Genomic DNA, 56,888 nt, shown 5'->3' on the forward strand with positions numbered 1-56,888 from the left:
GGTGCCGGCCACGAAGGCCGTGGTGCGACGCAGCCGCCCGACCAGGTCGTCGCGGAAGTTGGAGTGGTCGTACACCCCGGCCAGGGCCAGCGGGTGCAGGGTCTGCAGCATCAAGGCGCACAGGCCGCCGGCGAGCATCCCGGGGAATTCCGAATGCACCCGCCAGGTCGCGCTGTGCGGCCCGAACCAGCCGGGGTCGCCCTGCGGGTGGTCGTACTCGATGCCGCTCTGGCCGCGGGGGAAGGCGCCCAGCACCCAGCGCCGGATGGGCGCGGTGACAGGCTGGGAAAGACGGTGCAGCAACGGCGGCATCTCGGGGGTCCAATCGGGCGGAGGCGACGGCAGTCTGCGCGGTCGGGGCCGATTCTGGCCGATCCCGGCGCCCCCGGGGAGCCCCTGCGCTTAACCGGCGTTCGATGTGCAGGTGCAGCACGATTTTACCTGCGACATCTTGTCGCACGCTGCGATGGCGATGATGCACCGCATCAGGCCACCCGCATTCAGAAATATCAGCCCGGTGGCTTCGCATTTCCCCCATTGCACGACCCGCTGGAAGTGCTAGAACTGAATCCGCCTCACGTTCGTCCAATGCGCTGCCGCACGTTCCAGAAGGAGCACGTCATGATCGCTTTGTTCAAGGGTTTGGGTTTGCTGTTGCAGGACAACGAGCTGTACAACAGCCCGTTCGAAAAACAGGTCGCGCATTGGCGTAACAAGAGCGAGCAGCAGATCCGCGAGGAAGTGGCGGTGCTGGCCAAGGCCAAGGGCCAGTGGCTGATGGCCTCGATCGTCGGCTGGCAGGCCGCTTCGCTGCTGATCCTGGGCCTGATCTCCAACTATCTGTGGAAAGACGATTTCCATATCACCTTCACCCGCGTGGTGATCGTGTTCGGCTCGTGGATTTCCATCCTGTTCGTGATCTGGTTCATGGCCAACATGTTCGACCACACGGCCGGTTTCGAGCGCTGGATGAAGGCCTTCAACAGCCGCGCCCGCATCACCTCCGATGCCGACAGCGTGGAATGCGTGGCCGAAGCGCTGGACATGGCCCAGCACTATCCCGACGTGCTGGACTACAAGCAGGCCGTCACCGCGCGCCGCGAGCTTCGCCACGAAGACATCCGCATCATGCGCGAGATCGGTCGGATGCAGCAGCACACCGAGCTGGTGGGCCAGCTCAACCATGTGGGCGAGCAGGACAACCGCAGCAACCTGCACCTGCAACCCGCATTCTGACCAACCCGGAAAGTGGGGGGAGCCACAATGCCACCGTGATCACTCACGGTGGCATTGTTCTTTGGGCTGCTCGCTGACGCACTGGTTGAAGCCGGTGGGCAACCCGGCCATCTGTGCGGTCTTGCCGACCGCCACCGCCAGCCGGTGCAGCGGCGGTTTGGTGCACGCCGCGTCCTTGCTGCAGGTGGGATCAAGCAGCAGGTAGTGGCAGGTTCCACTGCTGCTGGCGATGCACTCGAAGTGCGCCACGCCGTCCACCAGGGTGCTCTTGCTGTACAGCGCATCCACGCCGTTGGCACGGATGCGGGTCACCGAGGTGTTGCTGGACTGCTGGCACCCGGCCAGCAGCACTACGGCGACGCACAGGGGCAGGAAAGTACGCATGATCACTCCAGGAAAAATGAGGGCCTGCTCCGGCTACATGCCCCGGAACAAGCTCATGAACGGTTGACTGACATTGAGCACTTCGGCCCGGTGTTTCAGACGCAGCTGGCCGCGCCCGGTATCGTCGCGGCTCACCGCCGCCACCGCTTTCATGTTCACGATGGTGGAGCGATGCACCTGGCGGAAACGCTGCGGGTCCAGCACGTCCAGCAGCTCGCGCAGCGGCGTGCGCAGCAGGCTTTCGCCCTGCTCGGTGACCACCGTGGTGTACTTGCTGTCGGCACGGAAATACAGCACGTCTTCGAGCATGATCAGCTGGGTGTCGCGCCCGTTGCTGGCGGTGATCCAGGCCAACGGCGGCGCGCTGCTGGGCGCGCTGCCGCCCTGCCCCAGACGCTGCAGCAGCTGCTCCAGCATCGCGTTGTCCGGTCGGCCCTGCTGCATGCGCGCCAGGATGCGCTCGCGCGTGGCCAGCAGGCGCTCATCGCTGACCGGCTTGAGCAGGTAGTCCATCGCGCCCTGTTCGAAGGCGTCGATGGCGTACTGGTCGTAGGCGGTCACGAACACCACCTGGGTGCGCGGGCTGATCTCGGGCAGCGCACGTGCCACGTCGATGCCGGTGATGCCAGGCATGCGGATGTCCAGGAAGGCCAGGTCCGGCTTCAACTCGGCCAGCCGTTCCAGCGCGCACGCACCGTCTTCGCATTCGGCCACCAGCCGCAGCTCCGGCCACAGCCGTTGCAGCTGCACCACCAGCGACTGCCGCAGCAGGTCTTCGTCTTCCGCGATCAGGGCATCAAGCTGCATGGACGGCCTCGCGCGCATCGCGCGGCAGGGTGATGGTGGCGGCGACGCCGCTGGGGAAGTTGGACACGATGGCGACGCCGGCGCGGTCGCCGCAGGTCAGGCGCAGGCGTTCGCGCAGGTTCTTCAGGCCGATGCCGGTGCCGCTGGTGCCCTGGCCGAACCCCAGCCCGTCGTCGGCAACGGTGAGGGTGACATGGTCATCGAAGGCGCGCGCGATGATCCACACCGTGCCGCCACCCGGCTTGGGTTCCAGGCCATGCTTGATGGCGTTTTCCACCAGCGTCTGCAGCGCCATCGACGGCAGCGGCAAGCCGGTCAGTGCCGGCGGCACGTCAACCTGCAGCGCCAGCCGCGCGCCCATGCGGATCTTGAGGATTTCCAGGTAGGCCTGGGTGCGTTCCAGCTCCACGCCCAGCGTAGACATCGACTCCTCCACGCTGGGCAGCGAGCTGCGCAGGTACTGGATGAGATGCCCCAGCATCTGGTCGGCGCGCGGCGGGTCGGTGCGGGTCAGCACCTGTGCGTTGGCCAGCGTGTTGTACAGGAAATGCGGTTCCACCTGGGCATGCAGCAGGTTGAGCTTGGCTACCGACAGTTCCTTCTCGGTGGCGGTCTGTTCGGCCGCGGCCTGCTCATCGCGGCGCTGCTCGGACACCCGCCGGGTGATGGCGCGGGTAACCGCTTCGGCATTCTCGAAGTTGCTGCCCTCATCCACGGCCAGCAGGTCGGCCCAGACCCCCGCGTCGGGTTCGAACAGCAGGGTCACGCTGCTGGTGCCCTGCCCCGGGGTGACCGTGGCCAGCACGCTGTTGCGACGGATCGCCAGCCGCGCCGGCAGGTTCCAGCGCGAGGGCGGGCGGCCGTTGTAGGGATCCACGCGGCGTACGTAGGCGCGCACCTGCAGGCTGCCGGCGGCGCTTTCGATGTCTTCCACGCGGGGCAGCTCGGCGATGGCCTTTTCCAGCAGCGCGAAGGCCGGGCCGGCATCCATGGGCAGTTCGATCTGGCGGCGCTGGCGGCTGGACAGGGTGGTGCCGTCCAGGCGCCCGGCGATCAACCAGACCCGGCGGATGTGGGTGATGCAGCTGCCGATGGCGGTGACCGCCAGGAACATGGCCAGCAGCCCGAAGACCCAACCGGGGCCATCGTCCATGCCGCTGAAGATGCCACTCCAGACGAAGCCGGCCACGATGATGGCGACGGCCCAGGCCAACAGGATGCGAAGGATCAGTGCGAGGCTGGCGAACACGGCGGCGTCTTCACGATGGGAGTGAGGCGAGCATAGCCCTGCCACGGTTGGGAACAAGAGGCATGCGACGAAAGCCGGGAATGGCGGGATGAAGCACCGATGTGCAGTGGATTAGAGATTGACGCGGGCTTCCAAGAAAGATTGTCGCCTCACCCGTCCGCATGCTCTGCCATGCGCCTAAGTGGATGATTTTAATGGAAAAACACTAAGACCTCACGCAGGCAGCGTCGGGGCGAAGCTTGAATCGACGCCCGCTTACCGCTAGTGCCGTCGGCGGACGGCTGGCTCCCGTAAAGTAACGCTCGATCTCGCTCCGGCGTGGAGCTGGGCGGGTTTTTAGCCTGCTTAGCGAATACGAACACCCTGCTTCTCTAGCACCTCCAATATCACAGAGGATCGGTAGAAGTAGGAGATGCCCGCATGGTGGCCGAACTCAGCACGAAGGTGGCCAGCATTTATGCCGACCAATCGACCATTACGTGCGCCCGCCTTTCCAACCCATCCTTTGGCCGGAGCATACACCGGGCTCCCGGACGCTCCGCCATGTGAGAACGCTTCGTACGCGATGCAACGGCCGGCCGCCTTTCCCTCTATGGAGAACTCGAATCGCGGATCGGAAGCAATACGTCCACCTCGCACTAGCGGTCGCTCGGAGAGTTGGTCGTGCTCATTCGGGAAGCCTGCGAAGGCGACGAGGTCGAACGGAGTGAGTGCACGAACGTAAGCATCGTCCGCGATATCCTCCAGCGCGAAGTGGTAGAAGATCTTAAGGCTATCCATGTTCTCCACTGCCTCGCAGCGTGGATTTACTATTACCGCGACATCATCCAAAGGATCATGAGGAATGCTGATAGCAGCGGTCGCATCCACTGCGAAGCGATAGATTGAGTCATCGTCTCGCCTTCCGGTGACAAGAATCCTGCGAAGCCTGAACTTCCGATACTTCCCAGACTGATCCTTGTATGAAAGATCAAGGACATGTCGATTCGTTACGAGCGCGAACCCGTCGGATTCGATCCCGATCACAAACGCCGTTCCTTGCACGGATTTCGACGTGCCCGAGTCATCCTCGAATGTTGAGACAACTTTGTAGGCGCTGTACAGGAACTGGTTAGGAAGATCAGAGAACATGGAGCACTCCGTCTAGATCGACCCCAATGGGGGCATTGTGTGATTGAAAATAGAGCAATGAGGACCACTTGCTACAAGCACGTCTGAGAGAGTCACCTTTCAACAGCTTCCAGGCCTGAGACTCTCAGAAACTACGATATCAATTTTCGGCGCTGCTCTTTCATTGGACGCACGAGCCATCTCAGTCCCTCAGCAGAACCAAAGCCCTGCCACAAGCTAATGCGAGCGATGACGCGTCCCACAGATTCAGAACCGCACGCTCAGCGAATGAAAGTCCAGCCTGATCGTTCGATCCACGGAGAGAGAGGAAGAGAGAGATGGGATCCACACAGCAGTTTCGGCCGGCGAGCGCTGCAGCTGGCATGCGCCATAGCTCGACTTCATCAAACGCCGCGACGACTTGAACGGGATTGCCTCTGCATCCCAAGACACTTGCAGCGTCTTCCTGAAAAGATCGCCAGTCGGCGCATGCACGGGGCGGGGCTGCCGTTGGTGATAGCCGCGGCGGAGTGACCTGCGAGGCGAGCGTCCGCAGGAACTACTAGCTGAGATGGAACGCGGACAATATCAACAACAGGACTCGCTAAATGAGTGCGGATAAGCGACCAGGCGATAAGCGGCTCGTCCAACTCCATTCGATATCCCTTGATTCCCTAATCCACGACTGCGACGCCTAGGTTGAAAATTTCGTATGCAACCACGCGAGCTTTCCGATAGGGCAGTCCCAACGAAGAAAATTTGCCTGCAACGATGAAGTTTCGCTCACTTTTGAGCAGTGCGCTCGTGAGGATGCTCTGAGCAAGAGCGCTCACTACTGGCGAGGTCATTCAACTACACCAAGTTCCAGCATTCGAGCTGCCTGCCTCCGAGTCGTCTCCACGTACTGCGCGGAAAGCTTGGGAAACGAGCTGGCAAATTTCAGGTTCCTCATTGAGAACTGCGAGCCGACTTGAGCAAGCGTAGGTATTGGGTGCTCAGGAGGCGCCCTCAGTCCGGCTTCAAGAGTGTGGCAACGAGCCTGCAACAGCTCTGTATTCGCCGAAAAAGTCGTTGCTATGAGGGCTGGCCCTATACTTCTCACAGTCGTTGTATGCCGTCCCTTCCAGTGAATTTCCATGCTCTGTCACCAGACCGGCAAGAGGTGACGCTGCAAGCGTTCACCCAATCGCGTTGGGAGACAGGCGCTGAATAAGTCTTTTGATCCGCTATTAACAGCCTGCCAAGCGCAGCCTGGGTGCCTTAAGAGCAGGCTCTCGGCCTTGACGCCTTAGCAGCAACAGATGCTGAGCAAGTGAAATTTCGGCATCGTGCGGGAGGAGCTTCCTGTGGGGTAGCATAAGTACATCAGGCTTGATTCCAGTTGAGACAGACGCTCGATGCTTCAGATCAATACAGGCAAGCTCTATGCCGACGGAGTAGGTCGTTCCAGGACAATCCGGGGCATCTTCTACTCAAACGTCCGCCTCAACTACTGCTCCGACTTGAACACAGCTGCAGGTACCGTAATTGCTGCAGACCAGCTTCGGGGCACCAATACGCTGATCTTTGAGATGGAGGAGCGTCTTGCCGATGGCGCGGAAAGTCCGGGCGCGCTCATTTCTCACGGCGTTGATCCTTACATGATGGATTTCGCGCTTGTGATGTCGTTCTACTTCAACGCCATCGCTCACCCGGATGCAGAGCTTGCAAGGCAATTGCTTCTTGAGTCTCCAGGGCTTGCAACGCATAAGCCGCCTCGTGAGTACCTTTCACGTTGCTTTGAACGTAGCATTCATCCGACTCCACAGGAGATGGATGGATTCTCCACTTTCATCGAGCAGCTGCTCGGTTTGGAGCGTCGCAATTACCTTGCGGCGATGCGGGCAATCAAGACCTATGTGGTCGCCACGCACCGGCTGAGAGACCAATTGGATGCGTCATACGCTCTGATGGTGTCCTCGGTTGAAGCTCTCGTTCATGAATTCGACCACTATGAGTCAACTTGGGATGACATACCAAGTGAAAGGCGAAGTGCAGTAGACGCAGCGTTGGTAGGTGTTGATGAAGAACGTGCGGCGAGAGTCCGAATGGCAATTGTTGGCTCAGAACATGTCACTATCGGACGTCGCTATCGTGAGTTTATGAAGCTGCACTCTCAGCTTCAAGAGCCGGGTGGGGACGACCCATCCAGAACAGTTGGCTCAATCCGAGCTTTCGAGATCGACACTGCGCTGGCAAGTGCGTATCGACTTCGATCCTCCTATTTGCATGAATCGAAGCCGCTCCCTACAGAGATCACGTATGGGTTCGGCCACAGTGAAGTCACGTATGTCGACCGAGTTGCGACTCTCACCTTTCAAGGTCTTGCAAGGCTCACGCGATGCGCAATTCGAGGATTTGTTGGAGACTCGCCGAAGGTCGAAAGAGAGATGTACGACTACTGCCTCGAGAGGGCTGGTGTCATTCGTGCCAAGCTCCATCCGCGCGAATGGCTGCACCTTCCTCTGCAGACGCCGAAGGAGGGAAGAGATCGCTTTGAGGGTCTGCTAACGATTCTCGCTGAGCTGCTCTCCAGCAAGGAGGAGCCAAAGATTGCAAATCTCACAAGCGTGATGAAGGACGTCGAGAGGATCGCCCCTCAAGCGACCGATGCACAGAGAGCGCCACTACTGGCCTTCTATCACCTCTACAACTACATGCTACGCGATGAGCTCAGAGTGCCCCGCTTCGAGGAGTTCCTGATGAGGTTCAAGTCATCAGGCCCTACTGGCGCGCCGGAGTGGCTAGCGACCAATTCTATGATCGGTCCTCCCATAGAAGTCTCGCTTGAGTCTCATCGCGACTCGCTAAATGATTACTTCAAAAAGCGCGCAAAGCCTGGGGGCTTGCAAGCCCCGGTGATGGTGGAAGTAGTCATGTGCCTGGTCCTAGCTGAAAGGTGTCGCCAGGCGGGCAATGTCGTTGAACTAACTAGCGCACTGAGTCGGGCTGTCCAGGCGTGCCCAGAGATGGAGTACCTTAGGACCCTATCAGCTACGCCAGATCTGCAGCCAATCGAATGGCGCAAACATCTCTGGCCACACATGTCTGGGGAAGATCTTGCAGAGCGGCCGTCCGCGGACTAGTGGGACGGCTAGCTTGCCTCTCGTTCGCGCTCCACATCAGTCCAGCAAGCTCGTAGGATTGAGCAATGAGCCGCTACATCTCGTACATCCTCGACGGCTTAGCACGTGAATCGGTTCTAGGAATTTGCTGTGCTACCACCGGTTTGTTCAAGTTGCAGAGTCATCATCGGCTCTTCGAATGCGGACTGGCCCCAACCAGTAAGCACATCATTAAGCGACTCCCACAGCAGTGAAGGCGGCAATTCACGAATGCGTGAGTGACGTGTATCCCAACCTTGTTCTATCGCACGCTCGCCGTTGCCGCGAAGAAGATTGATGATTCGTGTTTCTATCTGGGATCGGCCCGGTCGGTAGCGCGCTATATAGTCAAGCGCTTCGCGCATCGTTTTGTGTGCAAGGTAATAGCACTGCGCAATAGACAACTGCTCCAGTTGAACCCGAAACAGCATGCGCGCCTCATCCAGGTCAGGTGTTGGCAGTCGGCGCTCCTCGATCAGGTACTCGAGGTAGGTCGCTAGTTCCTCGACGCCGATGTCCCGAGCCAAGGTCCAAGCGCAGTCCCTCCATCCAGCTGGCCAGTCACGGCGGGGCAAGTCCCGAATCTCTCGATGGAGAGCGAGGGTGTTTGGAGATGCGCGCCATATGACCTTTTCCAGATAGGCGCGCAGTCGCCCATTGTCGTCTAGATCTACGACCCCGATCGGGGTAGATGTATCAATGGCGAGCACGCCCTTGTGCAACAGGCCGAACAGAGCGCCAATGAACCTTCCTGTAGGCTCAAAGCTCTGGCTCGACTCAGTCAGTGGTGCCAGAGTCCATCGTATGTGGTCCAGTGGGCAAGCACGAAGAAGGGCCACTAGGCTTGCTGCTTCCAGAAGAGTCAACTGTTCGGCACGAACACGTGTGGCTTCCGGCTTGGGGTACATTGCGATAGTAGCTGCTAGCTGGTCCTCAGGCGTCTCCGCCGTTTCGGCCAGCGCTTTCATCTTGCGAACTTCTGTAGAGTCAGAACGGGACAGCGACAGCGTCGCTAGGCGAGAAAGGACCGCCTTTCCGCCATCAACCTCCGCCAGCTCCGGGCCCCACTTTACAATTAGCGCCTCGCCAGTCGCGGATGGGTTGTCGCTAAGCCAGCTCAACGTACCTTCAAACACAGCTAGTGGGTCGTCGAGAAGCTCAACATATATGCCGAGATCGTCAAGAAGCAGTGGCAATCGTTCATCCTCCGGTGGTGGCATGTCCGTGGCGCGCTCCGCGAGTTCTGCGAGCAGCTCTCCCGCGCCATGCCACTTACTTGCGTAGTTCGTGTGTGCCTCCAGAATGGCTCTATAGATCCACCAAGGCATGTCTAAAGCGGGGGTCGCGCACAGTAGGTCAACCTGATCTGCCTCAGGCGTGCTGTTCAGCACAGCGTCGGCGGCAAAGATCAGGCTCCAACGATCGCGCAGAATGCCATCAAGCTGTGCTTCGACATCCCGGGACCTGGATATGAGATCGAAGCCAAAATGGCCAAAGTGAATCACGCCGACGAGAGAGGGTGTAGCAACGAAAGGGCTCCACGCGTCCAAGTCCCCAGCGCTGTGGCCGTGGGAGCTCCAGATTCTCTCCAAGAGAACTGCAGCGACCGCTTGCACCATGTCATACCGACCAGTCTCAAGTGCAACCTGCATTTGAAACTTTGGCGCCACGGTAGGATCCCAACCGTTGGCATGGCTTCGTACTGATTCGATGAAGGGCGCAATTTTGGTCAGGACGTCTTCGAATGCGTCGAGATCACCTGCGCGCGCGCGATGTAGCGAAACCATCGCACGCAACTCTGCAAGGCTGGCCAAGTTGCCATCTCCAGCCTGTTCATCGCGGCCCACAAGTTTGGTGAGTGCCTCAACGACGCGGTCCGCGTCATCCCACATTCCCAACTGGATTGCGTGAACATAAGCTTCCTGGAACACCAGCTGTTGATTTGCTTCTGAGAGAGTACGGATCAGATCACCAAGTATGGCGGGATCAGTGTCACCTGCCATCCGCTGAGAGCACGCCACGATTGCGTGCGGCCAAGCCCAGTTGGGATAGAGCTGGCGTGCTCGTGCCGCTTGCCGTGGAACATCCTTATGGGTGTCTCCAAGCACGTAGAACATCGAATTGAAGACTCGTACATATGGGGATTCGTGCGAGAGAGCCTGCTTAAAAAGTTCCTCTACGCGATCCTTTCTGCTTGTCTTCTCGGAAGTACCTTGCGCACTTACCAGCCCACGCATACGGCAGCCTGATGTACCACCCAAGACCCAAGCGAGCAGAGCCTGGGCCTCGGGATGGATCCCAACGTTGGACTCGCTCAGTAGCTCTTCTGCGGCATCGTCATCTCCCAGCATCCCAAGACAGAAGCCATGTTTGGCTCTTTCGTTGTCGCTACTGTCTTCGGCTTCTGCATAGAGCGAAGCAGCCGCCTCGAACTGCCTCGCAAGCAATGCGCGGTCAGCCTCACTCCAATTCGGACCGGGAGCCACTCCCGCCTTGAGTGTATTCAGCACCTCCAGCAGGGGAGGGGGCGGCATGGACTTCTGTGTATATTCTGACATCGGCAGCTGCACGGGACCTTGATTGGTCAAGATTGGCAGAGGTGCTGGGGGGCATCAATGGGGTCGCGGACACCACTTTTGCTTACACAGCAGGTGAAGTACACACCACAAATTGCGATGTGGCTGGCTTTTCATCTGTACTTCGCAAGCCGGCGCCTGCTGCCAGAAGCACTGGGGGCCCCTCTGTAACACAGTCGATGCGTGGACAGCGGAAGGGTGTGTCAGTTCATTACTCGCCCAATGTCCCCACTCGGCCAGAAGCGGGCGTTTAACTCTATATTTCCTGCAGTTCCTTAAGCAGAGGCTCGAGCTCGACGATCCGCGAGATGGTCACGCTCTCTAGCGCGCTGGCGTGGATGAGGGGCTGGATGCTCCCGCCGTGGTACTGGCTGGACTGGAACTCAGCGCTAGCCTCGCGATATTGAAGCCAAGTCTGCTGAGAATTCTCGAATGCGTCTAGGCGGCCACCAGAAAGATGCTGTCGCAAATCTTCAACCAGAGCGGCAAGCCTTTCTTCGGCTCTGTGAAACGACGCTGCGGCATGCCGATTCATGTCCGCTTGAGTCATGTGTTCCGAGTGATCATTGACGTAGATCTGGACGGCCTGTTCTTGGTAGGCGGCGGCCAATGTCTTCGCTGAGTTGGCCTTTCCCATAATCGTGTCTTCAAGCACCTTCAGATCATCAAGGGTAGTACCTGACGCCTCTAAGCTCTTCTTCAGATCGAGCAGCTTTTGCTGCTTATCGATCTGTTCGAACATGGGCTTTTGCTCGATGCGGCGCTGCACAAAAAATCCCAATGCCGCTATCAGCGCCCCGAAAAGGGTATAGAGGAATTTCTCCAGCATTTGTCACGCACCCCTAAAGTTTTCAAGGCCATCTAACTACCCAATAGACGGACCCATGGGCCCGGCTATACAAGTTGCCCTCAGAGCACCGTTTGGTGGACTTTCCCTCCAGTACGGCTCGATCTTAGGGCGCTTGGGTCGAGCTAACAAGCCAGCGTATAACCGGACCCTGCGGTAGGATCGGCGGCGGCACGAATGGCCGCTATGGGTCGAGAGCTGGCTCCAGCACTCTTGGTCGCGTTACCTGGCGCCGGCGCGTCTGCTTTCGGCCTTGGATTCAACCGATCGACGCAACGGTTCGTCGGTATCGCTCGACGGGTGTTTCGTAGCCTAACGTCTTGCGGGGCCGCTCGTTCAGTTGGCGGGCAACTGCATCAAGCTGAGCTTGAGAGATATTGGCAAGGCTGACGCCCTTAGGGAAGTACTGTCGCAGTAGTCCGTTGGTGTTCTCATTGGTGCCGCGTTGCCAGGGATGGTGTGGGTCGCAGAAGTAGACTTGGATGTCGGTGGCGAGCGTAAAGCGGCGATGCGCCGCCATCTCTTTGCCGCGATCCCAAGTCAGAGATCGGTACAGTTCCCGAGGCAGGCGGCGGGCACTTTTGATCAGCGCATTCACCACGGTCTCAGAGTCCTTTCCGTCAACTTTGACCAGCATGACGTAACGGGTTTTGCGCTCCACGAGCGTCGCAATCTGGCTATCGCGGTCACCAAATAGCAGGTCGCCCTCCCAGTGGCCAGGTACTGCCCGGTCCTCAACCGAAGGCGGACGCTCACTGATGGAGATCGTGTCTTTGATCCTGCCGTGATCAGCTGTTTTCTGTGTGTGATGCCGTGAGCGGCGCATGGCACGAGTCCGCCGTAGGTGCGCCAACAGCTCCTGCTTCAGGGCTCCTCGGGACTGGATGTAGAGCGTTCGGTAGATTGTCTCGTGAGACACCTGGCGGCTCGTATCTTCAGGATTGGTGCGTTTCAACCAACCGGACACCTGCTGTGGTGACCATTGCTGCTTCAGCTTTGCTGCCACTCTCATCGCAAGCGCTCGATGCAAGCCGAGCTTACAGAGCTTGGGGCGTCGCGCACGCTGCCAGGCACGCTGATCAGCCAGATTCGCTCGATAGCCATTGACCCCATCGTTGCGGTGTAGCTCGCGACTTATGGTCGACGGGGCCCGTCCGAGCGAGCTCGCAATGGCACGCATGGACTTCCCAACAGCCACACCCCGGGAGATTTCTTCACGCTCCGCCAAGCTTAATACGCGCTCTGATCGGCGGCGTGGGACTGGCTGGATACCTCCGGACTCGGACAGAACCGAGCGAACCGAGCTATGGTGACGGTCAAATAGAGTTGCAATCTTGTGCAGCGATTCGCCTCGTCGCCATCGCTCCCACATCAGAGCCTTCTGGGCGTCGCTGTAGTAGATCCTTGGCCTGCGCTCCATCTGCAACACTCCTGCTGCCGGTAAGCAGTCTTCAGTGTGTTGCGTCGGCGCGTCTGCTTTCGGCCAAGAGCGGGCACCAGGCTGCTGAATGGAATCAGGACGTCCGAGCCCTGTCTGATGGCGTCTACGCAGCTGAACAAGCACGCCAAGCTTCGTCCGGTGGCCTAGGCTGCTACTGGCCGGGAGCCAGATCAAGGGATATGGCGTACACCGACGGATACGAGCGCTGGCGGCAATGGCCGCGCGAGGCCTCCTGAGGGCCGCCACTCCTAGACGGCTCGGGGGCGTTTGCGGTGCTTAGTGAGATGAACGACCCCGCAGCAGACCGAGAACAGGCCCGCAGGTTGTTTGCCAAGATACTGGACCATGCCATGCGGTATGGAATGCACTTGGCGGGCCCCTGAGGCGCGGTCATATGCCACGCCTCCAAACGACTTTGCCAAAGAGGATGTCACCGCTTCCGGTGATTGGATGAGAACTCTTTCCAGGCCAACTCGAATGCCTGCTGCACGTAGCATGGGAACTTGGACAGATAGGCCGAGATTTCTTGTTGACTGCTTACGCTCACGGGGAAAAGCTTGTCAGACCGAATATCGACTGCCAAATCTGAAACTTCGTCGTCACGGTCGAGTTGGGTCATGAGCCAGCGATGGAAAGGTGAGCGAGCGGCCTGATAAGCGATGTTCATGACTTCCGCCTTTGCCGCCAAGAGGTTCACGGGGTTATCTGGCCGATGGTAGATTGCCCTCCATCGCTCGCCTCGCTCATGCCACCGTTGCTTGGAGTCCAGGTACCGCTCCTCATGGCTCTGCCCACGGTGCAGCCGAGCGTCGCGGAAGTGTCCTGCCTCACAGAAGGAGTCGCAACGTTCACAGTAATATTGCGACGCATCCGCGTCCTCTTGATCACCGTGAAGGTAGTGCCTGGTTTGCCCCAGCGCATGGGTGGGCTCGCGCTTCGTCTTTGAAAAAGCCGCTGAAGAAATGCCGGCCTTGACCAGCAACGACCAGTTGGCAAAGCCAAGCCCAGCGGCAATTTGATCGAGGGCTTCAGCGTGCGTGAGAGCATTCTTGCGCCCCAGCATCTTGGCTTGGCGCTTCAGGCGGCTGATGTGATCGGAGGAGACACTGTTAACCATGACATCATCTCAGCGATCGCTGCAGGTCCGATGCGCCCACACACCAAGCCGACAGCGACCATTGAGGGTCAAGGCGGGTCTTGAGAAGCTACTGCACTGTCGATTCGACTTCGCCATGTGGACGGGCGGGCCAGTGCGCTGGCCGCGATGAGCTTACACCCGCTCCTCACTGGAGCCAAGGGGCTCGCCTGCAGCCGCTGGGACACAATTCCCGACCCCACCTCGTGAAATCAATAAGTTGGCGCTGGGGGGCTCCCCGTCAATCACTGGGTGCATGTAGCCCGCGTGTGCCATATAGAGGCAGGCCAGAGGGGGAGCGCCCTGCCCCCAGCCATCTCAATTTTCTATCATCCGTCTCGGCCGTATAAGATGTGTGCGACGCGGCAGCGTCTTCGATTGAACGTCGTGCGGTAATTAATGGACTAAACTGAATATGGCTAGATTGGTTGTTGACGCGCTTGCTGAACTCTCATCGGACTTCCGGTCCGTACGGCACTCAGGCGATGTAGATGTTCGCGAATCACTTGCATTAATAGACCTCCACCTGAGGATCGTCTACACGCTATACATGAGCTTTGATCGCCGTCAGCCAAGCTCGTCTGCCCGACTCCATCCGGCGCCAGGGTTTGGCACGATGCTTGCCGTAGTGCGGCAGGCGGCTAAGTCGATCGACGAGGCGACCAGTCCATGGATAAGGAAGTCGATTGGGGTGCTGGCTCGAAACGCCGCTAGCGCGATAGATGCGTTCCGCGTCCCTAAGAGGTACGCAAACCTTAAGTCATTGCGGGATCGGCTTTCCCATGGTGGCGCGCTGACATCCGACCCTGATGCGCAAGCAATACTATCCAGCGCGATCTCCGGCCTCCTAGCCTCTCTTAACGCCTCTTTGAGTGAGGAGTTGTCTGGTGCAACGCTAAGGTCAGATGGAGAGCGTCTTTGGATCTGCAGGCAGAAGGAGGCCTTTGAGCTTGAGGCATCTCCACTATGGACCTTGCGCCCAAATGTTGATGGGCTCGGCGTTTTTTCGCACTTTGCCGGCAATCAAGTATTCTACTTTGCACCCGGTGCGGAGCTTTGGTCTGAAGCGGGAGAGCTGGCCGCATCTCGTTTTCGCAGGTTGTTTTTGCCGGATAAAAGCGGTCATGACTCGCACTTGGCTGGTCTTATCTCCGACACTCTGAGTGATGTATCCGCCTACACTGAAGACTACTCGAGACCAAGCTTCTTCTTCGGTGATGATGCGCGTTCCGGATATTTGCACGTCCCTTGGTCGCGTACGACAAGTGAAGGATACGAGTCAAGAATAGACGTATTTAGGATTGGCGCCAATCACAGAAGGGAGTGGGAGGGGCCACAAGGGAAATGGAGTGGATACACTGAATTTCTGAAGCATATTTCAAAATGGGATTTGCTGGCTCACCGCATAGGTGTTGGGCTTCACTCTCTCCAGAAGAAACGCGAAGATGAGGAGTCATCTCGCTTGGGCTTAAAGGATGGGTTCACAGCTAGAGGCCCGGCAAAACTTAAGGAAGTACAAGAGCTGGGTTCAGAGTTCAGGGGGGGCGAAGGTGGGGAATTTTTCGAGCTTGGTGCGCGGATTGACTCCGCATGCGAGGCGATGAAACCGTCGACTGAAGTGCTATTCCTTGTGGGACAGGCTGGGCTTGGAAAGACGGAGCTGATGCTTCGCTTGGCCAAAGAGCGGGCCGATCAGATAACTGACAATCCAAACGGGGGGCAGCCGCTCTACCTCTTTGTTTCATCTACGGGGCGAACCCTCTCAAGTCTCGAAGATGCCGTCAATAGCGCGCTAAATATCACGCGTATCCTTTCGAGTCACAGTGCGCGTGCATTGTGCAGAAACGGCCTGTTAGTCCTTATGGTGGATGGCTTCGATGAGCTCCTTGGTAGTAGTGGATATGAGAACGCCCTTGGCTCTCTGGAACCTTGGTTTCGCGATCTGAATGGGCAGGGGGTGCTCGTCGCCTCTGCTCGATCATCTTATTACCTAACACAGTATCGGAGATCTCTACTTGAAGCTGGCGATCTCAATGTCGATCACACGCTTATAGAGCTGCAGCCCTGGAATCATAAGGAGTCAAGTCAGTACATTTCAGACGTCGGGGTTGACAAGGCGATCGTAGCACCACTTAGTCCTAAGGACTGGAAGGTTCTTAGCGTTCCGTTCTTCGCAAAGGCTTTTGCTGCGTGGGCTAAAGCCGGAGAGAGAACTGTCGCAGAAATGCCATCAATGTACGAAATCGTAGTTGACCAATTCTTGGACAGAGAGGCAAGCAAGCTAAGAAACCAGAACTCCGATGAACTCCTTACGATTGAGGAGTTGCGATCGTTGTTCTCTGAAGTGGCCGACTTCATGCAGAGCAACAAGAGCCGAGAGCTTGAGCAGGTCGAGCTCATGTCTTGTGCAAAAATGATCGTCGGAGAGCCCTTGGATGACGTTCGTCCAGGCCTGTCGCGACGCTTGTCCTCCTTGGGCGGACTGGGTGTGCGTGCTGACGAAGATGGAAAGAATATCTTCAGCTTTTCCCACGAAGTTCTGTTCGACTGCTTCTTGCTTCTCGCCATACATGGTCGCCTTAGTGGAGTTATTAACTCAAAATCAATTATGAGCCTCATTACTGCCAGCAGCATCAATGAGGCGGTTTTCGAGTGGCTGATCGAGAGATATCCGAGCGCGGCGAAAACGCTCTCGTCAATTATAGATTTCAATCTTTCCGACACTGAGGACGCCCGTGTCGCCTCAGCTAATCTTGGAGCGCTGTGGGCTACGATTCTGAAGCACAACAATGGAATCCCGCCGACTAGATCAGCAAAGCGGCTGGCTATAGGTAGTGTTGAGCTCACGAGCTCCGGTTGGCATCAGCTCGATTTCACCGGAAGTTCAATTACGCATCTCGTAGTGCCGGACAAGATTACCGGCTTCATCAACCTTGAGGGCGCCCGAATTGACTATCTTGATGTCCACGTTTCATCGGCGTCGAAGCTACACCTAAGGGGTATAGAGAATGCTGAGGTGGCGTCGCTTAAGATTGGGGGGGCGTTTGTGGATAGCCCCGCGCAGGTTGCGGGATTGCTGCAAAAGTATGACCTCCTTGAAGTGAAGAGTGAGTCCGGCAACGAAAGAATGATCGCAGCCGCAGAGCACTACCTCTCGAGGCTTACCCGTCGCCCTGATGTTCCAATGGTTGTCGACAGGGATAGCCGGGCTCCCGACGACCCAAGACTTTCATGGATTGAACACTACGACATCGACCTCTGGACCGCGTTTGTCGATGCTCTACTTGCCAGTGGCTCTGCTGTTCTGGATTCGCTCCCTGCCTCCGGAAAAGCCAAAGTAAGGATTTCCCCCCTCGTTTCGTTCGATAAGTTGCTTAAACGTGATCCATCATCCGAGGAGGCAGTTAGGTTCTGGAATGAGTTCCGTTGAATGATTAGAGTCTAGGCAAGTTGCCGCCTGGGATTCGGGCGGCTTTTCAAGGGCGGAGCAGCGCCAATCGTCGCTGTTGAACGGGCTGCCCTGATCTGAATGTACCAATACGCCCGGATCTGGCATTCGTTTCCGCACTGCCGCCAGCAATGCCTGCAGCACAAGTCACTGGTCATCGTTGCAGCGGTGGCCCACCCGACGGCCTGCCGCGAGCACAGTTCGACTACGGTCGCCGGTAACAGCCAGCCTTCGTGAGGCCGGATGTAGGTTACGCATGCCCTCGACTTTTATCAGGCGCAGAACCCGAATCAGGCTGCAGCTTTCACCTGATTCACGCAGATCAGCGGTCATCTTGCGTTACCCGTAGACCGCGCCGCTGGACAGCCAATCGTGCTTGATGAGGCCAAGAAGGCGCCGATCCTCAAGATCACAAGTACTCGCCAGCGCCGCCGCTTGAAGAGGCGCGGTAGATCTACTCGCTGAGTAGTCGTCGCTGGCGTGACGACGCAGGACTGGTTGGCGCCGTTAAGTCAGTCTTCGTCGCCCCGGATCACCGTTGCGGTTAAAGGAAACCTCTTTTTTCTTAAGTTTGTCGCCTCAGCGCGTCCCGACAGTCCTCCTCGGGCCGCTGAGCGACAAATTTTTCCGAGAATCCCTGACGATTTGTCGTAAACGACAATCTTTACGCCACTGCATAACCGATCACGTAGCGCCGGGGTGTCCCCACCGGCGTGTGCCGGTGGGGACGGTGGGTCACTTGCGCTCGGCGGCGCTGGCTTCACGCGGGGCGCGGAACTGGGAATCGGCGCTCCAGTTCGGCCAGGCGCGGGAATTGGCCAGCTGGTTGCCCAGCGTGTACAGCACCTCCAGGTCGCGCGAGGCACCGGCGAAGGTCCAGTCCGGCTGCCACTGATCGCCCTGCTGGTGGTAGCGCTTGGCGGTGTAGTCGTCCGAAGCGGCCTTGCCGGCCGCCACGCCGCCGTTCAGCCAATCCTGGCCGGCCGAGTAGGACACCGCCGGCACGCCGCGCTTGGCGAACGGGAAGTGATCCGAGCGGAAGAACAGGCCGGCCTCCGGCTTCGGGTCCGGGGTGTAGCGGATGTCCCAGCCCTTGGCCACGTCCTTGAGCTGGTCCAGCAGTTCCAGCTTGGCCGACCCGTAGATGCCGAAATCACGCGACGGCCCGAACGGCGCCATGCCGTCCATGTTGATCACCGCCACGGTCTTGCTCAGCGGATACAGCGGGTGGCTGGCGTAGTACTCCGAGCCCAGCAGGCCCTTTTCCTCGGCGGTGACGGCCAGGAACAGCACCGAACGCTCCGGGCGCTTGCCCTTGGCAAACCCGCGCGCCAGTTCAATCAGCGAGGCGGTGCCGCTGGCGTTGTCGAGGGCGCCGTTGAAGATGGTGTCGCCGTTGGCATCGGGCTTGCCCACGCCGATGTGGTCCCAGTGCGCGCTGTACACTACGGTCTCGTCCGGATGCGTGCGGCCTTCCAGGCGCGCGGCCACGTTGTGCGAGGTGATGACCTCGGTCTTGACTGCGTACGTGGCCGAGAAGGTTTCGCCCTTCAGTTCGACCGGTTTGAAATCGCGGGTCTGCGCCTGGCGCTTGAGCGCCTCGAAATCGAGCCCGGCGCGCTTGAACAGGTCCACCGCCAGATCGCGCTGGATCCAGCCTTCCAGCAGCGGGTGTGCGTCGGCCGGGTTGTCACGGACCACGTCGAACATGGTGTTGGTGTTGGAGCCGGCCACGGTGGCCCAGCCGTACGACGCCGGTGCGGTCTCGTGCACGATCAGCACGCCGAGGGCGCCCTGGCGCGCGCCTTCTTCGTACTTGTAGGTCCAGCGACCGTAATAGGTCATGCCCTTGCCGTCGAAGTCGCCCTGGCCGCTTTCAAAGTCCGGGTCGTTGATCAGCACCACGGCGATCTTGCCCTTCAGGTCCACGCCCTTGAAGTCGTCCCAGTTGCGCTCGCCGGCCTTGACGCCGTAGCCGAGGAAGACCAGCGGCGCGTTCTTGATGTCCACGTTGCTGGCACCGTTCATCGCCGCGCGCACGGCGATTTCCTTGCCCTGGCTCAAGGCCTGCGGCGTGCCCTTGCTGCTCAGCGACAGGCTCGGCGCACCGACGATATCGCCCTTGAGCAGCGGCACGGCCTGGGTCCACAGACGCTTGCCGTCCTTGAGGTCGCCGCCCGGCTGCAGCCCGGCCGCTGCGAACTGCTTGCTCAGGAAGGCCACGGTCTTCTCTTCGCCGGCGGTGGCCGGGGAGCGGCCTTCGTAGGCGTCGGAGGCCAGTTCCTTGACGTCCGCGGAGATCCGCGCCCCGTCGAATTTGGGCGTTGCCGCCATCAGGGCGCCGGACACCGACAGGGCCAGCACGCTCAGTACTACTCGTTTCATCGCTCTCTCCACAGCCAGGACCACGAAACCCCAAGTGTAGGCGAAGTAGAGCGGGGCTCTGCCCCGCTGCCCTAGCCCGCAACAGCCGCCCGTAGAGCGGGGCTCTGCCCCGCTGCCTCGACCGCACCGGCCGCCGCGTAGAGCGGGGCTCTGCCCCGCTGCCTCAACCGCACCGCGCAATGCACAGCAGCCGGGCAGAGCCCGGCTCTACGGTGGTGGGGCCGCGCGATGCAACAGCAGCCGGGCAGAGCCCGGCTCTACGGCGGTGGAGCCGCGCGACGCAACGGCAGCCGGGCAGAGCCCGGCTCTACGGCGGTGGGGCCGCACGACGCAACAGCTGCCCGACGGTGTGCCGCAGCCGGCGTTACGCCACCGGAACAGCCTGCGCCCGCGCCAGCAGCACCGCCTGCTCGCGGGCGTTGGCGGTGAGGCGGGCGGCACGCAGGAAGGCGGCGCGCGCTTCCTCGCCGCGCCCGAGCTGCAGCAGCAGGTCGCCCTGCACCGCCGCCAGCGGGGCATAGCCGTGCAGGCGCGGGTCCTGCGCCAACTGCTCCACCAACGGCCATGCCGCGGCCGCGCCCTGCGCGCGCGACACCGCGACCGCCCGGTTCAATTCGATTACCGGCGATGGCTGCTGCACAGCCAGCCGTTGGTACAGCGCCGCCATCGCCGCCCAGTCGGTGTCCTGGACGCGACGCGCGCGGGCATGGCAATCGGCGATTGCCGCCTGCAGCACATAGGGATCATCGCTGCCGCCCAGCGCCATCGCCTGGGCCAGCGCGGCCTGCCCACGCGCGATCTGCAGCCAGTCCCAGCGCGCACGGTCCTGTTCGGGCAGCAGGATCGGCGTGCCGTGCGCATCCACCCGCGCCGCCGCGCGCGAGGCCTGCAGTTCCATCAGCGCCAGCAGCCCGTGCACCTGCGGCCACGCCGGCAACCGGCTGGCCAACACCCGCCCCAGCCGCAGGGCTTCCTCACACAGCGCCGGACGCATCCAGTCGTCGCCCACGCTGGCGGTGTAGCCCTCGTTGAACACCAGGTACACCACCTCCAACACCGACCCGAGCCGCTCGGGCAACGCCGCCTGGCGCGGCACTTCGAAGGCCACCTGCTTGCTGGCCAGGGTGCGCTTGGCACGCACGATGCGCTGGGCGATGGTCGGTTCGGGCTGCAGGAACGCCCGCGCGATCTCGTCGGTGGTCAGCCCGCCCAGCAGCCGCAAGGTCAGCGCTACCCGCGCATCGGCCGACAGCACCGGGTGGCAGGCCACGAACATCAGGCGCAGCAGGTCATCGCCGATGTCGTCCTGCAGCGCATCGCTGTCGTCGGGCAGCGGCAACGGCTGCGGCTCCAGTTCGCTGCCCCACAGCGCATGCTGGCCGGCCACGCGCTGGTGCTGACGCAACACGTCGATGGCGCGATTGCGTGCGGTGGTCATCAGCCACGCTCCCGGGTTGTCCGGAACCCCCTGCGTCGGCCAACGCTCCAGCGCGGCCAGCCAAGTGTCCTGGGCCAGTTCTTCGGCACGCCCCACGTCGCCGCGCAGCATCCGCGCCAGGCGTGCGATCAGGGCCGGCGACTCCATGCGCCAGAGGGTGTCCAAGCGGTGCGACAGGGCGTTTTCCATGCGGGCGATCAAAACACTGGCGGCAGGCGGGTACAAGCCCGCCGCCAGCGCGACCACGGCAGCCAACGGGGCAGAGCCCCGCTCTACGGTTGGCCGTCCATGTGCGCGATCTCCCACAGGTGGCCGTCCAGGTCCTGGAAGCCGCGCTGGTACATGAAGCCGTAGTCGCGCGCGGGCATCGGCTCGCTGGCACCGGCTTTCAGGGCCGTGTCCACCAGCGCGTCGACCGCCGTGCGGCTGGTCGCCGACAGGCAGGTGATCACCTCGGTCTGCTGGCGCGCGTCGCTGATCGGCCGAGTCGTGAAGCCGGCGAAGAAAGACTCCACCAGCAGCATCACGAAGATGCTGTCGCTGATGATCATGCAGGCCGCGTTGTCGTCGGTGAAGGTCGGGTTGAAGGTGTAGCCCAGTGCGCCGAAGAAGGTCTTGGACGCTTCCAGGTCGCGCACGGGCAGGTTGACGAAGATCATCTGCGGGGAATCGGTCACGGTGCCATCCTTAGAAGTGTGCGAATCAGGGTTGTTTCATGCAGTTGACCATCCACGGCTTGCCGTAGCGGTCGATCAGGAAGCCCCAGCGGTGTGCCCAGAACGTTTCGCCGATCGGCATCTTGACCTCACCGCCGTCAGCCAGCGCCTTGAACACGCGCTCGGCCTCTTCCACCGTGTCCACGTCGATGTTGATGGTGGTGCTGTTCTCCCCGCCACTGGACGGGCCATCGGCGGCCATCAGGATCGCGCTGCCCACCTCCAGCTGGCTGTGCGCCACGTGGTCCAGGGATTCGGGCGGCATCTCGCCGCAGCCATCGGTGTTCTCCATGGGCGGCATGTCGCGGTACCGCATTTCAGAGGTGACCTTGCCGCCGAGCACCTGCGCGTAGAAGGCCATTGCCTCGTGGGTTTTGCCGTTGAAGCCAAGGAACGGAATCAGTTTCATGGGTGTGCTCCAGGGACGTGGGGGGTTAGTCGGCGGTGCCGATCTGCTCGCGCAGACGCTGTTCCTGCGCCTGTAATTCGGGGGTGAAGGCCTCGCCGAAATCCTCGGCGCTCAAGATCGGGCGCAGCTCGACCACGCTGCCGGGGCCGAACGGGGCGCGCGTGAGCCACTCGGTGGCTTCATCCAGCGAGCGCACCTGCCAGAGCCAGAAGCCGCAGACCAGCTCGCGGGTCTCGGCGAAGGGGCCGTCGATCACCCGCGGCGCCTGCGCCCCGAAGGCCACGCGCCGGGCGCGCGAGGTGGGGTGCAGGCCCTCGCCGGCCAGCATGATGCCGGCCTGCACCAGCTGTTCGTTGTAGGCGCCCATGGCGCGGATTTCCTGCTCGGTCGGCATCTCACCGGCCTCGGTCTCCGGGGTCGCCTTGACCAGTACCATGACTTTCATCGGTGTTTCCCTCAGGGCAGGCCCGGTTGGTGGGCCCTTCAAGGGATACAACGCAGCCGGGCACCGGAAATCGACACGCCGGCAAAAATAATTTTCTGCCGCCCCCGGTGCCGCCTGAACAGGCACCTCGTGCCGCGCTGCAACAGCACGGTAGCGCCAGCTGCGGCATCATGGCCGCCCCTGCCCCGGAGCGTGCCGGCCATGCAATTCCTGCTGCTGATCTACATCGACGACGGCCTGTTGCAGGCCCTGCCCGGCGAGGAATACGACCGCCTCATGCACGACTGCCTGCAGCATGCCGATGCACTGCAGGCCGACGGCACCCTGGTGCTGGCGCAGAAACTGGAACCGGTGCACAGCGCCCGTACCCTGCGCACCCGCCAGGGCAAGGAGCGCATCATCGACGGGCCGTTCGCCGAAACCCACGAACTGCTGGCCGGCTTCAACCTGATCAACGCACGCGACCACGACGACGCACTGCGCATCGCCCGGCAGTTTCCGTGGTCGCGCTTTGGCAGCATCGAAGTGCGGCCGCTGGCCGACATGGACGCCGAGCGCGAACGCGTCGGCGCCTGAGCCGCGCTACAGCAGCGTGATCTTCAGGTCGCGCGCGCCCACGCCCTCGTTGCCGCTGTAGTCGCGCACGCTCGCCCGGATCACGTAGTCGCCGGCGGGTAGCGCGTCGGGCCGCCAGCGCCCGGTTTCCACCAGCCCGTCGCGCACCGTGTTGGTCACCAGGTAGCGGAAGCGCGTGACCGCACTGCCATGCACGGTGATGCCGCTGTCCGGTGCGTAGGCCACCACGGTGGCACTGTCCTGGGGCGGCATGCGGTTGAACACGATGTTGAAGCGCGGCTGCTCGTAACCGGCCAGCGGCTGGCCCTGCGCATCCAGGATCTGGTACCCCACCTGGTAGGCGCCCAGGCGACGCCGCGGCAGGTTGCGATCCACCTGGTCCCAGGCCTCCACCACGATCTGCACGCCCGGACCCTGCCGTGGCACCACCACCGGCGCCGTGCCCACGGCCTTGATCGGCAGATCCTGGTCATCCAGTACTTCCACCGAGGTGATGCGCGGTGCGAACGCATCGGCGTAGCCGACAAAGCCCAGCGCCACCGCGTTGCGCTCGAACCCGCTGGCCCCCACGCTCAGGTGCACGTGCGCCATGCGGTTGATGCTGCCCAGCGGTTCGCCCACATGGAACCGCGTGCCACGACGCACGCGCACCCGCTCCAGCTTGCCGTCCAGGCCCAGCACCTGCTGCCAGCGGGGGTCGAACGCCTGGCCGCGCGGATCGCGCCCCACCTGCATGTGGATGTACTTGAGCCGACCCAGTGCCAGGCCTTCGGCCTGCCCGCCCACCGACCAGCTGGCAAAGGCGCTGTCGACCTTGCCGTCAGCGATCGCCAGCACGCGCTGGCCGACATCGCCGCGGATGTCGAAGCCACCGTGCAGGTGATGGCGGCTCTCGCCGCTGAAGTTGCCGCGCACCTCACCCAGCGTGCCCACCACTTCATGCCATCCGTCCTGGGGGGCCAGCGGCCAGCGCCCGCCCGTCACCGGCAATGGCGCGTCGGCGGCCGGACCGGTCAACGCCGGTGCCGGCACCGCACCGATGTCCAGCGGACGCAGCCGGTGCACGCGGTACGCCGCCGCATCGGCCAGATAGACACCGCCCTGCGCATCCAGCGCCAACCCGCTGGGCCGCGCAAAGCGCGGCTGCGGTGAAATGCCCGCCAATGCCACCTGGTGGCCCTGGGTGGACACCTGCACCACCTTGCCGTTGATATCGCCCACGTACAGCACATCATCATGGGTGACGGCCACCGACAACGGCCCGCTCATCACGCTGCCGTCGGCCACCTGGGTGCGCAGCATGCCGTCCGGCGACAGTCGCCGGATGGCGTTGTTGTACAGGTCGGCGATCAGCAGGTTGCCGTGGCTGTCCAGCGCCAGTGCCACCGGCGTATCCAGCCGCGATTCGGCCCCGAAGCCGTCCACGTTGCCCGGGTGCTCGCCGCCTGCTGCCGTGCGCACCGTGCCGTCCGGCTCGATCACCCGGATGCGGTCGTTGTAGGTATCGGCCACGTACACGCGGCCGGTGGCATCCACGGCCACGCCCATGGGCGCATCGAACCGCGCCTGCGCCGCCGGCCCATCGGCAAAGCCCGCCACCCCGTCGCCGGCGAGGGTGCTCACCACGCCATCGGGACCGATCCGGCGGATGCGGTGGTTGCCGGTATCGGCCACGTACACGTTGCCCGCGGCATCCAGCGCGATGCCGGACGGGGTATGGAACTGTGCCTGCACGCCGGGCCCATCGCGCCACCCCTCACCGGTGCCGGCCAACGTATCCACGCGCCCATCGGGATATACACGGCGGATGCGATTGTTGTCGCCGGCATCGGCGATGTAGGCCACACCGTGCGCATCCACCGCCAGCGCATACGGGTCGGCGAAGCGCGCCTGTGCGCCCGCGCCATCGCGCAGGCCGCCCACGCCATCGCCGGCCAGCGTGTCGATCTGCGCCTGCCACGCCAGCGGCGTGGGTACCGGGCCCTGTTCAACCGGCGCCGATGCAGGCGTGTCGAAAAACGTCCATGCCAGTGCCGCAGCGGTGATCGCCACCACCCCGCCGATCATTACCTGCCAACGTTTCATTGCCATCCCTGCGCTTGTCCGGCGTAGACCTTAAACGTTGCCTGCGCGTCTGCACACCCCATGCGCTTGTGTGGCTGCGTGGTTCCGGGTTCAATCGGTGCAGACCCCACGCAAGGATGCGCCATGCACCGCCCGCACCATCGCCTCGCCCTGTCCCTGCTGCTGGCGATGTCCGGCATGCCAGCACTCGCCGCGACGGCGGCGGCCGCACCGTCTGAAGATGCCTTGGCGCAACGCCTCACCGACACCATCGCGCTCTCCGAGCAGGGCGACAGCGTGGGTGCGCTGATCGGTTTCGAGCGCGTATTCAACGACCCCGATCTGGCCAGCCTGGATGCAGCGCAGCGCCTGGAAGGCCTGGTCAGTGCCGGGCGCACCGCCTTCAATGCGCGCCAGCCGCAGGAAGCGCAGCGCTATCTGGATGCCGCATTGAAGCAGGCACCCGACGACGCGCGTGCGCTGTACGTGCTGGGTCGCCTGAAGCTGCTGCAGGACCAACCGGTGCAGGGCGCCGCCCTGATCACCCGCTCGCTGCGTGCATCGGACCGGTTCCTGGCCGACATCGATGCCCCGCTGGTGTACCGGCTGGGCGATGCGCTGCAGGAGCAACCCGATGACTACCGCGCGCTGCTGGAGGTGCTGTTCGACCGACAGTGGAAGGTCGATGGCCTGGAGCCGACGGCCTTGTGGCTGACGCTGGCCACGCTGCAGGCCGATGCCGGGCAGCAGCAGCGCCTGGCCGCCACCGTGATGCGTATCGATGCGCCGATCGAAGTGGTCGCGCTGCGCAGCGACAAGCGTTTCGATGCCGTGGTCGACCGCCGCGATCCCCGTTTCGACCCGCTGCAATCGGCGCGTCGCCATGCCGATGCCCTGCGCGTGTCGGCCTTGTTGCAGCCAGAGGCCAGCGACCTCGCCGCGCTCACCGATACCCTGCTGTTGCTGGGCGAGCACGCGCAGGTGCTGACCGCTACGGACCCGTTCACTGCGCGCCTGACCGAGGCCGGCGCCCCGCGCAGCTTCCCCGGTGGTGCCTATGCGGCGTGGGTGCTGCTGCACCGTGCCGTGGCCCAGCACCGGCTGGGCCAGGACGACCAGACAGAGGCAACGCTGGAGCTGGCCAGTACGCTCACCGACGAGGGCGACACGGTGAATCCGCTGCAGCGCCTTTATCTGGCCAGCTGGTATCTGTCCAGCGCCAAGCCGGCGCGTGCCCTGCAGACATTGGAGGGGTTGGATGAGGAACCGATGTTCGGCGAGTACCTGCGCCAGTGGATCCGTTTCAGCGCGTACCGGACGCTGGGCGATACCGCGCGCTCGGCGCAGGCCCGCCAGTGGTTGCAGGCCAACCAGGACGAGGGCCGCAGCGTGTACGTAAACGTGCTGCTGGAGGAGCAGCGCACCGACGAGGCGGCACGCTGGATCATCACCGAACTCCAGTCGCCCCGGCGCCGCCAGGACCTGCTGGAGGTGATGCAGGACTTCCGCGCGCTGCCCCCGATGCCCGCCGACGTGGACAACGACGCACGCTGGGAAGCGCTGCTGAAGCGACCCGATGTGCGCGCCGCGCTGGAACGGGTCGGCCGCCGCGAGACCTTGCCGATCTACGGGCGCGGTGCGTGGCGTTGAGGCCGCACGCCGCGGTCAGCGCGCCGGCGTTTCCACCTTGAAGCCCATCGCCTCGCGGTAGCGTTGGTACAACGCGCTGACTTTTTCCACGTACGCCAGGGTTTCGGCGTACGGCGGCACGCCCTTGTAGCGGGTCACCGCGCCGATGCCGGCGTTGTACGCGGCCGCCGCCAGGGTGCGGTCGCCCTTGTAGCGCTTCAGCAGCGCCTTCATGTAGCGCGCGCCCCCGTTGATGGACTGCTCGGCCGACAGCGGGTCGGCCACGCCCCATTCGGTGGCGGTATCGGGCATCAGCTGCATCACGCCCTGCGCGCCCTTTGGCGATATCGCACCGGCATCGAAGCCGCTTTCGGCATGGGCGATCGCGCGCAGCCAGGCATCGTCCACCCCGGTGGCCTTGGCCGCCGCCTTGAACTGCTTGGCATGGCGGTTGAGCTGCGGCGTGCCCACCTTGCCCAGCCCCTCATGCGCCGGCTCGCCGGGCGGGGTGGCCACGGTGAACTTCAGGAACACGCGTGACCCGGGCAGGTTGCGCGTGGAATACACCAGCGCGCCGTCCTGCTCGCGTTCGTACAGGGTGCCGCTGAAGATACCCATGTTGCCCCACAGGTTGGGGGTCTGCACGGCGCTGTCATCGATCTGCTGCGGCGTGCACTTCGACCCCGGCTCGGGGGCGGTGGCCAGGCTCACCGTGTTGTCCCGCACGCAGCGGTACACCGTGCGCGCCGACGCCGACCACGGCAGCAGCATCGACAACAGGGCCAACGCGGCAGGCAGGGTCGGGTTCATGGGCTCGGATCGGGGCACGGAAGGGTGCGGCGCGATCATCCGGCCACGCCCGCGAACCGAAGGTGAATACCGGGCCGGCCACCACGGCAGGCCCGGTACCAGGGTCAGCGGCTGCCGCCGATCAGGCGCTTGGCCGCATAGCCCAGGCCCAGCAGCAGGAACCACAGCGGGCTGATCGCCAACGCGTACAGGGTGTCCGGTTGCAGGGTCAGCAGCACCAGCACGAACACAAAGAACGCCAGGCAGACCCCGCACATGAAGACGCCGCCGGGCATCTTGAATCTGGACGCCGCATGCAGCTGCGGGCGACGGCGGCGGTACACGATGTACGAACACAGGATCAGCGACCACACGAACATGAACAGTACGGCCGCCAGCGTGGTGACCAGGGTGAAGGCGGTGACCAGGTTGGGGATCAGGTAGATCAGCATGGTGCCCAGCAGCAGGCAGATGCACGAGAACACCAGCCCGCGCGCCGGCACCGCCGCCCGCGACAACCGCGCAAAGAAGCCCGGTGCGTGCCGCTCTTCGGCCAGCCCGTACATCATGCGGCTGGTGGAGAAGATGCCGCTGTTGGCCGACGAGGTGGCCGAGGTGAGCACCACGAAGTTGATCAGGCTGGCCGCGGCCGGAATGCCCGCCAGCACGAACAGCTCCACGAACGGGCTCTTGCCCGGCACCACCTCGCGCCACGGGGTGACGGCCATGATCGCGATCAGCGCCAGCACGTAGAACACGATGATGCGTACCGGGATGGAGTTGATCGCCTTGGGCAGGTTGCGTTCGGGATCGGCGGTTTCAGCGGCGGTGGTGCCGACCAGTTCGATGCCGACGAAGGCGAACACCGCAATCTGGAAGCCGGCGAAGAACCCGGCCATGCCCATCGGGAACAGGCCGCCATCGTTGTACAGGTTGGCGAACGAGGCCTGGTGGCCCGACGGCGAGGTGAAGCCCCACGCCACCAGCCCGAAGCCGGTGATGATCAGCGCGCAGATGGCGATGATCTTGATGAGCGCAAACCAGAACTCCATTTCACCGAACAGTTTCACCGTAACCAGGTTCAGGCTGAGCAGCAAAATCACGCACAGCAGCGCCGGTATCCAGGGCGCCAGCTCGGGAAACCAGAACTGCGCATAGGCGGCAATGGCGATCACATCGGCGATGGCGGTGATGATCCAGCAGAACCAGTAGGTCCATCCGCAGAAGAACCCGGCCCAGGGCCCGAGCAGGTCGGTGGAGAAGTCGATGAACGACTTGTACTCCAGGTTGGACAGCAGCAGCTCGCCCATGGCGCGCATCACGAAGAACAGCATCGCGCCGATGATCAGGTAGACCAGCACGATGGACGGGCCGGCCAGGCTGATGGTCTTGCCCGAGCCCATGAACAGGCCGGTGCCGATGGCGCCGCCGATGGCGATCAGCTGCAGGTGGCGGTTGGAGAGGCTGCGCCGGAGGTGTTCCGGCGGCACGGCGGGATCGGTCATGGGCGGGGCCAGCAGGGCGAAGGCTCTGAACATAGAAGACCGCTGGCCGCCGCGCCACTGTTGCGTGCATTGGCGTCGGGCCAATGTCGGTTTTGCCCTCCCCGGTGCCGCCTGACGGTCCGGCGGGCGGCCGCCTGACAGGCGCCTCGGAACATCCCGGTTCCAATCGCGCCCGTCAGGTGGTGAGATAGCGCGGCGGGCCACAGGGGATCGAGGTCGTGAGCGCCGCCCCCCGTCTCCCTTCCACGGCATCGAGGTCTGCTTGAACCGCGCCAGGATCATCGCCGCCACCGTGTTGTTCGCCCTGCTCGGCGCGTTCGTGCCGATCACTGCGCTGGTGTATTTCACCTGGAGCCGGGCCACCGAGGCCGAGTGCGTCCGCCTGCAGCTCACCGCCGAACGCACCCTGCTGCGCGCCAACCGGGCTTACGAAGCCGGCATGCTGGCCCTGCGCCGCCTCAACCAGAGCCCGCTGGAGCCCTGCTCGGCCGAGCACCTGCACCTGATGCGGGCGCTCACCCTGAGCACCCACTCGGCCGAACAGGTGGGCTACTTCGAGGACGGCCGCCTGCGGTGTACCTCGTGGGGCATGATGGACGGACAGGTGCCCGAGCCCCGGCCGGACCACGTCACCGCTGATGGCGCCGGTATCACCCTGGGGGTACGCCCGATTGCCGGCGATGGGTCGCCGCTGATCGCCCTGCATTTTGGCCGCTACGACATCCTGATGGACCCGGCCCGCTTCGTGGACGTCATCGCCGATCCCAACGTTCGGCTGGCCGTGGCCAGCCCCGACGGCCGCCTGATGGCCCAGCAGGACCTGCTCGACCAGTCCCTGCTGCAACGCCTGCTGCGCAACCCGCACAGCGGCATGGACAGCCACACCCTGTATGCCACCGCACAGGACCAGGAGTGGCTGGCCATCGCCACCGCCCCGCGTACCGACCTGCTGGCCAGCTTCCGCCAGCAGTTCTGGCAGTTCATTCCGTTGGGCGTGCTCGGCGCGCTGGCGGCGATCGCTGCGGTGGTGTGGCTGTCGCGGCGGCGGTTGTCGCTGCGTGGCGAACTGGCCACCGCCGTGCGCCGCCGCGAATTCCACATGCACTACCAGCCCATCATCGAGCTGGACACCGGCATCTGCGTGGGTGCCGAATCGCTGGTGCGCTGGACCCGGCCCGACGGCAGTCACGTACGCCCGGACCTGTTCATTCCCCTGGCCGAGGAACATGGCCTGATCGACGCGCTGACCGACCAGGTGATCGAGCGGGTCATCGATGACATGCGCGAGCTCCTTGTCCAGGACCGCAGCGCGCATATCGCCATCAACCTGTCGGCCGGCGATGTCAGCAGCGGGCGCGCCCTCAAGGTACTGGCGGCCAAGCTGGCCGGCACCGGCATCCACCCGCAGCAGATCTGGCTGGAGGCCACCGAACGGGGCTTCATCGACATCCAGCGCGCGCGCAACACCCTGGCCATCGCGCGGCGCACCGGGCACTGCGTGGCCATCGACGATTTCGGCGTGGGCTATTCCAGCCTGCAGTACCTGCAGCAGCTGCCACTGGATGCCCTGAAGATCGACAAGTCGTTCATCGATGCCATTGGCACCGACAGCGCCACCAGCCCGGTCACCTCGCACATCATCGACATGGCGAAGACGCTGGGCCTGTTCACCGTGGCCGAAGGCATCGAAACCCCCGCCCAGCTGGCCTACCTGCAGGCCCGCCAGGTGGAGTTCGGGCAAGGCTGGCTGTTCTCGCGTGCACTGCCCCCGGAGGAGTTCATCGCCTTCCACCACCAGCGCCTGCAGCAGTACGGCAAGGCCCGCGAGAACTTCCAGAACCCGAACAGCGCGGTGGAGTAGCGCCGGGCTTTGCCGCGCCGCGTGACCGGTGGGCGCCATGGGGAAAAACGCGTCGCCACGCGCCCGGGACCCACCGCGCTACACGTAGCGTAGAGCCGGGCTCTGCCGCGCCCCATGACCAGTGGGGTGCCGTGGGGTAAAACGCGTCGCCACGCGCCCAGGACCCAACGCGCTACACGTAGCGTAGAGCCGGGCTCTGCCGCGCCGCATGACCAGTGAGGCGCCGTGGGGGTAAAACGCGTCGCCACGCGCCCGGGACCCACCGCAACGCGACGTAGAGCCGGGCTCTGCCCAGCTGCTCTCATACCGGAATACAGAACTGCCGGGCAGAGCCCGGCACTACGTTTTCCGGGGAACGCGGATGGGTATAGGCGCGTGGCGACGCGTTGTACGCATTGGCGCCCACCGGTCGCGCGGCGCGGCAGAGCCCGGCACTACGTTTTCCGGGGACCGGCACTACTCGTCCGCAATACCCGCCAACTCCAGCACCCAGCGCGGCACCTTGGGCTCGCCGGCATAGAAGCTGCGCGGCTTGCCCTCGGCCATTGCCCAGCGGTGGATCCAGCTGATGCCGCCGGCGCCGTTGTAGCCGTCGGCATGCGCATAGGCCGGGTCCTGCAGCGCCTGCTCCAGGGTGATGAACGTGTAGCCCAGGCGACGGGTAGCGGCGATCAGTTCGTCGATGCTGGCCGCGTTGAGCGCATTGGCATGCATCAACCACACCTGCGCCGGCAACCGGCCCAGCAGTTGCCGCGACTGGCCTTCGTAGTAGTCCAGCTTGTTGAGCATGTAGGGCACATAGCCACGCCGCAATTGGCGCAGCCGCGCCTCGCGCACTACCGGGTCAGTCTCGGTGTCGCGCACATGGTCGTAGGCGAACGCCCAGATCCACTCACTGTTGTCCACCGTGACCGGCGCGATGCGATACCCGTGCTGGTCCAGAAAGGCCGCCAGCGCCGCACGTTGCTGCGGTGTCTCCCCGGCACGCAGGTACGGATGGCGGAACCAGCGCGGCGTTTGCCCGCGTTCGGCCAGCAACGGGCGCAAGGTCTGTTCGCCACGCAGGATGTCCTGCTCGTAGGCGTCCAGCCCGATCGCATGCAGGTCCACGTGGCCACGGGTGTGATTGCCCAGTTCGAACCCGGCGTCCCGCCAGTCGCGCAGCATCTGCACCCGCGCCGGCTGCACCTGGCCATCGCGCTCCAACTTGATCTCGTTGACGAACCCCACTACCGGCACCTGCGCCGCCTTCAACGCGGCGAGCAGCTGCGCATGGCGTTGCGCCAGTTCCGGATCATCGCGCTCATCCAGCCGCTGCCAGGGCAGGTCATCGATGGTCAGCGCAATGCGCTGGTCCGGCGCCGCCTGCACGGCAGCGGCAAGTCCCAACAGTCCCAGTCCCATCCAACGCAATACGATGTGGCGCACGCAACCCTCCTGATCCGTGGCACCACCTTAAACCATGGGTCATGGCGGGCTTGGGAATGTCGGGGCGAAGCTCGTAGTGCCGGGCTCTGCCCGGCATTTCCGCATTGCCGCATAAGAGCAGCCGGGCAGAGCCCGGCTCTACGTCGCGACACGGTGGGTCCCGGGCGCGTGGCGACGCGCTATACGCAATGGCGCCCTGCGGTTCGCGTGGCGCGGCAGAGCCCGGCTCTACATCGCGACGCGGTGGGTCCCGGGCGCGTGGCGACGCGTTATACGCAATGGCGCCCTGCGGTTCGCGTGGCGCGGCAGAGCCCGGCACTACGCGTCCTCCATTACCGATCCGCGCTGGGCCCCCACGCCCCCGGCCGCCGCATCACCACCACCAGCGTGGCGGCCAACAGTGCCAGCACCACCGCCGGCAACCACCGCTCGCCCCACGTTTCCAGCATCACCCCACCCACCACCCCGGCGATGGCGATGGCCAGGTTCCAGCCGGTGACCACGAACGACTGTGCGATGTCGCCGGCCACTCCCGCGCGGCGCGCCACGGCGGTCTGGAACAAGGTGGGCACACCGCCGAACGCCATGCCCCACACCACCGTGCCCAGCACCAGCACCCAGGCCGATGCAGGCCACAGTGCGAAGGCCAGCGCGGCCAGCACGAACCCGGCCGTGCTGGCCAGCACCAGCACGCGCAGCCAGCGGTCCACCCACAAGCCGGTGATCCAGATGCCCGCCAGCGCGGCCACACCGAACACCAGCAGCAGCCGATCCAGCCAGGCCACCGCGCCCGACAACGCCGCGAACGGTTCGATGTAGGTGTACAGCACGTTGTGCGCCAGCACGAACAGGAACATGGTCAACAGCGCCGCGCGCATGCCCGGCAGCCGCCACACCGCGCCCAGCGTCTGCCGCGCGCCCGCGCCCGGTGCCGCCAGCGCCGGCAAGGCCAGCCGTGCCCACACCAGCAGGCCCACGCTGAGCAGCGACATCAGCGCGAACGCCCAGCGCCACCCGATGGTCTGCCCGAGCAAGGTGCCGGCGGGAATGCCCAGCGACAACGCCAACGGCGTACCGACCATCGCCACCGCGATGGCGCGCCCCTGCAACCGCGGCGCCACCATGCGGCTGGCATAGCCGGCCACCAGCGACCACAGCAAACCCGCGCTGATGCCGGCGACGAAGCGCGCCACCAGCATCACCGCGTAGTGGTGGGTCAGTGCGGTCACCGTATTGACCACCACGAAACCGGCGATCGCGGCCAGCAACAGCGGTCGCCGCGGCAGGCGCTGGGTAAGGGCGGTCATCGGCAACGCGGTCACCAGCGACCCGAACGCATAGATGGTTACCAGCTGGCCCACCAGCGCGCGGCTCACGCCCAGATCGGCGCTCATCGGCGACAGCAGCCCGGCCGGCAAGGCTTCGGTGAGGATGGTGATGAAGCCGGCGCAGGCCAGCGCCAGCAACCCGGACAGCGGCAGCCGCTCGGCCGCCACGGGCTCAGCGGCAAGCGCACACGCGCCGGCCTCGCCACTCATGCCTGCGCCGCTCATGCCCACGTCCTGCTGGAACAGGCACTGGCACCGGCGCGTGACAGTAAGGCATCCACCGCGGCCAGCCGCAGCGGGGCAAAGGGGGGCGCATCAGGTAAGGAGGACATGGCGGCATTCCAGCAACGGGGGGAGCGCCATGCTCGGCGTTCGGCGGCGCGCCAAACACCCAGGCAGCGGTCCACACATTCCGGACACTGCATTCCGCAATCGGCGCAGACCCCGTACCAGCAAGGGATGCAGCCGATGCCACCGCGGCACGCACCACTGCATCCCACCGGCCGCGCGCCACCGCTGCGCCGGGCCGCTAGAGTGGCGCCTTTCCCCTTGGGTGCGGCCATGTCGGCATTGGACAACATCGGCAACCTGCAGACCTTCGTGCACGTGGCCGACACCCGCAGCTTCGTCGACACCGGACGCCTGCTCGGCGTGTCGGCCTCGGCCACCGGCAAGACCATCACGCGCCTGGAGCAGGCGCTGGGCGTGCGCCTGTTCCACCGCAGCACGCGCAGCGTGACCCTCACCGCCGAGGGCGAGCGCTTCCTGCTGCGGTGCCGGCGCATCCTCGACGAGCTGGACACCGCCCGCACCGAACTGGCCCAGCAGGCCGCCGCCCCGTGTGGCGTGCTGCGGCTGGGCCTGCCGCTGGTGGGTGACCTTTCGCTGCCGATCCTGTCGGCGTTCATGGCCACCTACCCCGGCATCCGCCTGGAGCTGGATTTCGACGACCGCCTGGTGGATGTGGTCGAGGAAGGCTTCGATGCGGTGCTGCGCGTGGGCGAGCCGTCCGACTCACGGCTCAGCGCGCGCCGACTGGGCGTGTTCCCGCGCTACCTGGTGGCCTCGCCGGACTACCTGGCACGGCGCGGCACGCCCCAGGCCCCGCACGACCTGCTGCAGCACGACTGCCTGCACTACCGCTACCCCAGCAGCGGCAAGCTGGAACCGTGGCCGCTGCCACGCGCGCCCGGAGAACCGGCGCTGGAGCTGCCGGTATCGATGGTGGCCAACACCATCGAGGCGCGCCTGGCCTTCGCGCTGGCCGGGCGCGGTATCGGCTACATCCCCGAGCACTCGGTGCGTGCTGCGCTGGCCGATGGCCGCCTGGTGCGCGTGCTGCCCGACCAGATCCACGCCTGCGGCACCTTCCACCTGCTGTGGCCGTCGGGCCGCCACGTGCTGCCCAAGCTGCGGGTATTCATCGATTTCGTCAGCGCGCGGCTCACCGGGGTTAGCTGTTGAACAGCGTGCATTCACTCCCTTGGCCCGGTGCAAACCTATACTGGCTGCGCGACAGCCAGTCGCCTGTGTAATGAGGTATGCCCGCATGCGCCAGTGATGCCCCGCCGTCTGTTTGACGGCCTGTGTCCTTCCCGCCCCGTGCGTGAAGGGAACCCACGGCATCCCTGGAGGTCGCATGACCGCATTTTCTCTCACGCTCGACCGCGTGACCTGCACCCTGCCCGATGGGCGGGTCCTGTTTTCCGATATCAGCACCCACATCGACACCACCCCGACCGGTCTGGTCGGGCGCAATGGCGTGGGCAAGAGCGTGCTGGCCCGCGTGTTGGCCGGCCAGCACGCGCCCAGCGCCGGCCAAGTGCAACGCACCGGCCGCGTGCACCTGTTGGCCCAGCACAGCGGCGCCCCACCGGGCAGCATCGCCGCCCTGGCCGGCGTGGCCCCGCTGCTGGATGCGTTGGCGCGCATCGAGGCCGGCAGTGTCGACCCCGCCGATTTCACCGCGGTGGGCGAGCGCTGGAACATCCGCGAGCAGCTGCAGGCGCAATGGCAGCAGTTGGGATTGCCGACGCTGGATCCGGCGCGGCCGGCCGCGTCGCTCAGCGGTGGCCAAGCGATGCAGGTGGCCCTCGGCGGTGCGCTGTTGTCGCAGGCCGACGGTCTGATCCTCGATGAGCCCAGCAACCACCTCGACGCCAGCCACCGCACGCGGCTGCTGGATGCGCTGGCGCAATGGCGCGGCGGCCTGGTGGTGATCAGCCACGACCGTCGCGTGCTGGGCGCGATGCAGCGCATCGTCGAACTGTCGCCGGGCGGGCTGCGCAGCTACGGCGGCAACTACGACCTGTACGCGGCGCAGAAGCACGACGAGCACAGCGCCGCCACCGAACTGCTGGCGCTGCGCAAGCGCGAACGGCGCCACCAGCAGGATGCCGCGCGCGAACAACGCGAACGGCTTGAGCACCGCCAGTCGCGCGCGCAGCGCACCGCGCGCACGGCCAACCAGGCGCCGATCCTGCTGGGCGGCATGAAGAACCGCAGCGAGCACAGTGCCGGGCGCTGGCAGGCCCAGCAGCTGGAGCGCAGCGCGGTGGTGGACGCCCGCGTTCGCGACGCCGCTGCGCAGCTGGACGATGCCACCGGAATTGCCCTGCTGGCCCCCCACCAGGCAGAACATGGGCCGCAGCGCGTGGCCGAGCTCACCGACGTCCAGCTGCCGTGGGTGTCGCCACCGTGGCAGCACCTCACCCTGCAGGTGCAGCGCGGTCAACGCATCGGCGTGCGCGGCCCGAACGGCAGTGGTAAATCCACGTTGCTGCGGCTGCTGGCCGGCCAGTGTGAGGCCCTCGCCGGCACCTGCACGGTGGCCGCACGCACCGCGCTGCTCGACCAATCCCTGTCGTCGCTGCCCGCGCAGGCAACGGCGCTTTCGCTCCTGCGCGATGCCCACCCCGACGCCGGCGACGCCGATGCGCGCACCCGGCTTGCGCTGCTCGGGCTGGACGCCGAACGCAGCCTGCGCCCGCTGTCCACGCTGAGCGGCGGCGAGCGCCTGAAAGCCGCGCTGGCCGCCGTGCTGTACGCGCGCACGCCGCCGCAGTTGCTGCTGCTCGACGAACCCGGCAACCACCTCGACCTGCCCTCGCTGGCCGCGCTGGAGCAGATGCTCAGCCAGTTCCCGGGCACGCTGATGCTCGTCTCGCACGACCCGGCGCTGCTCGACGCCGTGGGGCTGACCCACTACCTGGACGCAGCCGCCGAAGGCTGGTCGTTGACGGCGGTGTAAACGGACGCGTCAGTGCCGCGACCACGCCGGGAACGCGTCGGGCAGCAGCTGCCACAGCATCGGCCCGGCGCGCATCTCGGTATCGGTAAGCAGGCAGGCGTCGAACTCGGCACGCACCGCGCGCTCGTCCATCTCCACCCCGATCACCGCCAGCTCCTGGCGGCGATCGCCCCACCACGGGTGCCACATCCGGCGCATGGCCTGGTACTCGCCGGCATCGCCCACCTCGTCCATGCCCGGCATCGGCGCGGTCCAGCAGGCGGCCTGTTGGCGCACCCAGCCCACGTCGGTGTACGGCACCTGCGGCGGCGGCAGCAGCGGCGGAGTGTCTTCCAACCCGGCCTCCACCCGCTGGCGCGCCGCGTACCAGAAACCGGCAGCCTCGGTGCGGGTAGCCGCGCCCACGCTGGACAGCTCGCCCACCCAGTCCATGCGGTTGGCCAGCCAGAAGAACCCCTTGCTGCGGATCACCGGCCCCAGCCCCTGCTGCAGCAGCTGCGCGAAGCGCTGCGGGTGGAACGGGCGGCGCGCCCGGTACACGAAGCTGCTGATGCCGTACTCCTCGGTCTCCGGCGTATGCACGCCACGCAGCGCCTGCATCCAGCCCGGTGCCAACTGCGCCTTGATGTAGTCGAAGCGATGCGTGTCCAGCACCTCGTGCAGCGGTACGTTGCCGTGCTCGGACAACACCAGCCGCGCGTCGCGGTTCATCGCGCGCAGCACGGCCAGGGTCGACTGCAGCGTGTCGTCGGTGATCAGGTCGCACTTGCTCACCACGATCACATCGGCAAACTCGATCTGCTCGGCCAGCAGGTTGACCACCCCGCGCGCGTCATCGGCGCCGGCCTGCTGCCCGCGGTCGGCAAGCCGGTCGGTCGAGCCGAAGTCGTGCAGGAACTGCTGCCCGTCCACCACCGTCACCATCGTGTCCAACCGTGCGATGTCGTTGAGGCAGAAGCCGTCCTCATCGCGTACCGAGAACGTGGCCGCCACCGGCATCGGTTCGGCGATACCGGTCGATTCGATCAGCAGGTAGTCATAGCGGCCCTCGGCGGCCAGCCGCTTGACCTCCTGCAGCAGGTCGTCGCGCAGGGTGCAGCAGATGCAGCCATTGCTGAATTCCACCAGGGTCTCTTCAGTACGCCGCAGCGCCGCGCCGCCATCGCGCACCAGCTGCGCGTCGATGTTGATCTCGCTCATGTCGTTGACGATCACCGCCACCCGCCGTCCCTCGCGGTTGCGCAGCAGCTGGTTGAGCAGCGTGGTCTTGCCGGCGCCAAGGAAACCGGACAACACGGTTACCGGCAGGCGGGCATCGGTGGGGGCAGCAGTGGCGTTCATGGAAGGACAGGGTCCGCAGCGGAATGAAATGTTACGATATAACATTCACCGATCCGGGCCCCACCCCCATGAAGCGTTCCTCAACCCTGCTCGATGCCGGCGCCATCGCCCTGTCCAGCCTGTGCCTGCTGCACTGCCTGGCCCTGCCGATCCTGGCCGCCACCCTGCCGTTGTTCGGGGTGTGGGCGCAGGCCGAATGGGTGCACGTGCTGTTCGTGGCCATCGCCGCCCCACTGACCGGCTTCGCCCTGTGGCGCGCGCACCGCCAGCAACGCCTGCCTGCAGCGGCCGTCACCAGCGCTGCGCTGGGCCTGCTGCTGTTGCTGGCCGGCGCCGCCGAGTGGCCCAGCCACGAGAGCGAAACCCCGATGACCGTCGCCGGCAGCCTGCTGCTGGCGGCCACGCATGTGTGGAACGCATGGCGGCGGCACCGGCATTGAGTGGGCGTCAGCCGTAGCGGCGGGCGTGATGCGGCACCGCGTCAGCGCGGCCGCCCGCCGTCACCGCACTCAGCGGTGCAGCAGCATCGACACGAGGAACAGCGCCAACGGTGCCGTGCTGACCACCGCACCGACGATCCCCAGCCATGGCCAGCGTTCCTGGCGCACCCGCGAAGCCACGCTGGCCACCAGCCCCACGGCCGCCGCCGCGAGCACGCCGATGGCGACGCCGGTGGTCCCGGCCCCGGCAATGACGCCGTGATTGGCCACGCCGGCCAGCCAGCCGGCCGCACCGCCCATGGGCAGGCCAAGGAAGCTGCACAGTCCCAGCAGCGGGGCGCGCGTGGCACGCGGTGATGCGGGAACGGATGCTGGTGTGGGCGAAAGGGTGTCCTGGGGCACAGGCGCTACTCGTCTGGAATGCCTCCACCGTACACCCGGGCGCATGGCGGCGGCGTACACGGTAGCCGCTCTACACGGCGTCGTTGGACGAGGTTGCCTAGACTGCGACTACCGCCGTAGGAGGTCACCGCCATGCGCCTTGCCGCTTCACCGCTTCTGCTTGCCCCGGTACTGCTGCTTGGCGCCTGCGGCAACCACGACAACGGCGCGGGCGTGTTCTCCGCCGATCCCCTGCTGGGCTGCTACGCCACCCACGCACGCAAACCCGCCGAGTTCCGCATCGAGCAGCAGCAGGGCCAGTACTTCGTCAGCTTCAACCGCGACGAGCAATGGCAGCGCGATCCCACGGCGTTGCAGGTTTCCTCGCGCGCGGACATCACCCGCTACTTCAAGGACGATGCCGACCAGATCGACAAGGCGCTGGTCCGGCCCACTGGCGGGTTCGGTATCTTCCACTTCAACCCGGGCGCCACGCTCAAGGGCAAGGACAAGAACAGCGACTACATGGCCCTGGTACTGATCGGGGCCGGGCCGGTGTTCAAGGTGCGCTGCGGCTGATCCTGGCGACAACGGGCATTACCTCAGCATGGCACCTCCTCCTGCCGCCCGGTGCGATGGATGGAGCTGTACGGCCACTCCATCGCATCGCGCACGTGGCCGTGCTTCACCGGGTTCTGGTGCACATAGGCCACGTGCCGATGGAAATCGTCCTCGTCCAGGATGCGGTGTTCGCGGAAACTGCTGTGCCACAGCGGCCGCGCGCAACGATCGCGACGCAGCACCGCGCGCGGCGGCTTGCCCGGTAGATGGCGGTCGAAGATGGCCTGGATCTGTGTCCAGCGCCGGTGCCCGTCATCATCCCCCGCCGGCAGCGTCCACACGCCATGCAGATGGTCGGGCAGCACCACGATGGCATCGATGCGGAATGGCCGTGCCTGCTGCGCTACCCGGAACGCCAGCCGCAATGCCTGCGCGTGCTCCACCAGCAACCCGGTGTGGGCACGGTGCAGGTGCGCGCTGAAGAAGTACGCGTTGCCGGGCTGCCAGGGGCGGTGATCGGAGGACATGCACGCAGTGTCCGTGTCCGCCTGCGAAGCAACGATCAGGACACGCAGCGCCGCTGGCTGGGAAAGCCACGCACGGTGCTGTCATCGCATGAGCCGGGGCGGGTCAGGCATCCCCTCATCGGGGTGGCGACGCTACACTGCGCGGTCACCCGCACCCGTGGCTGCCTGATGCGATTGTCCGCCCTGTTGTTGCCTGCGCTTGTGCTGCTTGCCGGCTGCGGCAACGGCGATTCGATCGGCCAGGGGCGGTTGATCGGCTGCTATGCCGCACCGGGGCCACACAGCAGGGAAAGCGTCAAACTGACGCGCGTGGATGGCCGTTACTTCATCGCCTACCGGCTCGCCTCGCCCTGGCGCCAGGTGGACACACCGCTGATCACCCCCGACGACGAACAGCGCGCGACCCTGTTCAATGCGGCCGAGCTTGCCCAGATCGAAGAGGCCCTGCTGACCCCGGACGGCCAGAGTGGCGTGTTCCGTTTCAAGGCCGGTGCACGCGTCCACGGCGAAGCGCTGGACGATGCGCATGTGGTGGTCGAAGGCCACCAGGTGCGTGCGATGCGCAAGCAACGCTGCCAGTGGTTGTTCAGCCGCGGAACGCTGTTGCGCTACGACACCTGACGCGCACCGTCATCAGCGATGCTGCGCCTCGCAGGCGACCCGCGCGGTGGCACGGAGCCGCGATTCGAGCACGGCATCCTCGCGCTGACCCAGCCGCTCGTAGGCCTTGGACGTGTCCGGCAATACGCGGCGCAACGCCTGGCTGATGGGCACTGACCACGTGGAGGTAACCTCATTTGGGGTGGCGTTGGCGTCGCCCTGTGCCTGCCCCAGTATCCACGGCAGCATCAACAGCGTCTGCGCATGCGACTGCAGCACCTGCGGCGGCGTGCTTTCATAATCGACCACCACACGTATTGAAGGTGCGTCGTCACTCCACCTGGGGCCGGCGTAGTAACTGTCGACCTGATCGCGCAGCGCCGCACCGTGCAGCAGCGTGCCCATTTGACGCTGTAGTTGGTCCGGTGTGCAGGCCGGCAGCGGCCCGTCAGTCGACGCGCGTGCCAGCACCTGCGCCGGTCGCACCCGGCGGGCCACCTCCTCCACACCTCGTGCGCGCGGCCACGCCGGCGCGGACAGCGCCCACAGCAGTTCGGCCACGCGCTGGGCAGGAACATCGTCGGTCAGCACCGCTCCCGGGGTGCGTGCGTCCAGCTGCGAACGACGCACGAAGGTGCGGCGGCCTGCGGCGGGTTGCAGCCGGTGCACTTCATCGGCGTGGTCGCGGCCGTTGTACTGGTAGTGGATGTCGATGGAGCGCACATCCTGCAGCCCGCCTGCAGGAGGCGCGTGCGGCGCATCGCCACAGCCGCCCAGCAGCAGCACCGCACCCAGCAGTACGAGGGTCGGCCAGCGCCCCAGTCGGGCATAAGAGGAAACAGACCCTGCATTCATTGCAGCCGCTCACTGACGCTCAGCCGGGTCCGGACCGGTACCCGACGGTGGGAACGGCACTGGTTCTGCAGCCTTGTGCTCATGTCACGTCCTGACATCGTGCTGTGGTGTGGGCTTACCCCGTAGACAAACGTCGGCTTGGGTAGTGCACCCGTACTATAGCCGTGGCGCTTCGGCGCATGCGAAGCGATCACAAACTCGGCCATCGTCCGGCGACCCCAGCGACCGCACTGCGATCCACCGCACAACTGCCTGCCGCTGCGCACGTCACACTGTGGCACCGCTTCCGGAGCCTTGCCGGTGCAACCCCTGCTCGCGTTGCTGCTGTTCACCAGCGTTGTGCCCGAACCCCCGCCACCGGGGTTCCACGATCGCCCCGCCGTCGGTACTGACGGCACCGTGTTGATCGTGCGCACGGGGCGCTGGCCGGATCTGGCCGACGACCAGCGCCAGGTAGACGTGGAACAGGTGCTGGTGCCCAACCCGGACGGCTCATTCACCTACCGGTACGCGCACCAGTCGCTGGCAACCCGCGTATACCACCAGACCCTGTGTGCGCGGGACGGCATGGAGGCCGGCACCGGTGAGAGTGTCCTCAGCGGCAGCGGAACCTATGGCGGCTGGGTTTGTTCGTCCGTGCAGGAGCACCCTGTCCCCACACCAGAAGGACCGTAGAGGCTGGTTCTGGGTGGGCCGCAGTCTGCCCCCGGTCGCCGTCTCAGGTACGATGCCCTCCCCTGGCTGACCTGACGCCACGCTGCCCCGCAGCCCCGGCGCCCCCACTCCCGTGCCCCATTACACCGGCCCCCTGCTGACCCGCCCGCTTGCCGAAGCCCTCACCCGCGCCCGCGACAGCGGCGCAAGCGAATGGACCGGCTCGCTCGACCTCGGCCTGTCCACCGGCACCGCCACGCTGGCTGTCGACCACTGGCTGTGGAAGGGCGAGCGCTACGACTACCCGGGCAAGACGAAGGACCGCACCCTGTATTACTGGGACGGCGAAGAGTTCCTGGCGGTGTCGCGCTTCGGCTCGGCGCTGATCAAGCTGGTGCCCACCGAGTGGGATGCCCCCACCTTCGAAATCGACGGCATCAAGATGCTGCCCAGCGCGCAGGTGTCGCCGTTTGAAGACGCGCGGCGCAAGGTGGCGTTGATCGCCCCGGCCGGCAAGACCGTGCTGGATACGTGCGGCGGGCTCGGCTACTTCGCGGCGTGCTGCCTCGAAGGCGGTGTCACCCGTATCCAGTCGTTCGAGAAGAACCCCGACGTCCTGTGGCTGCGCACGCTTAACCCGTGGTCGCCCGACCCGGAGGCGGCCAGCAGCGGCGGACGCCTGTCGCTGACCCATGCCGACGTGTCACAGGCCATTGAAGGGATCGCATCCAGCTCGGTAGACGCCATCCTGCACGACCCGCCGCGCTTCGGCATTGCCGGCGAGTTGTATTCGCAGGTGTTCTACGACCAGTTGGCGCGGGTGATACGCAAGGGCGGGCGCATGTTCCACTACACCGGCGCGCCGAACAAACTCACCAGCGGCCGCGATGTGCCGCGCGAAGTGGCCAAGCGTCTGGAAAAGGCTGGCTTCAAGGCCGACCTGGCCATGGACGGCGTACTCGCGGTTCGTCGCTGACGTCGCCGCCCGTTTCCGGGCGACGACGCGTGAGCGGGGTGCGCTACTCCCCGCGCGGCAGCTTTGCCGCCCACATGTTGTCCACCAGGTTTGGATACGCCCGGCCGTTTTCTTCGGCCCGTTGCCGTGCAGCTTCTTTCTGTGCCGGCGACAACGGGCGCGAGACCCCGCCCTTGGGGTTGGGTTTCTTCCACGGCGGGGTGCGGGTCTGGCGCATGGGCAGATGCTACCGCACCGTCACTTGGCCAGGAACGCAACCAACGCCGCGTTGAACTGCTCGGCGTGGCTGGCATTGCAGCCGTGCGGCGCGTCCTTCAGCACCACCGCCTCACTGCCAGCAATGGCCGCGTGGGTGCGCTTGCCCGAGCCCTCGTACGGCACCGTGCCATCGCTGTCGCCGTGCAGCACCAGGGTGGGCACGGTGACCTTCTTCAGGTCCTCGCGGAAGTCGGTGGTGCCGAAGGCCCTCATGCAGCCCAGCGCGGCAGTCTGGTCGGACTGCTTGCACAATGCGATGGCCTCCTGGCGCTCTTTCTCGCTGACCTTGAGCTCACCGTTGGCACTGAAGAAGTCTTTGGTGAAGCCGTCGAAAAACGTATCGCGATCACGCTCCAGGCCCTGCTTCATCTCATCGGCCTTGGCCTGGGTCAACGGGCCTTCGGGATTGTCATCGGTCTTGAGCATGTACGGCGGTACGGCCGAGGCGAACACCACGCTGTGCAGGCGCTGCTCGCCATGGCGGGCGATGTAGCGCGCCACTTCGCCGCCGCCCATTGAGAAGCCCACCAGCGTGACATCGCGCAGGTCGAGGTCGTTGATCACCCCGGCCAGATCGTCGGCCAGCGTGTCGTACTCGTAGCCGTCGGCCGGCTTGTCCGAACGCCCGAAGCCACGGCGGTCGTAGGCCACCACGCGGTAGCCGGCGTCCTTCAGCACCGGCACCTGTGCCTTCCAGGAGTCGGCCGACAGCGGCCAGCCGTGGATCAACACCACCGGGCGGCCGGTACCGCCGGTATCTTCAACGTGCAGGCGAACGCGGGAAGCAGTCATGGAAACTCCGTGTGTGGGCGGAAAGAGAGTGGCCGATGCTAGGCAAACGGCACCGCGCGGCCTGTGAAAAAATCCACCGCAACGTCTACGCCGCCTGCACAGCAGTGCGCGCATCGCCAGCGCACGGAGTACGGGAATGAATCGCACATCAACCGTAGGGCGCGTCATCCACTCCGGGTCAACCACGCCGCACACATGCGTGTCTCCTCCATCGTAGCGGCGCGGTCCATCGGCGCAGCTGTCTCAACCTGTGAGACAGCTGCGCCGCATGCTGCATCACGTGCCACTCCACAGAGACCGGGACAGATGGACCTTCGCCCGCTTTATCCCCGCGCCACCGCCCCAGCCGTGCTGGCCCTGCCACGCGTTGCCTGCGGCGGCCTGGCGCGCACGTTGCTGCTGCACGGCGTGGGCGCACACCCCGCCTCGCGTGCCGCGTTGCGCAGGGCACTGCGCAGTACCTCGCAGGCCGGAGCATGCCAATGTTGCCCCGCCGCACCGCGTTCGCAGGGGTGTGCCGCTTCTCCGGCCGCCCGCAGCGCGGCGTGCGCAGGCATGGCGGCCTGCGTAGCCAACGCCTGAGCGCACCGGTTTCGCACCCGCCCAGTACCCCCACATCCAAGCGCCCCGGGTCCTCGCGCCTGGCACGCGGCCTGCCCCATTACTAATTACATAGTTGACATGCCGAGCGCGGCGGGCGCACGATCCGATCATCAACTAACAAACCAGTAGACAGCCCATGGCCCGCCCCAGCTCGCCCACCCTGACCGACTCCGAGCGCCGCATCCTCGAAGTGCTGTGGAAGACCAAGGAAGCCTCCGTACGCGAGGTGGCCGACGCGCTGTCGAAGAAGAAGCCGGTGGCCTACACCACCGTGCTGACCATGTTCAAAGTGCTGGAAAAGAAGGGCCTGGTGACCTACCGCAGCGAAGGCCGCGCGTTCATCTACAGCGCCGCCATCAGCCGCAGCGAGGCCCGCCGCCAGGCGCTGGAAAACCTGCTCAAGTCGTTCTTCAACGACTCGCCCAGCGTGCTGGCCCAGCACCTCATCGACGAACACGACATGGAGGCCGACGAACTGGCCGCCCTACAGAAGCGTGTTGACGACGCGGGCACCCCGGGGAAGTCAGCATGAGCGCGCACACCGCCCACACCCTGTTGACCGTTGCCGTGCAGCACCTGTGGCATGCAGCGCTGTTGCTGGCCCTGGTGCTGCTGGTAGTGCAGCGCGCGCGGCTCAGCGCCGAAGCACGTTCGTGGCTGCTGTGCGGGGCCTTCGCACTGGCCGCGGTGTCGCCGCTGCTGGTGCTGCTGCCCCGCGAAGCGGTCGCCGTAGCCGAGGCCGCGGTGGCCCTGCCCACTGCAGCACAGTCGACCCTACTGCCTGTATCCGATGTGCCGGCCGCGCCAGCGTCACCCATTGCAACACTGGACGCTTTCATACCCACCGCGCTGCAGGCATTGGCGATGATCTGGCTACTCGGCACGCTGTGGGGACTGCTGCGCCTGGCGCAGGGCATCTGGCAGGCACGGCGGCTGCACCGTGCCGCGCGTCCTGCCCCCGCACTGGATGCCCTGCTGGGCCCGGCACTGCCGCGCGGCAGCTGCGTTGCCCTGTCCGATGCGGTGGCCGGCCCGATGGTGGTGGGCCTGTTCGCACCGCGCATCCTGGTCCCACCGCATCTGGCCAGCACATTTTCGCCCCCGGCGCTGCGCGACCTGTTGCTGCATGAAGCCGCGCACGTGCAGCGCCGTGATCTCTGGGTAACCGCCCTGCAGCGCACCCTGCTTGCGGTGTATTGGTGGAGCCCGTGCCTGCGCATGCTGGGCAACCGGCTGGAACTGGCCCGCGAAATGGCCTGCGATGCCCGCGCCGCACACCGCTCCAGCAGTGGCCGCGACTACGCCGACTCGCTGCTGCGCGGTATCGCCGGCATGGTGCAGCAACGCCCACAGCGCGCCGCATTGGCGGTGGGCATGTCGGGCAGCCGCAGTGGGCTGACGCAGCGCGTGGACGGGCTGCTGCAGTTGCAGCGGGGGCAGGTAAGCTGGCGTACCCGGGTGCGGTGGAGCGTACTGTGCCTCGCCGCGCTGGCCACCCACGTGGGTGTCACCGTGGCGGCCACCCCGCGCCTGGGCACGCCGACCGTGGTGGCGCCCAACAGCGACACCGCCACACGCACCGCATCGGCACAGGCCGAACGCCTGCTCGACGCCGCTGCAGAAGGCGACCTCGCGCAGGTGCGGCACCTGGTGCAAGGCGGCGTCGCCGTGGATACCCAGCTTCCCGGTGACGGCACCGCGCTCATCGCCGCCGCGCGCCACGGACACCTGGCCACGGTAGACGCCCTGCTCGCCTTGGGTGCCGCGCCGGACCTGGCCTCCCGTGGCGACGGCAACCCGCTGATCGCCGCCGCCCGCCGCGGCCACCTGCCCGTGGTGGAGCGGCTGGTTGGCGCCGGCGCCGACGTCAACCGGATCGTCGCCTACGACGAAACCCCGCTGATCAACGCCGCCCGCTCCGGCGACGTGGACACCGTGGCCTACCTGGTCAACCACGGTGCCGACGTCAACCTGGGCGTGGTGGCCGATGCCGGGCAGTGGCGCTCGCCGTTGAACCAGGCGCGCAACAGCCGCGTGCGCGACTACCTGATCCATCGCGGCGCCGTCACCGGCCGCCGCTGAGCCCACGCGCACACCGCGCGTGACCCGTCCCTGCACCAGCCCCCCCCACGTGGTGGCCACCCGGCCATCACCGGCCGACTGCGGCCTGCGTTTGGCCGCGCCGCACGTCTGGCTTCCCGTCCGCACACCCCACCTCGAGGTTCCGCATGGTTTCGATCCGTCGCGCTTCCCCTGCCGCCACCGTGCTGCCGCCCCGCCACCTCCTGCTGCGTGGCGCACTGGCCACCACGCTCTCACTGCTGCTGGCCCTGCCCGCCTTCGCCGCCGACCGCCACGACACTGCCATCGACAGCGCACTGACCGCCGGCCTGCGCCCCAGCGTGGTGCCCGCCAGTGACCCGCTGCCACGCTGGTCGCTGCAGGCGCGCATGGCGCATTACCACGTGCCCGGTGTAGCCATTGCGGTGCTGCGTGACGGCAAGCTGGTGCACAGCGCCGGCTACGGCCTGCGCCAGGCCGGCAGCCGCGATGCCGTGAACGCGGACACGTTGTTCTCGGTGGGCTCGGTCAGCAAGGTCATCACCGCGGCCACCACGCTGCGGCTGGTGGCCAATGGCAGCCTTGCACTGGACCAGGACATCAGCACCTACCTGCGCAGCTGGAAGGTACCGGCGACGTCCACTACCCCGACCCCGCAGGTGAGCCTGCGCATGCTGATGTCGCACACCGCCGGGCTGGGCGTGCACGGCTTTGCCGACTACCTGCCGGGCGAACCGCTGCCCACGCTGCTGCAAACGCTGGACGGCATCGCCCCGGCCAAGAACAAACCGGTGCGCCTGATCCACGCACCCGGCGAGCGCGGCGACTATTCCGGCGGCGGGGTGATGGTGGAACAGCAGGTGCTTGAAGATGCCAGCGGCCAGCCGCTGGACGCACTGGCTCGCGCGCAGGTATTCGCCCCCCTGCACATGCAGCGCAGCCGCTTCACCACCCCGCCGGACACCCTCGACAACATCGCCAAGGCCCACGACGGCGACGGCGCGCCCACCGCCCTGCCGCGCGGCTGGCAGACGTTCCCTGAAGCCGGTGCGTCAGGCCTGTGGACCAGCGCCAATGATCTGGCCGCGTTCGTGGCGGCGCTGACCAACAGCTATCGCGCGCCAGGCGGCTTCCTGCCGCAACCGATCGCCATCGACATGATGACCGAGGTGTCCCCAAGCTGGCATGGCCTGGGCCCGCGCCTGGACGGCAGCGGCGCCACCCGCATCTTCCACCACGGCGGCTCCAACGACAGCTACCGCGCCTGGATCGAAGGCTATCTGGAAACCGGCGACGGCCTGGTCATCCTCACCAATGGCGAGAACGGCGCCGAGCTGACCACCGAGATCCGTAATGCGCTGTCCGACGCATTGGGCCGTGGCGTCAACCCGGCGGTACGTCCCATCTCGCTGGACCTACACGCACCGGCCTATGCCGACTACGCCGGCGTGTTCGCGCAGGACCTTTCGGTACCCATGGCGCATCGCCGCGCCCTGGCCGACATCTTCGACATCCCGGCTTTGCAGGTGAAGGTGGCCGACGGACAGGTGCGCGTGGGCGTTGCCGGGCGGACGCAGGACGGGCAAGTACTGCCGCTTGCCCCCAACCGCTTCGTGTCACCGGATATCGACGGACTGCAGATCGAGTTCCACCGCGATGCGTGGGGCAAGGTCAACGCGTTGAGCGTGGTGCATGGCGAGGCGCGCGCGTACTACGTGCGCAAGTGACAGGGGCACGCGCTGCAACGCCAGACGTTGCAGCGCGCAGGCCGTGGCCGCTCAGGCCAGCGCCGCCGAATGCCGCAGCCGCACACGGTGGTCGCCCAGTACCGCATACCGCACCGTGAGCGGTGCGCCGGGAACAAGCGCGGTCTGCAGCGCACTGGCCTTGCCGGCCGTGTCCAGCAGATGCCACTGCCCGCCCAGCCGCGCGAACAGCGCATGCTCAACCCCTTGGCGACCATCGTTGCGGCGCGCCCACATCAGCTCCTGCACGGGTCCGCTGAAAGTATGGCGGCGCAACTGCCCGCGCTGTAGCCACAGCCGCGCCACCGGGGCCCACACACCCAGCAGCCACAGCAGCGCAACGCCCACGCCCGCCCACAGCCACACGCGGACACCCGCGCCGACGGCCGGCACTGCGGCCAGCACGGCGATGCACAGCAACGCCGCACCACACAGCCAAGCCGCTGCACGCAGCGCCGCCACCGGACGGGTGCAGAGGTCGCGCCAATCCTGTGCGTCCATCGGTACGGGCGCATCGGCCACCACCGCCATGCCGGGGTAGTCCACCTGCAGCAGGTGACCGGGATGCGCCGCACTCCATATCAGGCGCAGCGGCGTGCCCGGTGCGGGGCCCAACACGTGCTGCGGCACGAAGCCGGACAGCGCGTCGGTCCCGGGCGATTCCTCCAGCACCAGGTGGCGGTAGTCGCCCAGCACGTAGCTGCGTGGCGCCCGCGCGAAGCGTGCCTGCTGCGGCAGGATCTCGGCAGACTGCAGCGCACCCTCCATCACCGCCACCTCGGAAGATGCCAGTGCCTCGCGCAACCAGACCGGGCGACGCTGCCGCACCAGCGCCGCAGCGACGATGCCAGCCAACCCCACCACCGCTGCCAGAATCATCGGCACCCAAGTGGGCGCGGCATGCGCGCGGTGCAGGCCCAGCCAACCGAAGTAGGCGGTGATCGCAACAGCCAGGCAGACGGCAATCAACAGCCACAGATTGCCGGTGGCGCGCTGGCGGGTGAGGTCGGCCTGCAAACGGGAGCGGAGTTCGGCGGGCATCGCGGTGAGGGTGCGCGGGGAAGGTGGGGACATCCGTGATCTCGGTAGCGGTGCGCGTGGGTCCGCGCAGACCGCTAATTATGGCGCATGCATTCAGCGCGCCGCGCGGACCACGACGGCCTCTAAAGACTTTGTCAGACGTGCCGCTACGTCCCGTGATGCTGACCTCTTTGGCCAAGGGCAGCTATGAGGTCTGCGGTGAGATGATCGTTTGCCCGTAGCTGGATTAAACGGTTCCAGCAAAGTGGCTGGTGCGACAGGAGCACGTGAACCGGTCCAGCAGCTTTGCGAAGATTCAACGCCAACGCGTTCCATCTTCCCGAATGGCACCTCAATCAACAGATCCACCGTTTCCGCAGCGAGCCACCGTGTATGAATCAAGGACGAAAGAATGAACAACGAAAAGGTTGAGCCAAGCTCCAACGAACGAACCTGGCCGGAAGAATCTCGCATCATCCGCAAATGGATAGAAGATCACCCGGTTCTCCTGACAGCACTTGCGTTCTTTTTGCCTAGTTCCGGGCTCTATCATTTCGTCGCGGACGGCAACATACCACTGGAAATCGCCTCGTCCGATGCCATAGCAGCATTGCCCATGCTGCTTACACGCGTCTCGTTCCTGGTCATCATGCTGTGCGCACTATTCGTACTGCCCGCTTTGATGATGTTTGAAGGGGCGATCCGTGAGCCAGACGGACGTCTTCGGGTGCTGCCGAGAAAGCTCCCTGTCAGGCGCAAAAAGCTGCTGCAATGGTACGTCACACTGGCGTTACCCGGCCTCGTGATCGTAGCGGCGGTGATGGCTGATACTGCTTTCGAAATCCATGGCAATTGGTTGGTGGTAATCGCTATCGTCGTTTCAATGATGGTGTTCACCGTGTTCACGAGACGCATCCGGCGGGGTGCGCACAAGGCAACGATATTCTCCGAATTCATGGGATTTGCACTGGCGGCATGCGTAGTCCAGATGATGGCCGCATTGCTTGCCATGCAATTTTGCCTTCGGTACGTCGACGATTCGACGAACGCAGGGTGGGTAGCGGCACTTCTGGCCGGAGCTGTGATCGCTGTCGCCGCACTACAGGTAACCATCGTCGTGGTGATTGAAGAGACCAGCCAACATGCCGGATTCGTGCGGCAGGGCTTCATAGCTGCCCTGTTGCTGGTTGCAGTCGCCTTTACATATCCACACAGCGGCGCGGCACTTACCGGCATTGCGCTCCGCGACAGTGCATCAGGGGGTCACCGGTGCGTGACGTTGCAGCTTGCTGCTGACGCTGCTGATTTCGGCATGCTGATCAACAGCAAGCCCACTGCGAAGGGAAGGACCGTTGGGCTCAACCTCCTTTCCAATCTAGGCGGGCTCTATCTGGCACGCATAGACGGCGGCAAGGATACAACCGTATACCGGATCCCTACCGACAAGGTCGTGAACATGGCGCCTTGTAAGAAATAGTACGGATCCCAGTGCGGCTTCGGCAGCATCCGACCACACCAAGGGGCCCAGCCGCCGACGCGGTTGGGCCCTTGGTCAACGCATCAGTCCAGCTGAATCCGCGCCACTGACTCCGGGCTGCCCTTGGCCTCGTTGTCGCCGTTCTTGACGGTCACGTACAGCACGTTCTTCTTCGCATCCAGTGCCAGGCTGTTCGGGTGCGTGGGCACCGAGTAGGTCTTCAGCGGCTTGTACGTATCGCTGTTGTAGGACGTCACCGTGCCCGCTTCGCGGTTGGTTACGTACAGGCGCTTGCGCTTGGCGTCCAGCAGGATGCCCAGCGGGCCCGCGTCGGTGGGGATGCTGGCCAGTTCCTTGCCGGTGGTGCGGTCCAGCACCAGCACGCGCTGGCCCGGGTGGGTGGAGGTGAAGCCCGAGCTGCTGGCCTGGTACTTGCGGATCATCTCCGAGCCCTGGTCGGTGACGTACAGGCGCTTGCCCGACGGCTCCAGCGCGATGTTCATCGGCTGCTCGGCGCTCACCTTGAAGCGCTGCTCCACCTTGCCGCTGCCGGTGCCCACGGTGACCACTTCGGCCAGCAGGTTGGAGGTGTACACGCGCTTGCCCTTGGCATCCAGCGCCAGGCCCGGTGCCTTGGCGTTGCCCAGGCCCGGAATGGTGTTGACCACCTTCAGTGACTGGGTATCCACCACGAACAGCACGCTGCCGTCGCCAGAGTGCCCGGTGACATACAGGCGGTTGGCCGGGCCATCCACCACCAGCTCGCGCAGGTCGTGGGTGTAGGCAGCCTTGCCATCCTTGCCCACCTTCTTTTCCATCAGCTGCACGATGCCCACCACCTTGTGGGTGTTGGTATCCACCACGGTGACCGAGGTGTCCACGGTGTTGCCGATGTACAGGCGGTGGTTGGCGTCGTCCAGCACCAGGCCGAAGGCTTTGCGCTCCAGCGGGATCTGCGCTTCAACGTCGAGGGTGTTGGGGTCCAGCAGCAACAGCTGCGCCGGGCCGGCGGCATCGCCGAAGCCACCGGACGAGGCCACGTACACCACGTCTACCGTGGGGCTGTAGGCCAGCTCATACAGGCCCTGGGCAACGGGCTTGCGCAGCACGGCGGCGGCGGTTTCTGCAGCCGGGGTGGCCTTGCCCACGGCGAACGCCGACGGGGTGCCAAGGGACAGGGTGACGGCGAGGGCCAGCGCGGCCGAACGGAGAAGGGAACGAGGGTACATGCGAGCGTCCTTGAATGGGCACGGAAGGGTGTCCTGGCTCGCTGGGCCGTACGCGTGACGGCCGGTCCCGCATGTGTGCGTGGGCTGGCTGGCTGGAATGCCGGGGAATGGTAGCAGGGTGTGGGGGTGGGTGCTTGGCGGCGGCAATTAGTCGAAGGGGAATGGGCCAAAGGCAATGGGTTCGGCTTCGCGCAATCGCAACATGCGTGCTGCCAGCTCCGGGTCTATGACAGCGGCGGCTTCGGTGGGCGTGCCCAGTTGGTATTCGCCGTCGGGAGCCATGTCCAGATGCCTCGCCAGCAACTCATAGTAGAGTCGTTCGGTAATGTCCTCGATCGAGCAACCCGACGCGACGAAAGCGACCAAGCCTTCTTCCTCGGGTGTGCCGCGCTCCCGTTCCCAGCGGCTACGACGCAGGGTGTAGCCGACTTCGCCATACCAGTACTTGCCTTCGAAATCTTCGTCTTCGTCTTGCATGGCAATCCCCCGGGCTTTAGCAGTCGCCAAAAGTGGAACTATGCCGCCAGTGCAGGTTTCTGCATTGGGGTGATGCCGCCTAGCGCCATGTTTGGGCGCTCGTGGTTGTAAGTCCATAGCCAACGGGTGGCGGAGTGCGCGCCCCTGCCCTAGAACTCAGTGCCTTTGCGCCAAACATTGAGCACATTGGCGCACTCGCCAGGATCTGTCATCCAGAAGAGTCCGTCTGCGTTGTCGGCAATGCCGTACGATCGCGACCCGAACGGATTCTTGACAGGGAGCACTCAGAGTCTTCGTCGATTATCGGCCTGTTTGGCTTGTGCGGACGACTCATTACTTCCAGAGCCCTCTATCCTTCGCCTCCTTCACGATATCCAACATGATCTTTGGATCACCCAACTGTGCCAAGAAGATCAGGTGCTCGACAGCCTTCACTTTCTCCAAGTGATCCAGACGGGCAGGCCCACCCATACCAAGTGCCGGCACGAATCCGTATATTTCATCCTCCGCCAACGGTCCGAGCGCTTTGAGCGCACGCTCAAACAACGGGCGGTCGTCGTCATCATCCTCGTCCAAGCTGCTGCGCCTGGTAGCAGCCAACCAGTTTGAAATCATACCGTCAGCGCATCCATCCCTTATGCGATCGGACTTGTCAGAGGGAAATATCATCGCCATGTTGGTGACAATAGTCAGACTTGGCCCGCTCTTCGTGCCCCATACAACAAGTTTCCCAAACGCAGTTCGACCGATGACATAGTATTTATCTTTTCGGTGGAAGTTCGTCCCATAAAGCCAAGCATTGAGCACTTCTGAATAGTCATCAGGATCAGTCATCCAGAACAGACCATTGCCATAGCCCGCAAACCCATATGCCCTCCAATACTGGAGCAACCTATCGGGCAGCTTCCCTCTATAGTGGTCGAGCTTGTGAGATGGCACTGGACGCGTATCAACTATTGGCCCGAAGCCTTCATCATTGTAAAAGGACTCAAATCCTTCATCGACCATATACATTACTTACACCAATGCAGCCCATCATTAACTGTACACCTTGCATACACGACCGGAAAATTCGCCGATGGGGGGCAAGCACGACATGCACATTTATAGTGTGATTTCCGAAATACACCCGACTAATCCAGCAGCCCTTGGTCATCGGCCTCTTTAGCGATGTCCCGCATGACTTCTGGCTTGCCGAGCTTCGCTAGAAGGACGAGGTGCTCCACAGTTGCCACCTTCTGCAAGTGATCAATCCTGCACGGCCCGCCCATTCTCAATGCAGGGACGAATCCGTACATCTCGTTGCTGGCCAAAGGAGCCAGCAGCCTGACTGCACGATCAAAGAGTGGCTCGTCATCTTCATCCGTTTCGTCCAGATCCTCTTTTTCGATTCCTGATATCCATGAACCAATGAGGAAGTCCGCTTCGCTGGGCGGGAGTTGTGGCGGCGCGGCACGCGGGAAAATCATTGCCCAGGCACAGACGATCTTCATACAAGGGCCGGTCCGCGTGCCCCACACTATCAATTCACCGAAAGCGCTACGGCCAATGACGTAGTACTGGTCTTGGCCGTGGAAACTGGTTCCCTCCAACCATGCGTCCAGGACGGCCGAATATTCCTCCGGATCTGTCAGCCAGAACAAACCATCGCCATAGCCAGCGAAGCCGTAGGCCGCCCAGTACTGGAGCAACCGATCGGGCACCTTGCCTCTGTAGTAGGCAAGCTTCGATGGCGGAACGGGCTTCGAATGGACCACAGGCCCAAAGCCTTGGTCTTTGTAAAAACACTCAAAACTGTCATCGACAAAATCAATCATTTGCATCGCTCCAACCCACCATTCATCTTGGTATTCGCCCGTTCGGCGGTAGGAACCCTCGCTGCTGCCGCGTCCAACCCAGCTATGCGCGAGGTCTCACCCTTCTTGGGCGATCTTGCGGTCCAGGCCGTCGCGGTCGCCGGTGAGCAGCAGGCGGGTCCACTCTTTGAGCTCGCGGTCGGCCTTGTACATGAGCACAGCCATGTCCACCGCTGTTTCCACGGTGCCGGCCACGTAGTCCCACGTGCCCTGCCCCATGCCAAGCGCCTGGTTGCCGCGCTGCAGGCCCCAGCGAAAGGCGTTGCCCGCCTTGTCCCACTGCTGCCATTCCGGCGCAATGTCAGTGCGGGTCTGCACGACGATGGCGTCCAGGGCCGCCTTCAGCCGCGCACGTGCGGCCAGGATGGGGGCGTTGTCTTCGCGGGACTCCTCAGGCTGGAACGGCACCTGCACCATCTGTATCGGGCCCACGGTGACCTCGGGTATACGCGCGCGGCCCTCGTCGTCTAGGTGGCCGGTGCGGATACTGTCGTCGGGCAGCGAGCGCAAGGTGGCGATGGTGATTGTTCCGGCGCCAGGACCAAGAAAACTCGCACTGGGCCCGAAAGCTACTTCCAAACACCTCGATCTTTTGCTTCCTTCACGATATCCATCATGATCTCCCGCTCTCCAAGATGTGCAAGCAACGTAAGGTGCTCTGCGGCTTTGACCTTTTGCATGTGGTCCAAGCGGCAGGGCCCGCCCAATGCCAATGCAGGAATGAAGCCATACATCTCATCGTCGTGAAGCGGCCCAAGCAGTTTCATCGCCCGTTCGAAGAGTGGCTGGTCATTCTCGTCCGTTTCGTCAAGATAAACCTTGTCCATCTGCTCGATCCACATGGATACGAGAAAGTCAGCTTCGCCTTCTTTCATCCATTTGGACTGGTCGCTGGGGAAGAGCATCCCCCACGTTGGCAGGATTCTCAGGCTCGGACCGGTTCTCGTGCCCCACACATCAAGGCGCCCGAAGCAGCTGCGGCCGATGACAAAGTAATCGTCGTTACCTTCAAAAGGCGTGCCCTGGATCCAGGTGGAAAGGGCGACCTCATACTCTGCAGGATCGACAAGCCAGAACCTTCCGTCTCCAAACCCAGCAAGACCGAAGAGCTGCCAGTACGCCAAGAGCCGGGCAGGCAGCTTGCTACGGTACCGGGCAAGGTGCTCGGGAGTTACCGCGCCTCCTGGTACTGCAGGTCCAAATGCCTTCTTGTCGTAGAAGTACGCAAAGCTCTCATCTAGCACGGGTTTCATTTGCAACACTCAAGGCCACTGTTGACTTTCATGGTTCCGGGCGACGCTCGTGGCGGCATGCCGGGAACGTTGCGCTGTTTCTTCCAGCGTCCACTGACTACCAAAGCCCCGCATCCTTGGCCTCCTTCACGACGTCGCGCATGACTTGCGGTGGACCCAAGTGAGCTAGCAATGTCAGATGCTCGATCGCTTTCACTCGCTGAAGGTGGTTGAGTCTGGCCGCGCCCCCGATGCTCAAAGCAGGCACGAAACCGTAGATCTCATCTACTTCAAGTTTCCCAAGCGTCCGCAGGGCCCTTTTGAATAGGGGATCTTCATTCTCATCCATTTCATCCAAATTCTCCTTGTCCATTCCGGACAGCCAAGTCGCGATGAGGAAGTCAGCTTCCTCCGGCGCTATCGGCGTTGGCGTGCTGCGGGGGAAGATCATTGCCCAAGCGGGCAGTATCTTCATGCATGGCCCGGTCTTTTCCCCCCAGATGAATAGCTTGCCAAACGCGGTTCTGCCAATGACGTGGTACTTGTCAGTGCCGTCAAACGGCGTGCCTTTGATCCATTGCTCAAGGACAAGGGCGTACTCATC

General features: G+C 64.4%; 50 protein-coding genes and 1 pseudogene (2 of these 51 only partly in view). 17 read left to right on the forward strand and 34 right to left on the reverse strand.

The window, feature by feature from the left end; genetic code table 11:
• Positions 1-312, reverse strand: partial view of an oxygenase MpaB family protein gene (locus AC6CHL_RS14075; RefSeq protein WP_038690744.1) — the 5' portion only. It extends 612 nt beyond the left edge of the window; the window shows 312 of its 924 coding nt (coding positions 1-312); the start codon lies at positions 310-312; its stop codon lies off the left edge, out of view.
• 309 nt (positions 313-621) lie between these two features.
• On the opposite strand from AC6CHL_RS14075, the gene AC6CHL_RS14080 reads away from it, so the two are divergent.
• A complete protein-coding gene (locus tag AC6CHL_RS14080) occupies positions 622-1,236 on the forward strand; it encodes a hypothetical protein (RefSeq protein WP_038692551.1) in 615 nt (204 codons plus the stop codon).
• A 39-nt stretch (positions 1,237-1,275) separates the two neighbouring features.
• On the opposite strand, the gene AC6CHL_RS14085 is transcribed toward AC6CHL_RS14080, so the two are convergent.
• The 4 genes from AC6CHL_RS14085 to AC6CHL_RS14100 all read right to left on the reverse strand — a co-directional run bounded on the left by AC6CHL_RS14085 (position 1,276) and on the right by AC6CHL_RS14100 (position 4,807).
• A complete protein-coding gene (locus AC6CHL_RS14085; protein ID WP_498294898.1) occupies positions 1,276-1,620 on the reverse strand; it encodes a hypothetical protein in 345 nt (114 codons plus the stop codon).
• A gap of 33 nt (positions 1,621-1,653) precedes the next feature.
• Positions 1,654-2,427 carry a LytR/AlgR family response regulator transcription factor gene (locus AC6CHL_RS14090; protein ID WP_498294900.1) on the reverse strand — a complete coding sequence of 258 codons (774 nt, stop codon included), beginning with the start codon at positions 2,425-2,427 and terminating at the stop codon, positions 1,654-1,656.
• Positions 2,417-3,676, reverse strand: coding sequence for a sensor histidine kinase (locus tag AC6CHL_RS14095; RefSeq protein WP_038692555.1), 1,260 nt, complete (start codon positions 3,674-3,676; stop codon positions 2,417-2,419). Before AC6CHL_RS14095 ends, AC6CHL_RS14090 begins: the two co-directional genes overlap by 11 nt.
• Positions 3,677-4,021: 345 nt before the next feature.
• Entirely contained in the window at positions 4,022-4,807 is a 786-nt protein-coding gene (locus AC6CHL_RS14100) for a S1 family serine peptidase (protein WP_498294902.1), read from the reverse strand.
• Positions 4,808-6,183: 1,376 nt separating this feature from the next.
• Between AC6CHL_RS14100 and AC6CHL_RS14105 the strand changes: the two genes are divergently transcribed.
• Positions 6,184-7,911 carry a hypothetical protein gene (locus tag AC6CHL_RS14105; RefSeq protein WP_498294903.1) on the forward strand — a complete coding sequence of 576 codons (1,728 nt, stop codon included), beginning with the start codon at positions 6,184-6,186 and terminating at the stop codon, positions 7,909-7,911.
• Between the two features lie 116 nt (positions 7,912-8,027).
• On the opposite strand, the gene AC6CHL_RS14110 is transcribed toward AC6CHL_RS14105, so the two are convergent.
• From AC6CHL_RS14110 to AC6CHL_RS14125, 4 genes are all read right to left on the reverse strand, one after another.
• Positions 8,028-10,499, reverse strand: coding sequence for a hypothetical protein (locus tag AC6CHL_RS14110; RefSeq protein WP_498294905.1), 2,472 nt, complete (start codon positions 10,497-10,499; stop codon positions 8,028-8,030).
• A 262-nt stretch (positions 10,500-10,761) separates the two neighbouring features.
• On the reverse strand, positions 10,762-11,334 hold the full coding sequence (locus tag AC6CHL_RS14115) for a lysozyme inhibitor LprI family protein (protein ID WP_498294906.1): 573 nt from the start codon (positions 11,332-11,334) through the stop codon (positions 10,762-10,764).
• 277 nt (positions 11,335-11,611) lie between these two features.
• A complete protein-coding gene (locus AC6CHL_RS14120) occupies positions 11,612-12,772 on the reverse strand; it encodes an IS30 family transposase (protein WP_192082071.1) in 1,161 nt (386 codons plus the stop codon).
• A 451-nt stretch (positions 12,773-13,223) separates the two neighbouring features.
• A complete protein-coding gene (locus AC6CHL_RS14125; RefSeq protein WP_498294908.1) occupies positions 13,224-13,910 on the reverse strand; it encodes a YozE family protein in 687 nt (228 codons plus the stop codon).
• Positions 13,911-14,343: 433 nt separating this feature from the next.
• On the opposite strand from AC6CHL_RS14125, the gene AC6CHL_RS14130 reads away from it, so the two are divergent.
• Positions 14,344-17,358, forward strand: coding sequence for an NACHT domain-containing protein (locus AC6CHL_RS14130; RefSeq protein ID WP_498294910.1), 3,015 nt, complete (start codon positions 14,344-14,346; stop codon positions 17,356-17,358).
• Between the two features lie 60 nt (positions 17,359-17,418).
• Here the strand turns inward: AC6CHL_RS14130 and AC6CHL_RS14135 are convergent.
• The 6 genes and pseudogenes from AC6CHL_RS14135 to AC6CHL_RS14160 all read right to left on the reverse strand — a co-directional run.
• Positions 17,419-17,799, reverse strand: a pseudogene (locus tag AC6CHL_RS14135) (DDE-type integrase/transposase/recombinase); the annotation flags it as partial.
• 312 nt (positions 17,800-18,111) lie between these two features.
• On the reverse strand, positions 18,112-19,761 hold the full coding sequence (locus AC6CHL_RS14140; protein WP_498294912.1) for a M28 family metallopeptidase: 1,650 nt from the start codon (positions 19,759-19,761) through the stop codon (positions 18,112-18,114).
• A 364-nt stretch (positions 19,762-20,125) separates the two neighbouring features.
• Positions 20,126-21,388, reverse strand: coding sequence for an RNA polymerase sigma factor (locus AC6CHL_RS14145; protein WP_498294914.1), 1,263 nt, complete (start codon positions 21,386-21,388; stop codon positions 20,126-20,128).
• A gap of 83 nt (positions 21,389-21,471) precedes the next feature.
• Positions 21,472-21,858 carry a VOC family protein gene (locus AC6CHL_RS14150; protein WP_141058617.1) on the reverse strand — a complete coding sequence of 129 codons (387 nt, stop codon included), beginning with the start codon at positions 21,856-21,858 and terminating at the stop codon, positions 21,472-21,474.
• A gap of 43 nt (positions 21,859-21,901) precedes the next feature.
• On the reverse strand, positions 21,902-22,324 hold the full coding sequence (locus AC6CHL_RS14155; protein ID WP_448132934.1) for a VOC family protein: 423 nt from the start codon (positions 22,322-22,324) through the stop codon (positions 21,902-21,904).
• Between the two features lie 25 nt (positions 22,325-22,349).
• Positions 22,350-22,769, reverse strand: coding sequence for a YciI family protein (locus tag AC6CHL_RS14160; RefSeq protein WP_447591668.1), 420 nt, complete (start codon positions 22,767-22,769; stop codon positions 22,350-22,352).
• A gap of 201 nt (positions 22,770-22,970) precedes the next feature.
• On the opposite strand from AC6CHL_RS14160, the gene AC6CHL_RS14165 reads away from it, so the two are divergent.
• Positions 22,971-23,345: a YciI family protein gene (locus AC6CHL_RS14165; RefSeq protein WP_038690756.1), complete on the forward strand. Its 375-nt coding sequence runs from the start codon at positions 22,971-22,973 to the stop codon at positions 23,343-23,345.
• A gap of 6 nt (positions 23,346-23,351) precedes the next feature.
• Here AC6CHL_RS14165 and AC6CHL_RS14170 read toward each other — a convergent pair whose 3' ends face one another.
• A complete protein-coding gene (locus AC6CHL_RS14170; protein ID WP_498294916.1) occupies positions 23,352-25,430 on the reverse strand; it encodes a gluconolaconase in 2,079 nt (692 codons plus the stop codon).
• Positions 25,431-25,553: 123 nt separating this feature from the next.
• Between AC6CHL_RS14170 and AC6CHL_RS14175 the strand changes: the two genes are divergently transcribed.
• Complete coding sequence (locus AC6CHL_RS14175; RefSeq protein WP_498294918.1) at positions 25,554-27,059, forward strand: hypothetical protein; 1,506 nt, start codon at positions 25,554-25,556, stop codon at positions 27,057-27,059.
• 15 nt (positions 27,060-27,074) lie between these two features.
• Here AC6CHL_RS14175 and AC6CHL_RS14180 read toward each other — a convergent pair whose 3' ends face one another.
• Together AC6CHL_RS14180 and cycA are read right to left on the reverse strand one after the other, a co-directional pair.
• Entirely contained in the window at positions 27,075-27,848 is a 774-nt protein-coding gene (locus AC6CHL_RS14180) for a lytic transglycosylase domain-containing protein (RefSeq protein WP_038690762.1), read from the reverse strand.
• Between the two features lie 104 nt (positions 27,849-27,952).
• A complete protein-coding gene (gene cycA, locus AC6CHL_RS14185; protein ID WP_498294920.1) occupies positions 27,953-29,332 on the reverse strand; it encodes a D-serine/D-alanine/glycine transporter in 1,380 nt (459 codons plus the stop codon).
• Positions 29,333-29,594: 262 nt separating this feature from the next.
• Between cycA and AC6CHL_RS14190 the strand changes: the two genes are divergently transcribed.
• On the forward strand, positions 29,595-31,193 hold the full coding sequence (locus tag AC6CHL_RS14190; RefSeq protein WP_038690766.1) for an EAL domain-containing protein: 1,599 nt from the start codon (positions 29,595-29,597) through the stop codon (positions 31,191-31,193).
• A gap of 456 nt (positions 31,194-31,649) precedes the next feature.
• Here AC6CHL_RS14190 and AC6CHL_RS14195 read toward each other — a convergent pair whose 3' ends face one another.
• Positions 31,650-32,606 (reverse strand): polysaccharide deacetylase family protein, encoded by a 957-nt coding sequence (locus AC6CHL_RS14195; RefSeq protein WP_498295047.1) that lies wholly within the window; start codon positions 32,604-32,606, stop codon positions 31,650-31,652.
• Between the two features lie 347 nt (positions 32,607-32,953).
• A complete protein-coding gene (locus AC6CHL_RS14200) occupies positions 32,954-34,174 on the reverse strand; it encodes an MFS transporter (protein ID WP_498294922.1) in 1,221 nt (406 codons plus the stop codon).
• A gap of 336 nt (positions 34,175-34,510) precedes the next feature.
• On the opposite strand from AC6CHL_RS14200, the gene AC6CHL_RS14205 reads away from it, so the two are divergent.
• Both AC6CHL_RS14205 and AC6CHL_RS14210 read left to right on the forward strand, forming a co-directional pair.
• Positions 34,511-35,413 carry a LysR family transcriptional regulator gene (locus tag AC6CHL_RS14205; RefSeq protein ID WP_498294924.1) on the forward strand — a complete coding sequence of 301 codons (903 nt, stop codon included), beginning with the start codon at positions 34,511-34,513 and terminating at the stop codon, positions 35,411-35,413.
• A 175-nt stretch (positions 35,414-35,588) separates the two neighbouring features.
• Positions 35,589-37,199, forward strand: a complete 1,611-nt coding sequence (locus tag AC6CHL_RS14210; RefSeq protein WP_498294925.1) for an ABC-F family ATP-binding cassette domain-containing protein — start codon at positions 35,589-35,591, stop codon at positions 37,197-37,199.
• Positions 37,200-37,208: 9 nt separating this feature from the next.
• Here the strand turns inward: AC6CHL_RS14210 and AC6CHL_RS14215 are convergent, their stop codons facing one another.
• Positions 37,209-38,540: a GTP-binding protein gene (locus AC6CHL_RS14215; RefSeq protein WP_498294926.1), complete on the reverse strand. Its 1,332-nt coding sequence runs from the start codon at positions 38,538-38,540 to the stop codon at positions 37,209-37,211.
• A 68-nt stretch (positions 38,541-38,608) separates the two neighbouring features.
• Between AC6CHL_RS14215 and AC6CHL_RS14220 the strand changes: the two genes are divergently transcribed.
• Positions 38,609-38,980, forward strand: coding sequence for a MerC domain-containing protein (locus AC6CHL_RS14220; protein ID WP_038690775.1), 372 nt, complete (start codon positions 38,609-38,611; stop codon positions 38,978-38,980).
• Between the two features lie 69 nt (positions 38,981-39,049).
• On the opposite strand, the gene AC6CHL_RS14225 is transcribed toward AC6CHL_RS14220, so the two are convergent.
• Positions 39,050-39,382 (reverse strand): hypothetical protein, encoded by a 333-nt coding sequence (locus AC6CHL_RS14225; RefSeq protein WP_498294928.1) that lies wholly within the window; start codon positions 39,380-39,382, stop codon positions 39,050-39,052.
• A gap of 132 nt (positions 39,383-39,514) precedes the next feature.
• Here AC6CHL_RS14225 and AC6CHL_RS14230 point away from each other — a divergent pair, with 132 nt between their 5' ends.
• Positions 39,515-39,940, forward strand: coding sequence for a hypothetical protein (locus AC6CHL_RS14230; protein WP_498294930.1), 426 nt, complete (start codon positions 39,515-39,517; stop codon positions 39,938-39,940).
• 23 nt (positions 39,941-39,963) lie between these two features.
• Here the strand turns inward: AC6CHL_RS14230 and AC6CHL_RS14235 are convergent, their stop codons facing one another.
• The gene (locus tag AC6CHL_RS14235) at positions 39,964-40,449 is read right to left on the reverse strand and encodes an REP-associated tyrosine transposase (RefSeq protein ID WP_448132926.1); all 486 of its coding nucleotides are present in this window, start codon (positions 40,447-40,449) and stop codon (positions 39,964-39,966) included.
• Positions 40,450-40,617: 168 nt separating this feature from the next.
• On the opposite strand from AC6CHL_RS14235, the gene AC6CHL_RS14240 reads away from it, so the two are divergent.
• On the forward strand, positions 40,618-41,070 hold the full coding sequence (locus tag AC6CHL_RS14240) for a hypothetical protein (protein WP_498294932.1): 453 nt from the start codon (positions 40,618-40,620) through the stop codon (positions 41,068-41,070).
• Positions 41,071-41,082: 12 nt separating this feature from the next.
• Here the strand turns inward: AC6CHL_RS14240 and AC6CHL_RS14245 are convergent, their stop codons facing one another.
• A complete protein-coding gene (locus tag AC6CHL_RS14245) occupies positions 41,083-41,904 on the reverse strand; it encodes a hypothetical protein (RefSeq protein ID WP_498294934.1) in 822 nt (273 codons plus the stop codon).
• Between the two features lie 300 nt (positions 41,905-42,204).
• On the opposite strand from AC6CHL_RS14245, the gene AC6CHL_RS14250 reads away from it, so the two are divergent.
• Both AC6CHL_RS14250 and AC6CHL_RS14255 read left to right on the forward strand, forming a co-directional pair.
• Complete coding sequence (locus tag AC6CHL_RS14250; RefSeq protein ID WP_448132923.1) at positions 42,205-42,579, forward strand: hypothetical protein; 375 nt, start codon at positions 42,205-42,207, stop codon at positions 42,577-42,579.
• 112 nt (positions 42,580-42,691) lie between these two features.
• Complete coding sequence (locus tag AC6CHL_RS14255; RefSeq protein WP_498294935.1) at positions 42,692-43,534, forward strand: class I SAM-dependent methyltransferase; 843 nt, start codon at positions 42,692-42,694, stop codon at positions 43,532-43,534.
• A 43-nt stretch (positions 43,535-43,577) separates the two neighbouring features.
• Here AC6CHL_RS14255 and AC6CHL_RS14260 read toward each other — a convergent pair whose 3' ends face one another.
• Positions 43,578-43,751, reverse strand: a complete 174-nt coding sequence (locus tag AC6CHL_RS14260; protein ID WP_498294937.1) for a hypothetical protein — start codon at positions 43,749-43,751, stop codon at positions 43,578-43,580.
• A 20-nt stretch (positions 43,752-43,771) separates the two neighbouring features.
• Positions 43,772-44,584, reverse strand: a complete 813-nt coding sequence (locus tag AC6CHL_RS14265; protein ID WP_498294939.1) for an alpha/beta fold hydrolase — start codon at positions 44,582-44,584, stop codon at positions 43,772-43,774.
• A gap of 739 nt (positions 44,585-45,323) precedes the next feature.
• On the opposite strand from AC6CHL_RS14265, the gene AC6CHL_RS14270 reads away from it, so the two are divergent.
• The 3 genes from AC6CHL_RS14270 (at position 45,324) to AC6CHL_RS14280 (ending at position 48,975) form a co-directional block, all read left to right on the forward strand.
• Positions 45,324-45,719 (forward strand): BlaI/MecI/CopY family transcriptional regulator, encoded by a 396-nt coding sequence (locus AC6CHL_RS14270; protein ID WP_137191195.1) that lies wholly within the window; start codon positions 45,324-45,326, stop codon positions 45,717-45,719.
• Positions 45,716-47,269 carry a M56 family metallopeptidase gene (locus AC6CHL_RS14275; RefSeq protein WP_498294941.1) on the forward strand — a complete coding sequence of 518 codons (1,554 nt, stop codon included), beginning with the start codon at positions 45,716-45,718 and terminating at the stop codon, positions 47,267-47,269. The genes AC6CHL_RS14270 and AC6CHL_RS14275 overlap by 4 nt, the downstream gene beginning before the upstream one ends.
• A 146-nt stretch (positions 47,270-47,415) precedes the next feature.
• Positions 47,416-48,975, forward strand: coding sequence for a serine hydrolase domain-containing protein (locus AC6CHL_RS14280; RefSeq protein ID WP_498294943.1), 1,560 nt, complete (start codon positions 47,416-47,418; stop codon positions 48,973-48,975).
• 51 nt (positions 48,976-49,026) lie between these two features.
• On the opposite strand, the gene AC6CHL_RS14285 is transcribed toward AC6CHL_RS14280, so the two are convergent.
• On the reverse strand, positions 49,027-50,067 hold the full coding sequence (locus AC6CHL_RS14285; RefSeq protein WP_498294944.1) for a hypothetical protein: 1,041 nt from the start codon (positions 50,065-50,067) through the stop codon (positions 49,027-49,029).
• 358 nt (positions 50,068-50,425) lie between these two features.
• Here AC6CHL_RS14285 and AC6CHL_RS14290 point away from each other — a divergent pair, with 358 nt between their 5' ends.
• On the forward strand, positions 50,426-51,490 hold the full coding sequence (locus tag AC6CHL_RS14290) for a hypothetical protein (RefSeq protein WP_498294946.1): 1,065 nt from the start codon (positions 50,426-50,428) through the stop codon (positions 51,488-51,490).
• Positions 51,491-51,573: 83 nt separating this feature from the next.
• Here AC6CHL_RS14290 and AC6CHL_RS14295 read toward each other — a convergent pair whose 3' ends face one another.
• The 7 genes from AC6CHL_RS14295 to AC6CHL_RS14325 all read right to left on the reverse strand — a co-directional run.
• Positions 51,574-52,719: a YncE family protein gene (locus AC6CHL_RS14295; protein WP_498294948.1), complete on the reverse strand. Its 1,146-nt coding sequence runs from the start codon at positions 52,717-52,719 to the stop codon at positions 51,574-51,576.
• Positions 52,720-52,866: 147 nt separating this feature from the next.
• Positions 52,867-53,196: a hypothetical protein gene (locus tag AC6CHL_RS14300; RefSeq protein WP_498294950.1), complete on the reverse strand. Its 330-nt coding sequence runs from the start codon at positions 53,194-53,196 to the stop codon at positions 52,867-52,869.
• Between the two features lie 333 nt (positions 53,197-53,529).
• Positions 53,530-54,210, reverse strand: coding sequence for a GAD-like domain-containing protein (locus AC6CHL_RS14305; RefSeq protein WP_498294952.1), 681 nt, complete (start codon positions 54,208-54,210; stop codon positions 53,530-53,532).
• A 119-nt stretch (positions 54,211-54,329) separates the two neighbouring features.
• Positions 54,330-55,013 (reverse strand): GAD-like domain-containing protein, encoded by a 684-nt coding sequence (locus tag AC6CHL_RS14310; protein ID WP_498294954.1) that lies wholly within the window; start codon positions 55,011-55,013, stop codon positions 54,330-54,332.
• Positions 55,014-55,109: 96 nt separating this feature from the next.
• Positions 55,110-55,562: a hypothetical protein gene (locus AC6CHL_RS14315; RefSeq protein WP_498294956.1), complete on the reverse strand. Its 453-nt coding sequence runs from the start codon at positions 55,560-55,562 to the stop codon at positions 55,110-55,112.
• A gap of 59 nt (positions 55,563-55,621) precedes the next feature.
• Entirely contained in the window at positions 55,622-56,305 is a 684-nt protein-coding gene (locus AC6CHL_RS14320) for a GAD-like domain-containing protein (RefSeq protein ID WP_498294958.1), read from the reverse strand.
• A gap of 97 nt (positions 56,306-56,402) precedes the next feature.
• Positions 56,403-56,888, reverse strand: partial view of a GAD-like domain-containing protein gene (locus tag AC6CHL_RS14325; RefSeq protein ID WP_498294960.1) — the 3' portion only. It continues 186 nt past the right edge of the window; the window shows 486 of its 672 coding nt (coding positions 187-672); its start codon lies beyond the right edge, outside the window; it ends in the stop codon at positions 56,403-56,405.

This window comes from Stenotrophomonas sp. GQ19 (assembly GCF_059758695.1).

What these genes read in the sequence shown, in the direction of transcription:
- AC6CHL_RS14125 (WP_498294908.1), bottom strand. Translation starts at nt 13,910, where the DNA reads ATGGTTAACAGTGTCTCCTCCGATCACATCAGCCGCCTGAAGCGCCAA.
- AC6CHL_RS14120 (WP_192082071.1), bottom strand. Translation starts at nt 12,772, where the DNA reads ATGGAGCGCAGGCCAAGGATCTACTACAGCGACGCCCAGAAGGCTCTG.
- AC6CHL_RS14215 (WP_498294926.1), bottom strand. Translation starts at nt 38,540, where the DNA reads ATGAACGCCACTGCTGCCCCCACCGATGCCCGCCTGCCGGTAACCGTG.
- AC6CHL_RS14175 (WP_498294918.1), top strand. Translation starts at nt 25,554, where the DNA reads ATGCACCGCCCGCACCATCGCCTCGCCCTGTCCCTGCTGCTGGCGATG.
- AC6CHL_RS14140 (WP_498294912.1), bottom strand. Translation starts at nt 19,761, where the DNA reads ATGAAACGAGTAGTACTGAGCGTGCTGGCCCTGTCGGTGTCCGGCGCC.
- AC6CHL_RS14305 (WP_498294952.1), bottom strand. Translation starts at nt 54,210, where the DNA reads ATGTATATGGTCGATGAAGGATTTGAGTCCTTTTACAATGATGAAGGC.
- AC6CHL_RS14115 (WP_498294906.1), bottom strand. Translation starts at nt 11,334, where the DNA reads ATGCTGGAGAAATTCCTCTATACCCTTTTCGGGGCGCTGATAGCGGCA.
- AC6CHL_RS14105 (WP_498294903.1), top strand. Translation starts at nt 6,184, where the DNA reads ATGCTTCAGATCAATACAGGCAAGCTCTATGCCGACGGAGTAGGTCGT.
- AC6CHL_RS14320 (WP_498294958.1), bottom strand. Translation starts at nt 56,305, where the DNA reads ATGAAACCCGTGCTAGATGAGAGCTTTGCGTACTTCTACGACAAGAAG.
- AC6CHL_RS14145 (WP_498294914.1), bottom strand. Translation starts at nt 21,388, where the DNA reads ATGGAAAACGCCCTGTCGCACCGCTTGGACACCCTCTGGCGCATGGAG.
- AC6CHL_RS14295 (WP_498294948.1), bottom strand. Translation starts at nt 52,719, where the DNA reads ATGTACCCTCGTTCCCTTCTCCGTTCGGCCGCGCTGGCCCTCGCCGTC.
- AC6CHL_RS14280 (WP_498294943.1), top strand. Translation starts at nt 47,416, where the DNA reads ATGGTTTCGATCCGTCGCGCTTCCCCTGCCGCCACCGTGCTGCCGCCC.
- AC6CHL_RS14205 (WP_498294924.1), top strand. Translation starts at nt 34,511, where the DNA reads ATGTCGGCATTGGACAACATCGGCAACCTGCAGACCTTCGTGCACGTG.
- AC6CHL_RS14275 (WP_498294941.1), top strand. Translation starts at nt 45,716, where the DNA reads ATGAGCGCGCACACCGCCCACACCCTGTTGACCGTTGCCGTGCAGCAC.
- AC6CHL_RS14240 (WP_498294932.1), top strand. Translation starts at nt 40,618, where the DNA reads ATGCGATTGTCCGCCCTGTTGTTGCCTGCGCTTGTGCTGCTTGCCGGC.
- AC6CHL_RS14300 (WP_498294950.1), bottom strand. Translation starts at nt 53,196, where the DNA reads ATGCAAGACGAAGACGAAGATTTCGAAGGCAAGTACTGGTATGGCGAA.
- AC6CHL_RS14220 (WP_038690775.1), top strand. Translation starts at nt 38,609, where the DNA reads ATGAAGCGTTCCTCAACCCTGCTCGATGCCGGCGCCATCGCCCTGTCC.
- AC6CHL_RS14085 (WP_498294898.1), bottom strand. Translation starts at nt 1,620, where the DNA reads ATGCGTACTTTCCTGCCCCTGTGCGTCGCCGTAGTGCTGCTGGCCGGG.
- AC6CHL_RS14235 (WP_448132926.1), bottom strand. Translation starts at nt 40,449, where the DNA reads ATGTCCTCCGATCACCGCCCCTGGCAGCCCGGCAACGCGTACTTCTTC.
- AC6CHL_RS14260 (WP_498294937.1), bottom strand. Translation starts at nt 43,751, where the DNA reads ATGCGCCAGACCCGCACCCCGCCGTGGAAGAAACCCAACCCCAAGGGC.
- AC6CHL_RS14100 (WP_498294902.1), bottom strand. Translation starts at nt 4,807, where the DNA reads ATGTTCTCTGATCTTCCTAACCAGTTCCTGTACAGCGCCTACAAAGTT.
- AC6CHL_RS14170 (WP_498294916.1), bottom strand. Translation starts at nt 25,430, where the DNA reads ATGAAACGTTGGCAGGTAATGATCGGCGGGGTGGTGGCGATCACCGCT.
- AC6CHL_RS14130 (WP_498294910.1), top strand. Translation starts at nt 14,344, where the DNA reads ATGGCTAGATTGGTTGTTGACGCGCTTGCTGAACTCTCATCGGACTTC.
- AC6CHL_RS14080 (WP_038692551.1), top strand. Translation starts at nt 622, where the DNA reads ATGATCGCTTTGTTCAAGGGTTTGGGTTTGCTGTTGCAGGACAACGAG.
- AC6CHL_RS14155 (WP_448132934.1), bottom strand. Translation starts at nt 22,324, where the DNA reads ATGAAACTGATTCCGTTCCTTGGCTTCAACGGCAAAACCCACGAGGCA.
- AC6CHL_RS14285 (WP_498294944.1), bottom strand. Translation starts at nt 50,067, where the DNA reads ATGTCCCCACCTTCCCCGCGCACCCTCACCGCGATGCCCGCCGAACTC.
- AC6CHL_RS14270 (WP_137191195.1), top strand. Translation starts at nt 45,324, where the DNA reads ATGGCCCGCCCCAGCTCGCCCACCCTGACCGACTCCGAGCGCCGCATC.
- AC6CHL_RS14180 (WP_038690762.1), bottom strand. Translation starts at nt 27,848, where the DNA reads ATGAACCCGACCCTGCCTGCCGCGTTGGCCCTGTTGTCGATGCTGCTG.
- AC6CHL_RS14200 (WP_498294922.1), bottom strand. Translation starts at nt 34,174, where the DNA reads ATGAGCGGCGCAGGCATGAGTGGCGAGGCCGGCGCGTGTGCGCTTGCC.
- AC6CHL_RS14290 (WP_498294946.1), top strand. Translation starts at nt 50,426, where the DNA reads ATGAACAACGAAAAGGTTGAGCCAAGCTCCAACGAACGAACCTGGCCG.
- AC6CHL_RS14310 (WP_498294954.1), bottom strand. Translation starts at nt 55,013, where the DNA reads ATGATTGATTTTGTCGATGACAGTTTTGAGTGTTTTTACAAAGACCAA.
- AC6CHL_RS14165 (WP_038690756.1), top strand. Translation starts at nt 22,971, where the DNA reads ATGCAATTCCTGCTGCTGATCTACATCGACGACGGCCTGTTGCAGGCC.
- AC6CHL_RS14265 (WP_498294939.1), bottom strand. Translation starts at nt 44,584, where the DNA reads ATGACTGCTTCCCGCGTTCGCCTGCACGTTGAAGATACCGGCGGTACC.
- AC6CHL_RS14160 (WP_447591668.1), bottom strand. Translation starts at nt 22,769, where the DNA reads ATGAAAGTCATGGTACTGGTCAAGGCGACCCCGGAGACCGAGGCCGGT.
- AC6CHL_RS14230 (WP_498294930.1), top strand. Translation starts at nt 39,515, where the DNA reads ATGCGCCTTGCCGCTTCACCGCTTCTGCTTGCCCCGGTACTGCTGCTT.
- AC6CHL_RS14090 (WP_498294900.1), bottom strand. Translation starts at nt 2,427, where the DNA reads ATGCAGCTTGATGCCCTGATCGCGGAAGACGAAGACCTGCTGCGGCAG.
- AC6CHL_RS14150 (WP_141058617.1), bottom strand. Translation starts at nt 21,858, where the DNA reads ATGATCTTCGTCAACCTGCCCGTGCGCGACCTGGAAGCGTCCAAGACC.
- AC6CHL_RS14210 (WP_498294925.1), top strand. Translation starts at nt 35,589, where the DNA reads ATGACCGCATTTTCTCTCACGCTCGACCGCGTGACCTGCACCCTGCCC.
- AC6CHL_RS14245 (WP_498294934.1), bottom strand. Translation starts at nt 41,904, where the DNA reads ATGAATGCAGGGTCTGTTTCCTCTTATGCCCGACTGGGGCGCTGGCCG.
- cycA (WP_498294920.1), bottom strand. Translation starts at nt 29,332, where the DNA reads ATGACCGATCCCGCCGTGCCGCCGGAACACCTCCGGCGCAGCCTCTCC.